Raw genomic sequence first — 56684 nt, 5'->3', positions numbered from 1 at the left:
GTCCGCGAGCACGTCCACCAGCAGGTACCCGCGGGCGTTGAGCTGGCGCACCGTCACCGACCGGCCGCGCGCCACCACTTCCAGCGAAGGGTCGACGTACGCCAGGTGGTAGCGCGAATAACGCCCCGGGTATTCCATGCCGCTGGAGAGCACGCCGCCGCGCCTGGTCTCCACCTGCGCCACGATCGACGTCAGATCGGGGACGTCGAGCTCGGCCACGGTCCGCTCGACCGTCACGCCCGACGGCGTCTGGAAATCTGTCATGGGGTCTCGATTCCTCACTCGGTGACTGGTCCCGTCTGCGGCGGCCGACCCCGGATACGACGAAGCGACCGCCATCGAGACGGTCGCTTGCCTTCTGCACGCAAAAGCAGGGACGCCGCCTCAGCAGCGCCACCACCAGTTGCGTGCGTGGATTCTCACAGGCCAGATACTACCCGTCCGACCAGTGGGACCGATAGGGGTGCGCGCGCGGCAATTCGCTCGCGCCCGCCCCGGGCGCGAGCGCTACACTTGCGTGCAACAGCGTCGACCCGGCCATCACCGGCGAGCTTCCGGAAGAACGGGCCCGGACTTCACCAGAAGTTCAGACCCCATTAGAACCGGACGGACGCGGCCCGTCACCGCCGCCGAATCAAGCGGGCGCGACCGATGCGCCAAGCGAGGTGGTACCGCGGGCCCACCCTCCGGAACCGGGAGGCACGGCTCGTCCTCGCACACCGAAGTCCGCAGGTGTGTGTGAGGAGACACCGGTCCCATGGCCTATCCACTCGACGACCCCGACCGGGGCGTAAGCGCGAGCCCGAACCTCCCGGAGGTCGAGCGGCGCGTGCTCGACTTCTGGACCAAGGACGACACCTTCCAGGCCTCCATCGAGGCCCGCCCCGCCGGCGAGGACGGCGACAACGAGTTCGTCTTCTACGACGGCCCGCCCTTCGCCAACGGCCTGCCCCACTACGGGCACCTCCTCACCGGGTACGTCAAGGACATCGTCCCCCGCTACCAGACCATGCGCGGGCGCCGCGTCGAACGCCGCTTCGGCTGGGACACCCACGGCATGCCCGCCGAGGTCACCACCGAGCAGGAGCTCGGCCTCAAGTCCAAGGCCGAGATCGAGGCCTACGGCGTCGACCGCTTCAACGCCGCCGCCAAGGCCTCCGTCCTCCAGTTCACCGGCGAATGGGTCGACTACGTCACCCGCCAGGCCCGCTGGGTCGACTTCGAGAACGACTACAAGACCCTCGACCTCTCCTACATGGAGAGCGTCATGTGGGCCTTCAAGACCCTCCACGACAAGGGCCTCATCTACGAGGGCTACCGCGTGCTCTGGTACTGCTGGCGCTGCGAGACCCCCCTCGCCGCCACCGAGACCAAGATGGACGACACCTACCGCGACCGCCAGGACCCGGCCGTCACCGTCGGCCTCGACGTCGTCGACGAAGGCCCCCTGAACGGCGTCAAACTCCTGGTGTGGACCACCACGCCCTGGACCCTGCCGTCCAACCTCGCCGCCGCCGTCCACCCCGACGTCGACTACGTCGTGGTCGAGTCCGAAGGCAGCCGCTACCTCCTCGCCGAGGCCCGCGTCGGCGCCTACGCCCGCGAACTCGGCGAGGCCCCCGAAGTCCGCTCCCGCCACAAGGGCGCCGACCTCGTCGGCCTGCGCTACCACCCGCCGTTCGACTTCTTCGCCGGGCGAACCAACGCCCACCAGGTCCTCACCGCCGACTACGTCACCACCGACGACGGCACCGGCGTCGTCCACATCGCCCCCGCCTTCGGTGAGGAGGACAAGCTCGTCACCGACGCCGCCGGCATCGAACCGGTCGTGCCCGTCGACGACTCCGGCAAGTTCACCGACGAGGTGCCCCCCTACGCCGGCGTGCACGTCTTCGAGGCCAACAAGCTCATCATCAAGGACCTCAAGGAGACCCAGGCGCTCCTGCGCCACGACACCTACAACCACAACTACCCGCACTGCTGGCGCTGCGGCTCCCCGCTCATCCAGCGGGCCCTGTCGGCCTGGTTCGTGGCCGTCACGAGCTTCCGCGACCGCATGGTCGAACTCAACCAGGAGATCGACTGGACCCCGTCCCACGTCAAGGACGGCCAGTTCGGCAAGTGGCTCGCCAACGCCCGCGACTGGAACATCAGCCGCAACCGCTTCTGGGGCGCCCCGATCCCCGTGTGGGTCTCCGACGACCCCGCCCACCCGCGCGTCGACGTCTACGGCTCCCTCGCCGACCTCGAACGCGACTTCGGCGTGCCCGTCACCGACCTCCACCGGCCCGGCATCGACCAGCTCGTGCGGCCCAACCCGGACGACCCCACCGGCAAGTCCGTCATGCGCCGCGTCCCCGAGGTCCTCGACTGCTGGTTCGAATCCGGCTCCATGCCGTTCGCGCAGGTCCACTACCCGTTCGAGAACGCCGACTGGTTCGAGCACCACTACCCCGGCGACTTCATCGTCGAGTACACCGCCCAGACCCGCGGCTGGTTCTACCTGCTGCACGTCCTCGCCACGGCCCTGTTCGACCGGCCCGCGTTCCGCACCGCCGTCGTCCACGGCACCCTCCTGGGCGCCGACGGCCTCAAGATGTCGAAGTCCCTGAAGAACTACCCGGACGTGCGGGAATCCTTCGAGGCCTACGGCTCCGACGCGGTCCGCTGGTTCCTCGTCTCCTCCCCGGTCCTGCGCGGCGGCGACATGCCCGTCACCGAGACCGGCTTCCGCGACGCGGTCCGCCAGATCGTCCTGCCGCTGTGGAACGTGTGGTACTTCTACACGCTCTACGCCGGGGCCGCCGGCTACGAGGCGACCCCCGAGCAGGCCCGCGCGACGGCGCTGGCCTCCGAGCACCGGCTCGACCGGTACCTGCTCGCGAAGACCCGCGAACTGGTCGAGACGATGACCTCGGCGATGGACGGCTACGACCTGGTGGCCGCGGCCGCCGCGTTCCGCTCCTACCTCGAGAGCCTCACCAACTGGTACGTGCGCCGCTCGCGCGACCGGTTCTGGGAGGGCGACGAGGCCGGGTTCGCGACGCTCGCGACCGCGCTCAAGACCGCCTGCGAGGTCGCCGCGCCGCTGCTGCCGATGGTCGCCGAGGACATCTGGAAGGGCCTCACCGGCGGCCGCTCGGTGCACCTGGCCGACTGGCCCGACGCCGCCGACCTGCCCGCCGACCCCGCACTGGTCGAGGCCATGGACACGGTGCGCGACATCGCCTCGGTCGGCCTGTTCATGCGCAAGGCCCGCAAGCTGCGGGTGCGCCTGCCGCTGGCGAAGGTCACCGTCGCGACCGGGCACGCCGAACGGCTCGCGCCGTTCGCGGACCTACTGCGCGACGAGCTCAACGTCAAGGAGGTCGTGTTCGACTCGGACGCGAGCGCCTACAGCCGGTCGGACCTCAAGCTCGTGCCGCGCGCGCTCGGGCCGCGGCTCGGCAAGGACGTGCAGCGGGTCATCAAGGCCGTCAAGGCCGGGGACTGGTCGGTCGAGGACGGCACGGTCACCGCCGGAGGCGTGGTCCTCGTGGACGGCGAGTACGAGCTGACCCAGGTCGCGGTCGACGCCGAGCACACCGAGGCGCTGCCGAACGAGGGCGGGGTCCTGGTGCTCGACACCGAGGTCACCCCCGAACTCGCCGCCGAGGGCCTGGCCCGCGACGTGGTCCGGGTGGTCCAGCAGGCCCGCAAGGACGCCGACCTGGATGTCACCGACCGCGTGTCGGTGGTGCTGGACGCCGCCGACCAGGTCCAGGCCGCGATCGAGACCCACCGCGACTTCGTCCAGGCCGAGACCCTGGCAGTGGAACTGACCTTCGGGGACCTCCCTGAAGACGCCACCGCCGGCGAGGCCGGGGAGGACACGGTGCGAGCAGCGGTCGCCAAGCGCTAGAGCGAACGCGAGACAGGGGCCCGGCGAGCGAAACTCGCCGGGCCCCTGCGTGTTCTGGACCCGATGACCCGCGCAATGCGAATCGACCTGCGGCGGGTCCGGTCGGCCCGCGGTGCGAACGGCCGCGCCGTACCGGCGGCGCATGGTCGTGGCCGGGGAAATGGTTGCTTAAGCGGTATCATTTATGACACCAGAATCGAGGTGCCGTGATGGCGATGACCCTGCGACTTCCCGAAGAGGTCGAGAGCAAGTTCCGCGATGCCGCCGCTGAAGCCGGCCTGTCGATGAACGGCGCCGCGGAATCGGCGATCACCGAGTGGATCGAGCGGCAGAACCGCGACCATGTGCGCTCAGTGGCCGAAGGCATCGCGAAGCGACACGCCAGGCTGCTGACGCGGTTGGGCGAATAGTGCCCCGCTACCTTTCGACCGAAGAATCGGTCGAGCTCGCGTCGATCGCGGCGGGGCCGTCCGTCCGCATCCGCGACTTCGGGCTCCTGGAGTCGGCCGCTGCCCGGCCGCGGACGAGCGTATTCGGAACCGAGGCGTACGAGTCGATTCCGGAGAAGGCGGCGGCGTTGCTGCATTCGATCGTCTCGAACCATCCGCTCATCGACGGGAACAAACGCCTCGGTTTTCTTGCCGCCGCGACATTCTTGGAAGTCAACGGCCTTCAACTGGCGGCTCCGGACTCTATCGAGGACAAGGCCTACGATCTGGTCGTCGCGGTGGCCTCCGGGGACCTCGCCGAAGTCGGCGATATCGCGGAACAGCTGCTCACGCTGCTGGCCGACTGATCGCGACCGCGGTCGCCGGCATCACTGGAACACGCGAAGGCCCGGCGAGCACAGCTCGCCGGGCCCCCTTGCTCTCGGCCTAGAAGAACTGGCAGAGCTTCCACTCGTCGTCTTCCTTGACGAGGTCGACGGTCTGCTCGGTGGTCTCGTCGTTCACGGTGATCGAGACCTCGACGGTGGCGGTGTCGCCGTCCTCGTTGACCTCGCCGATCTCGTAGGAGAGGTCCTTGACGCCGCTGAGCACGTCGTCGCCGGCCATGTCCAGGGCCTGGTCGCGCTCTTCCTCCGAAAGGCCCGCGAACCCTTCCGCCGCCTCCTTGACGCTGTCGACGTCCTCGGCGCAGAGGTGGCTCTCGGCGGCGCTGGTCGCGCCGTCGACGTCGCCTTCGAGGAGGGCGTTGACGAGGTCCTCGGCGCCGCCGTCGAGGAAGCCCTCGACAGCGCCTTCGGGCGAGTCGTTGCCGCCGCCGCAGGCGGCCAGCGCCAGTGCGAGAGCGAAGGCGCCGCCGGCGACGGCGGAGGCGCGACGGGCGGCGTGGGACTTGATGCTAATGCTCATGAGTTCCAATCAAATGGGGAATTCGGTTGCGACCCTTACGGTGTGGGGTCGAAGGCCGGATGGGCCCGGCCGTTGAGGAGTGAACGCCACGATAGCAGCGCCCGGCAAATCGTCGGCGACTTCGTTTCGAACGACACGCGGCCGATGTGCTAATCCATCTCGGGCCACCAGGTCTCGTCCGGCGTGATGTAGTGGAACGCCGCCCGGACTTCGGACTCCTCGATCCCCTTGAGCCTCGCCCAGGCCCTCCGGTACACCTTGAGCTGCAACGCGGCGTGCCGCGCGTCCTCGCCCTGCGGCGGGCGCCCGGTCTTCCAGTCGACGATGTCGTACCCGCCGCCGTCTCGGTGGAACACCGCGTCGATGCGCCCGCGCACCACCGTGCCCTCGTACTCCACGACGAACGGCACCTCCTGCGCCGCGATGGCGCGCCCCGCCCACGCCGACTCGCGGAAGGCCCGCTTGAGCCCCTCCAGGTCCGCCTGCTCCGGCGTGGGGTCGGCCGCCCCCGGCAGTTCCAGGGGATCGAACAGGCTGCCGCCGCCGAAGAACTCCTCGACCCACGCGTGGAACTCAGTGCCCCGCTGGGTCGCCGGTCGCGGCGGGACCGGCATCGGGCGCCGCCGCTCGGCCGCGAAGCCCTCCTCGTCGGCCCGCATCGCCATGAGCTGCGAGGTCGACAGCCTTTCGGGCCGCGGCAGCCGCACGATGCCCGCTTCGCGTTCGTCGCGTTCGGCCAGCAGCAGTTCGGCCTCTTCGCGCCAGGCCCGCGCCTGCGGTCCCTCCTCGTCGGGCGCCGCCGCCGTGAGCACCAGGTCCGCCGCCTCGGCGAACGCCGCCTGACGCGAGCCGAGCGGGGCCTTGCTCGGCCACTGCGCGGTCCGCGCCTGGTCTTCGAGCGGGTTCGACGGGCCCGAGTCGGCCCAGACCGGCACGTGCGCCTCGGCTCCGCACGCCTCTTCCAGGAACGGCGCGGGCTTGCGCGAGGACCGCGCCTCGGCGTCCCACCAGTACCCGCTCGCCAGCAGCGCCCGCCGCGCGCGCGTCAGCGCCACATAGGCGAGTCTGCGTTCCTCATCGAGCCGGGCCGCGCGGTCGTCGGACTTGAACGCCGCCACGGCCTTCTTCACCTCCGAGGGCGTGTGCGCCTCGTCGAGGTAGAGCACCGGCAGGTTCTCGGCGTCGCCCCGCAGCCCGTACGGCAGCCGCGCCGCGTCGCTCACCCACGTCGAGTCGCGCTTCACCGAGGTCGGCAGGATGCCCTCGCACAGCCCCGGCACCGCCACGACGTCCCACTCCAGGCCCTTGGCGGCGTGCACGGTCATCAGCTGCACCACCCCGCCGGCCGGGTTCGCGCCCTCCACGACCAGGCCCCGCTCGCGTTTCGCCGCCGACTCCAGATAGGAGAGGAACCCGGGGACGCTCGCGCCGCTCGTGTCGTTCTCGTAGGAGGCGGCGATGTCGGTGAACTCGTCCAGGTTCGACAGGTCGCCGTGGTGCAGCATCACCTCCACGTCCAGGCCGCTGTGGGCGATCACGTCGCCGACGACGTCCGGGAGGCTCTGGCCCAGTCGGCTCCTGATCCAGCTCAGCTCCTCGTGGAGCTGCGCGAACCGCAGGTACCCGAGGGTCGAGTAATGCTCGGCCGCACCGGGGTCGGCCAGCGCGTCCGCCAGCGAGGCCTCGGCCTCGACGCCCGCGTCCGGTTCGAACCCGCGCGAGTCCGGCGCCAGTTCCCGCGCCCTCGCCCACAGCGCGGCGATGTCCCTCGGCCCGATCCGCCACCGGTTCCCGGCCAGCAGCCGCATGAGCGAGGGCCCGTTGGTGGGGTCGGCGGCGGCCCGCAGCATCGCGACGGTCTCGGCGACCTCGGGGTAGTACAGGAGCCCGAGCGAGCCGACGACCTGCACGGGCAGGCCCGCGTTCGTCAGCGCCCGGTGCAGCGCCGGGATCTGGCGGCGCTTGCGGATGAGGACCGCGGCGGTCTCGTCCGCGTCGGGCCGCCAGGTGCCGACGAGTCGGGAGGCGATCCATTCGGCCTCGTCGGCGGCGGTGAGGTGCATGGCCGCCTCGACCAGGCCCTTGCCGTGCTCGTCGTCGAATTTCGCGCCGACGGTGAGCGGCGGGACGGTCTGCGCGCGCAGCGGTTCGGAGACGGCGTTCGCCACTTCGAGGATCGCTTCGCGGTTGCGCCAGGACTTGGTCAGGTACGCGACCTTCGCGGGCCCGTTCTCGGCGGGGAAGTCGCTCGGGAAGCGTTGCAGCGTCCCGGCCGAGGCGCCGCGCCAGGAGTAGATCGACTGGTTCGGGTCGCCCACCGCCGTCACCGGGTGCCCGCCGCCGAACAGGTCCCGCAGGAGCGCGACCTGCGAGAACGAGGTGTCCTGGTACTCGTCGAGGAGCACGACCTTCCAGCGTTCGCGTTCGGTCCTGACGATCTCGGGCGCTCCGGCCACGAGCTGCGCGGCCAGCGAGAGCTGGTCGGCGAAGTCCATGACGCCGAGTTCGCGTTTCCTCTGGTCCCAGGACTCGACCAGCGGCAGGAGCTGCTCGCGTTTGCGCCGCAGCGACATCAGGCCCCGGAACTCGTCGTTGAGCCGCGCCGACTGCCGCTCTTCGAGCAGTTCGTACAGGTCGCGGTCGAAGCGGCGCAGGTCGGCGCCGTCTTGCAGGTGCTCGGCGAGCTGCTCGGCCAGTTGCAGCACGAGTTCGGTCACGCGGTCGACGCTGACGTCGAACTCGCTCATCTCGCCGTCCCACGCGCACACCAGGTCCCGTGCGAGCTGCCACCGCCCGGTGTCGGTGATGACGCGCGTGCCCGGCTCGATGCCGATGCGCAGGCCGTGCTCGCCGACCAGGCCTCCGGCGTACGCGTTGTACGTGGACACGGTCGGTTCCCCGTGCAGCTCGGACAGGTCGGGCACCGACTCGGTGAGGCGGCGGAGCTTGTCGCGCACCCTCGCGGCGAGTTCGGCGGCGGCCTTGCGCGTGAACGTCAGGCCGAGGATGTGCTCGGGCCGGGCGATGCGGTTGGCGATGAGCCACACGACCCGGTCGGCCATCGTGGTGGTCTTGCCCGAGCCGGCGCCGGCGATGACGAGCATCGGCGCGGCCGGGGCCTCGATGACCCGCCGCTGCTCCTCGGTGGGGGAGGGCTGCCCGAGCCGGTTCGCGAGCCCGGTCGCGCCGAAGTGCCTACTCATCGGTCACCTGCCGCCCTTCCTCGGCGATGGGGCAGCAGTGCTTGACCGAGCAGGTGTCGCACTTGCTGGTGTTGCGGACCTCGAAGACCGGCCCGGCCATGCGGTTCGCGGTGTCGGCCACGAGCGCCCGGGCCCAGTTGGGGTTCTCCGACTCCCCGAGGGGCCCTTGGGCGACCGCGCGCACGGAGGTCTTGTTCTCCACGTTCGGGTAGACCAGCTCGGCCCCGCCCGGCTCGGCGCCCTCCGCGAACGCGCCTTCGGCCACCGCGAGCTGGTACGCCCCCAGTTGCGGGTTCGCCTGCACCTCGCCGCTGCTCGGCGCGTTCTTGCCGGTCTTGAGGTCGACCACGTAGAGCCTGCCGTCGCCGTCGCGTTCGAGCCGGTCGATCTGGCCCGACATCACCACCTCCACGCCCGGCGGCCCGACCTCGAGCTTGACGCGGAAGGACCGCTCCGCGCCGATGAGCTCGCGCCGGTTCGCCGCGAGCCAGCGCGCGAACCGCTCGACCGCGCCGGCGACGCGCCGGCGCTGCTGCTCGGCGTGCCACGGCGCCTCGAACGGCAGCCGGTCGAAATGCTCGCCGACCACCTGCTCCATCACCGCGGCCGGATCGGCGGAAGGGTCGACGGTGACCGCCTCGGCCGCCGCGTGCAGCAAGGTCCCGAGGTGGCGGGGGAGGAGGTCCCCCGAGTCGGCGCCGTGCGATTCGAGGACCCACCGCAGCCCGCACTGCTGGGTCGTCTCCACTTGCGAGGGCGAGATCCTGATGGTCTCCCCGGCCAGCGCCAGCGCGCGTTCGTCGGAGATCTCGGCCAGGCCCCACCACCGGGCCGGGTCGGCCCCGGGCACGCCCTGCTCGGTGAGCCGCCGCAGTCCCGCGGCGGCGGCGTCCCGCTCGGCGTGGCCCGAGTCCACCACGGCCTCCCGCAGCCTCGCGGTGAGCGAGGCGAGGCTCAGCGGGCGCCCGCGCCGCGGCGCGGTGACCGGCTCGACGCCGAGCTCCCCGCAGAACCGGCTCGGCTGCGCGTCGTCGGAGTCCACGGCCGTGACCAGCAGCCGCACCCGGGCGCGGGTGCACGCGTTGTAGAACAGGCGCCGCTCCTCGTCGAGCAGCTGCGCGACCTGGTCCACGTCGGCCCTCCCGTCGAGCACGTCCACGAGCGCTTCGGCGCCCAGGAGCGAGCCGCGCGGTCGCAGGTTCGGCCACACGCCCTCCTGCGCCCCGGCGACCACCGTGAACGCCCACTGGCGCCCGTGCGCGGCGTGCGCGGTCGCGAGGGTCACCGCGTCGCCCAGTTCGGCCCGGGCCGAGAGGAAGTCGCCGGGCAATTGCTGATGGAGCACGTGCTCGCAGAAGACCTCGGCGCCCGCGCCCGGCTGCTTGCGCTCGTAGTCGGCGGCGAGGTCGAACAGGGCGATCACCGCGTCGAGCTCGGCGTCCGCGCGCTGCGCGCGCCGGTCCGAGGACAGCGCGCGCCGCTGAAGCCGCTCGGCGAGCGCCGAGGCCTCCCACACCGCCCACAGCGTCTCGGTGATCCCGCCGCTCCCGCGCGCCGCCGCGAACAGGGCGTCCAGGCGCCGCGCCGGCTCGGCCCACTCCTCCTCGGGCAGGTCGGCGATCCGCCCGGGATCGGCCAGCGCCTCCACGATCAGGTCCGACCCGGGCGAGAAGTCGTCCGCCGCGACGGCGATGCGCCGCAGCTCCTGGCGCAGCCGCCGCTCGGCGAACGGGTCGGCCCGGCCGAACTGCGAATGCAGCAGGCCCGCCGCCGTGGTCTCGTCGAGCCGCTCGGGATGGCGCCCGACCAGGACCACCCGCAGGAGGTCCCGCACCGTCGGATGCGCCGGGAGCGGCACGTCGTCGGCGGCCTGCCGGGTCGGCACGCCCGCGTGCTGCATCGCCCGGCGCAGGTGCGGGATCGCCGCCGCCGACTTGACGACCACGGCCATGTCCCCGTACGCCACCCCGTCCAGCAGGTGCGAGCGGCGCGCGATGTCGGCGATGTAGACCGCCTCCCGCGTCGGCGACGGCAGGTACACCACGTCGACCCGGCCCGCCTCTTCGACGGCGGTGCCGCGCTTGCGGTCCCTGTCCGAACCGCGCAGCCGCCGCGACAGCACCGAGGTCGCCTCCAGCGGCGCCAGCGCGACCGTGTGCGTGTCGTCGAGCCGCACCACCGGCGCCTCGACACCCCCGGCCCCCGTGAACCGATAAGGGAAGTCCCGGATCGACTCCGGGTCGCCGCCCTGGTAGCCGAACACCGCCGCATCGGGCGACCCGGTCGCCACCAGGTTCCCCCCGTCGCCGGCGAGGAGTTCCAGCAGCCGCAGATGCGCCGGCGTCGCGTCCTGGAGATCGTCCACGAACACCCAAGCGGGCCTAGGGAACAGATCCGGATTCGACCGCAGCGCCGCCGCCGCGGCCCGCACGATCTCCGCCGAGTCGTACAACGCGCTCGACATCGACTGGACCGCGAGCGTCGTGACGTAGCGGTCGTAGAACCGGGCGGCCGCCGCCCACTCGGGCCGGTCGTGCTCGACGCCCAGACGCGCCAGACTCGGCGCGTCCAGGCCCCGCTCACCGCACCGCAGCACCAGGTCGCGCAACTGCTGCGCGAACGCGTACGTCGGCACGGCCTCCTCGAACCCCTCCGGCCAGCCGAAATCCTCGCCCTCGAGCATCGAGCGGATCATCGCGTCCGCCTCGGGACCGGTGAGCAGACGCGGCTCGTCGCGCCCCGAGACCGCGGCCGCCGACCGCAGCAGCGCGAACGCGAAGGCCGGGAACGTGAACACCCCGACCTCGGCGGCCGAGAACGGCGCCGTCGCGGCATTGAGCCGCGCGCGCAGATACGCCGTGTCCTGGCGCCGGAGCCCGAAGACCAGCAGCGACGACGGGTCCGCACCCGCGGCGACCTTCGCCGAAGCCGCCCGGATCAGCGCCTCGGTCTTTCCCGTCGCGGGCCCGCCACGGGCCAGCAGCGGCCCGGACGCGTGCGCCACGACGGCCCGCTGCGCCGCGTCGAGACCGAAGGCGGCCTCGGCGGCGGGCGGGTCGGTGAACGCAAACCGAAGATCGGACACGGACCCAATGGAATCACGAAGGCCCGACAATAACCGAAGCCATACGCCCGAAACGCGCGAAGACCGCCCCGATCGCACCTTCCCGAAAGCATTGGCGCGCGAGCGCGCCCGCCCCGATACTGAGGCCATGCCTTTCGCACCCTTCCCCGAAACGCTCCGGCAGAACCTCCTCGACTGGTACGGCGACCAAGGCCGGCACTGGCTCGACACCCTCCCCGCCACGCTCACCCGCCTCGCCGAGACCTGGGACCTGCGAACCGGCGGCGAACCCTTCACCGGCGGCACCACCGCGTACGCACTGCCGCTCCACCGATCCGACGGCACCCCCGCCGTCCTCAAACTCGACCTCCTCGACGAGGAGAACCGGTCCGAGCCGACCGCCCTGCGCGCCTACGACGGCGACGGCGCCGTACGCCTCCTCGAATACGACCCCGAATCCGGCGCGATGCTCCTCGAACGCGCCCGACCCGGCACCGCGCTCCTCGAACACGCTCCCCCCGGCGCGGACGAGCGAACGGCCGCCCGCGAACGCCTCGCCATCGCCTGCGGGATCTTCCGGCGCCTGTGGCGCACCCCGCCGCCCGCCGAAGGCCACCCGGCGATACCGACCGCCACCGACCTGCTCAAAGGCTGGTCGGAGCGGTTCGATGCGGCCGCAGCGAACGCGGCGCCCGAGATCGCGAAGGACCTCGCCCTCGGCGTCGACCTGTGCGCGGCGCTGGCCGACGAAGGCGAGATCGGGATCGCCAACCGCGACAACCACTTGAGCAACGTCATCGCCGCCGAACGCGAGCCCTGGCTCCTGATCGACCCCAAGCCGGTGCTGGCCGAGCGCGCCTTCGACGGCGGGTACTTCCTGTTCAAGCAGCAGTTCCACGGCCCGCTCGGCGGCACCGAGCTCCTGCGCGCGGTGGCCGAGGGCCTCGGCGCGGACCGCGAACGGGTCCGCGCCTGGGGCATGGTGCGCACGATCGCGCAGATCGCCGACGCGGGGACCGGCCCCGACCTGGCCGCCTGCACCGAAGTCCTCCGCGCGATCGAAGGCGCCTGACGGCACCGGGCGCGGACCTCGCGGCCCGCGCCCGATCGGGTTTCCCTTTCCCTTTTCTCTTACGAGTCCGTCAACTGAAGTGCAGGTCCCTGCGCCGCGCCCCGAGGTACCCGAGGGCGATGAGGGCCGCCGCCACGAGGGCCACCAGGCCGGCCGCGACCCAGTCCATGTCCGCGGCCGGGTAGTTCGCGAGGTGGTCGAACGGCGAGATCCCGGTCGCCCAGCCCGGCATCTTGAGCATCTCGCCGAAGTACAGGACCACGAACACCCACACCCAGGCCAGCCAGCGCAGCCAGCCCAGGCGCGGCAGCCACGCGTACGCGGCGAACGCGAACCCGATGAGCGTCCACACCGCCGGCAATTGCGCCGCCGCCGCGGCGATCAGGAGCCCGAAGAACGAGGAGTCGCCGGTCGACATCGACCCGACCGCGCCCAGGCACACCCCGGCGACCAGGACCGCGATCGTCCCCGTCCACAGCGCCGCCGGCAGGTACGAGCCCGGCCACCCGGCCCGGCCGACCGCCGTCGCCGCGATGAGCTCCCCGCGCCCCTGGATCTCCTCCTTGCGGGCCCTGCTGATCACCAGCAGGCCGAACAGCGCCGCGAACAGGCCGTTCAACGCCGAGAACGTGGCGGCCACGTTCTCCTCGATGCTGGAGCCGCCCTGGTCGATCACGGCCCGCTCCATCTCCGAGAGGCCGTCGAGCATCTCGTCCGCGCCGCCGAGCACCGACCCGAACGCCACGCCCAGGAACACCATCGTGACCGCCCCGGCGATCGTCAGCCCCCGCGTGAGCCGGAACGTCAGCGCGGTCGCGCTGCGCAGGCCCGGCTTCGCCTCGGGGCTGCCGAGCCTGCCCGGCAGCATCCCCAGCCCGAAGTCGCGCCGCGTGACCAGCGTGAACGCCACCGCCACCGCGACGGCCGCGAACGCCGCGGCGAGCGCGAGCGGCCACCAGCGCTGCTCGGGCGTGTACACGTACGTCAGCTGCGTCCACCCGATCGGCGACAGCCACGACACCCAGTTCCCCTGGGCCCCGCCCATCCCCGCCGTCAGCGCCGACCAGCCGAGCACGGCGAAGCCGATCCCGCTCGCGGACGAGGCGTAGCTCGCGAGCTGCGCGGTCACCGCCGCGAGGCTCGCGAAGACGATCCCGACCGCGGTGTGCCCCAGGCCGTAGAGAACCGCGCTCGCGCCCTGGTCGCCGGGGAGGGCGGCCACCGCGAGCGCCATGAGCGCCCCGAGGACCACCGCCGCGATCGCGGCGAGCAGGAGCGCGGCGGCCAGGTCGGCGCGGCGCCCCACCGGCTGCGAGCGGAACACCTCCGAGCGGGAGGTCTCCTCATCCGCCCTGGTGAGGCGGATGACCAGGAGCACGAACATGACGGCCGTGAGCGCCCCGGTCCACATGAGCATCTGGTGGGCGAACATCGCCCCGGTGCTCGCGCCGTACGCCTCGATGTAGGTCTCGGGCCCGGTCATCGACCGCAGCGCCGGGGTGTTGACCGTGACCGCGTAGGCCTCGCGGTCGGCGGCGTCGGGGTAGAGCCCGGGGAAGGTCGCGGCCATCGTCCACGTGCCCCCGGCGAGCCCGAGGAGCCAGCCGAGGAGGTACAGGCGCGAGCGCCGCGCCTGGAAGCGCAGGAGCTTGCCGGTGCCGGCGAGGGTCCCCAGTCCGGCCTCGTCCGCGCCGCGCACCGCGGTCGCGGCGGTCATGACCGCGACTCCTCGGCCTCGGGCAGGCCCCCGGCCTCGCCGTTGGACACGCCCTTGGCGGCGAGTTCGTCGCCGTAGAAGCGCAGGAAGATCTCCTCCAGCGAAGGCGGCTCGCAGGTCAGGCCCGCGACGCCGGCCACGGCCAGCTGGGCGAGCACGTCGTCCAGAGCGGCGGTGTCGACGCTGCACTCGACGTCGAGGCCCTCGACCTTGAGGTTGTGCACGCCCTCGTGGTCCTCCAGGCCCCGCACGGGGGTCTTGAGGGTGGCGCGCAGGTGCGACCGCGAGAAGTGGCGCATCTCGGCGAGCGTCCCGGTCTCGACGATGACGCCCTTGCGGATGATGCTCACCCGCTCGCACAGCGCCTCGACCTCGCTCATGATGTGGCTCGACAGGAGCACCGTGCGCCCCTGCGCGGCGGCCTCCTTGACGCACTCGTTGAAGACCGCGCCCATGAGCGGGTCGAGCCCCGAGGTCGGCTCGTCGAGCAGGAGGAGGTCGACGTCGGCGGCGAACGCGGCGACGAGGGCGACCTTCTGCCGGTTGCCCTTGGAGTAGGAGCGGCCCTTCTTGCGCGGGTCGAGGTCGAACCGCTCCAGCAGCTCGTCCCGCTTGCGCCTGTCGATCCCGCCGCGCAGGCGCCCGAGCAGGTCGATGGTCTCGCCGCCGGTGAGGCCGGGCCACAGGGCCACGTCGCCGGGGACGTAGGCCAGGCGCCGGTGGAGTTCGGCGGCGTCCTTCCAGGGGTCGGCGCCGAAGAGTTCGGCCCGCCCTTCGTCGGAGCGGAGCATCCCGAGCAGGACGCGGATAGTGGTCGACTTCCCGGCGCCGTTCGGCCCGAGGAAGCCGTGTGTCTCCCCTTGGGCCACTTCGAGGTTGACGCGGTCGAGCGCGGTCACTCGACCGAAGCGCTTGACCAGGTTCTCAGTGCGGATCACTGCGTTCATGGCTTCAAGCTATCACGATTTTCATGAATTTGTGAAACCTCTGGCGACCTCGGCTATCATGTGTGGGCACTTGACGGCGACGAGGGGGATCGATGGACGGGCAGGACGCCGAACGCAGGAGACTGCGGGACTTCGTGGAGCAGTTCGCCCTGATCCTCTCCTCCAGCGGACTCCAGCGCATGTCGGCGCGCGTGTTCAGCTACATCCTGGTCGACGACGAGGAGACCTACACCGCCGCCGAGATCGCCGAGGGCCTGAGCATCAGCCTCGCCGCCGTCTCCGGCTCCGTGCGCGAGCTCATCGCCGCGGGCCTGCTCACCAAGGGCCGCCGCCCCTCCACCCGCGCCGACGTCTACCGCCTCAACGACGACGACATCTGGGGCTCGATCATGCTCGACCGCGACAACTTCCTCGAGCGGTACCGGGACACGGCCATCACCGGGATCGAGACGCTGCCAGCCGGTCCCGGCCGCGACCGCCTCGTCCAGACCGCCGCCTTCATGGAGTTCCTGCAAGACGAGATGGCCCAACTGCGCGGACGCTGGCACGACCGTCGCCACGAATTGTCCGCTACGTACGAAGCCCGCCGCCGCGATCGAGAGGCGCCCCACTAGTCCGGTATGCTGCAAGCCTGACCGCCCCGATCAGATGAACCCTGGAGGAAGCCGACGTGGCCGACGACACCAGCCGCTCCGATGCGACCGCCGACAAGGGGCGTCCCACGCGCAAGCGCGGCGAGAAGACCGCCACCAGCAACCCCGCCAAGCGGCTCCTCCGCTTCCTCCGCGAGGTCGTCGAGCAACTGCGCAAGGTCGTCTACCCCACCCGGCGCCAGTTGATCACCTACTCGATCGTGGTCCTGGTCTTCGTCGGCATCATCATGGCCTACATCGGCGGGCTCGACCTGCTCTTCGGCGACCTCGTCCGCCGGGCCTTCGGCACCGAAGGCTAACGTCTCCGCTCCGATCCCCGGCGCCGCCGACCCCTCGACCGGCGCTTTCGAACCCGTGAACGGCGCCCCCGCGCGGGCGCGCCGCCAATCGGCCCGCCCGCTCCGCGGCCGGGCCGATCGCGTGACCTGCGCCGGTTCGCCGGTGCCTGAGACGCGCCGCCGTGTCGAGCGGTTACCCTAGAAGGCATGACGCGCGCCGGTTCCGCCGGCGCGCGACTTCACAGGCGGCGGTCGCCGCTTCCGAGATACCACTGCCATCGAGCAGCCACAGTCGCAGTACTCCGCCGTAGCGGGGTCGATAGCCGGAATGAGAGTTGAGCGTGTCTGAGTTCGACGAGGCCCTGAAGAACGACGCTGAGGCGCAGGCCGCCGCGGCGCAGGTCGCGGACGCCGACGCTGAGCCGGAGATCGAGGACGACGAGGTCGCCGAGTCCACCGAGCCCGAGGTCGACCCGGCCGAGGCGCTGCGCGCGAAGCTGCGCTTCGCCCCCGGCGAGTGGTACGTGCTCCACTCGTACGCGGGATTCGAGAACCGGGTGCGCTCGAACCTGGAGAACCGGATCCAGTCCTTCGACCAGGAGGACTACATCTACCAGATCGAGGTGCCCACGCACACCGAGGTGGAGATCAAGAACGGCAAGCGCTCGAAGGTGGAGGCCAAGGTCTTCCCCAGCTACGTGCTCGTCCGCATGGAGATGACCCCCGAGTCCTACTCGGTCGTGCGCAACACGCCCGGCGTGACCGGCTTCGTCGGCGTGGTCGACCGCACCGACCGCCCCAGCCCGCTGCCGCTCGATGAGGTCATCCAGTGGCTGCTCCCGCCCGAGCAGAAGCCCAAGGACGAGTCCTCCGAGGCCGCCTCCGGCGACCCCGACATCAAGGTCGACTTCACCGAGGGCGAGTCGGTCACCGTGGTCGACGGCGCCTTCGCGTCGATGCCCGCCACCATCGCCGAGATCAACGCCGAGCAGCAGAAGCTCAAGGTGCTCGTCTCGATCTTCGGCCGCGAGACCCCGGTCGAGCTGAACTTCAACCAGGTCTCGAAGCTGTAGCGCGAGCTACAGGTCACATACCTCCTTCAGAGTGCCCGCCACCTGGGCGAGTACCCTGGAGAAGTTGCGCGCCGCCCGGCCGGTCCTCCGGCCCGCGCGCCTCGTCAGAGGCCGCCGGCGCGCGCACGTTAGGACACGGAGCGGGAAGCTCCGTAGGTAGCCCAGGAAGAGAAGGACACGATGGCTCCCAACAAGAAGGCCGTTGTGACGTTCAAGCTGGAACTCGCGGGTGGCCAGGCCACCCCGGCTCCGCCGGTGGGTCCCGCCCTCGGCCAGCACGGCGTCAACATCATGGAGTTCTGCAAGGCCTACAACGCGGCCACCGAATCCCAGCGCGGCGAAGTGCTGCCCGCCGAGATCACGGTGTACGAGGACCGTTCGTTCACGTTCGTCCTCAAGACCCCGCCGGCCGCCAAGCTCCTGCTCAAGGCCGCCGGTGTCGCCAAGGGCTCGGGCGAGCCCCACCGCGTCAAGGTCGGCAAGGTGACCCAGGCCCAGGTGCGCGAGATCGCGGAGAAGAAGCTCCCCGACCTCAACGCCAACGACCTCGACGCCGCGTCGCTCATCGTCGCCGGCACCGCCCGCTCCATGGGCATCACGGTCGAGGCCTAGCCGCAGCCTGAACGGCACCGCCGACTGATCGGCACCCAAGCAACCAGTGGAAGAGCACGCGCCCGCTCCCACCACGACATCCGAAGGATGGAACATGAAGCGCAGCAAGAAGTACACCGACCTCGCCAAGAAGGTCGACCGCACGCAGCTCTACTCGCCGACCGAAGCGACCGGTCTCGCCAAGGAGACCTCGCCGACCTCGTTCGACGCCACCGTCGAGGTCGCCCTGCGCCTCGGCGTCGACCCCCGTCAGGCCGACCAGCTGGTCCGCGGCACCGTCTCCCTGCCCCACGGCACGGGCAAGACCGTCCGCGTGATCGTCTTCGCCGAAGGCGACAAGGCCGAGGCCGCCGTCGCCGCCGGCGCCGACGAGGTCGGCTCCGACGAGCTGGTCAAGCGGATCTCCGAGGGCTGGCTCGACTTCGACGCCGCCGTCGCCACGCCCGACCAGATGGCCAAGATCGGCCGGATCGCGCGCATCCTGGGCCCGCGCGGTCTCATGCCGAACCCGAAGACCGGCACCGTCACACCGGACGTCGCGAAGGCCGTCACCGAGATCAAGGCCGGCAAGATCTCCTTCCGCGTCGACAAGCACGCGAACCTGCACCTGCCGATCGGCAAGACCAGCTTCTCGGGCGAGCAGCTCGCGGAGAACTACGCCGCGGCCCTCGAAGAGGTGCAGCGCCTGAAGCCCGCCAGCTCCAAGGGCGTGTACATCAAGAAGTCCGTCATCACCACCACCATGGGTCCCGGCATCCCGGTCGACCCGCAGGCGGTCAAGATCAAGTAGCGCCGCCCCGAGCGGTGTGACGTGGCCCCAGTGCAGGCTCCTGCACTGGGGCTTCGCTCTTGCCCCCTGTTACGATCGAGGCCAACAACCCGAAGACCGTCGGTCACCGCCTCGTGCGGTTGTAAACCATCCTGGGGCCAACGTAGGGCGACTCGAAGCGGCCATGGCCGTTTGTCTCATGAGGCGTCCCACTGGGGCGCCTTTCTTGTCGCCTCCGTGACGGTTGAGGATTGATCAGCCGAGAAAGGAGGGAAATATGGCTGAACGGGAATACCCGGCGGGTAAGCAGACCGCCATCGCCGAACTCGCCGACGACTTCTCCAACGCGACCGCCGCAGTGCTCACCGAGTACCGCGGACTGACCGTTGCAGAGCTCCGCGAGCTGCGGCGTTCCCTCGGCGAGGGAACGCGTTACCGCGTCGCCAAGAACACCCTCGCCAAGCGTGCCGCCAACCAGGCCGGCGTGACCGGTCTGGACGACCTGTTCACCGGTCCCACCGCGATCACCTTCATCGAAGGCGACCCGGTGGAAGCCGCCAAGGGCCTGCGCAACTTCGCCAAGACGCACGAATCCCTGGTCATCAAGGGCGGATACATGGAGGGCAAGGCCCTCTCCGTCGATGAGATCACCAGGCTCGCCGACCTCGAGTCGCGCGAAGTGCTCCTGGCCAAGCTCGCCGGCGCGCTCAAGGCCACTGCGCAGAAGACCGCCTCCGTGCTCGCCGCCCCTGCCTCGCAGGTGGCCCGGCTCGGTACGGCTCTGCAGGACAAGAAAGCGGCGAGTGGGGAATAGCCCCGCTGGCCCGAGACTTTAAAGAAAGGAACCACCATGGCCAAGCTGTCCACCACGGAACTGCTCGACGCTTTCAAGGAGATGACCCTCCTCGAGGTCTCCGAGTTCGTCAAGGCGTTCGAGGAGGAGTTCGACGTCTCCGCCGCCGCTGCGGTCGCCGTCGCCGCCCCCGCCGCCGGCGGCGAGGAAGCCGCTGTCGAGAAGGACACCTTCGACGTCGTCCTGGACTCGGCCGGCGAGTCGAAGATCAAGGTCATCAAGGAAGTCCGCGCCCTGACCGGCCTCGGCCTGAAGGAAGCCAAGGAGCTCGTCGAGAGCGCCCCCAAGGCCGTCCTCGAAGGCGCGAAGAAGGAAGACGCGGACAAGGCGAAGGAAGCCCTCGAGGGCGCCGGCGCCAGCGTCTCCCTCAAGTAGTCGCGAACGCGGCGACGCCGGGGCCCTCGGGCCTCGCGCCGCCGGACCGGGCCCGCACCGCCGACAGGCGGCGCGGGCCCGGTCTCGTCGTATCCGCCTCCCGATCTCCCACCGCCGCAAGGGAACGAAACGGTCTCGATGGGCTCGTCCGGGGATATTTCTGAGAAGATTCGCCCTCGGCTGCAACGAATCGGCGCGGCCGCCACGTCTTGCGGTTAGAACACCCCCCGACACGCAAGGAGATGGACGATGCCCGCATTGAGAGGGGCCGCCGGAATCGGCGCGGCGGCCGTACTCGTACTCACGAGCGGCTGCGGCATGCTCGGCATCGGAGGCGAGGAGCCGGAGTCCGAGGAGGACCGCCTCGTCGCGATGCTCAACGAGAGCTTCCGGATCGAGGGCGAGCTCATGGCCGCCGAGTTCCGCATCGTCCAGAACTGCCTCGAGGACGAGGGCTTCACCGTTCACGACGCGTGGTCGATGATGGCGTACCAGTCGCCCAAGGTGGACTCGCTCACCTCCTACTACCCCCACGAGCAGTTCCTCATCGATCCCGAGGAGGCCGCGGAGTACGGCTTCGGGCAGTGGGCGAACAGCCCCGACGGCTGGGAGGACCCTTCCGCGGAGGACTACTACGCCTCCCAGGAGGAGAAGTGGGAGGACGACGGCTGGGAGGACCCCGACAACTCCGAGTTCGAGGCGCTGCCCCCCGCCGAGCAGTACGCCTGGTACGTCGCCTACCAGGGCGCGGAGTACGTGGAGATGGCCTACGGCACCGAGTCCGAGTGGGTCGAGGGCTTCGAGGGCGACTACTCCGAGGGCGAGGAGTTCGACGAGGAGGAGCTTCCCGAGGGCGAACTCCCCGAAGGCGAGATCGACTTCGAGGAGGAGTCCTGGGAGGAGCCCAAGCCGGGCGGCTGCCAGCTCGAGATGATCGAGGCCCTCTACGGCGAGCCGCGCCTGGTCGAGGAGACCTGGGAGGGCGAGGGCGAGAGCAGCTCGTACTCCTACTGGACCTACCGTCCCCAGAACCCCGCCGAGAACCAGGAGTCCATGTGGGAGGACATCGAGTTCGGCTACACCGACTCCATGGCCGACCTCCAGTACGAGTTCCTCGACTGCCTCGCCGAGAAGGGCTTGGAGGACTGGGAGTTCGACGAGTACAACGGCCTGCCCATCTGGGAGTTCTTCGCCGAGATCTACTACCAGAACGCCAGCGACTTCGAGCAGGAGCGGATGATGTGGGGCGACTCCAGCGTCGACGTCCCGCCGGTCCCCGACGACGTCGGCGACTCCTACGAGGAGTGGAAGGCCTTCGAGATCCAGACCGCCCAGGACTTCGCCGACTGCGGCGATCAGACCGGTTACGCCGAGGCCTCCGAGAAGGCCTACAAGGAGCTCCACTTCGAGGCCTACAAGGCCATCGAAGAGGACACCTACAGCTGGCAGCAGGACATGAACGAGTACCTCTCCAAGGCCCAGGAGCTCCTGGACGCCTGAGCGGGGGACCGCCGAGCACGCAACAGCCACCCTCTATCGGGGTAATGGGCCCGGGTCGCGCAGATGGGGTGCGGCCCGGGCTTCCCCGTGCCCGGCCCCGCACGGACGGGCGGAACCTCGGGTCCCGGTTGCAACGGATCGATCGGCCCGAGTCGTCTACGGGGAGAACGCTCGACCCCCGTCAGTGAGAGAAGCGAAATGACACAGTGGAACAGAAGCATCGGGGCGGTCGCGCTCGCCGCGGCGCTCGCCGCCTCGGCGGCGTGCACCGCCTCGGACGAGGACGGCACGGAGGGAAGCGGCGCGGGCACCTCGCAGGAGCAGACCGAGACCGACCTGCTGGGCCTGCTGAACGAGTCCGGCCGGCTCGTCCGCGAACTGGTGGCCGCCGAGAACCGGATCCTCACCCAGTGCCTGGAGGACCGGGGGTTCACCGTCCACGACCGGTTCACGATCATGGAGATCGGCGGCTACGAGGCCGATTCGCTCGCGATCGGCGACCCCATCGAGGGCCTCTTCCCCGAGCCCGACATCGCGGCGAAGTGGGGCTTCGGCGCCTGGGCCGACACCGCGGAGGGCATGGAAGCGCCCGACTACGACGAATACCGCGAGTCCCGCCGGTCCGGGGACTCGGAGGGCTTCGACGGCTCGCCCGAGTCCGGCGGCCCCATGGGCGACTCGGACCCGATCGACAACTCGGCATTCGACGCGCTCTCGCCCGATGACCGGCTCGCCTGGTACATCGCCTACGGCGGCGAGGAGTACGCCGTCTGGCAGGGCCTCGCCGACGAGGAGCTCGAAGCGCAGTACCGCGACGAGGACGGGATCCGGACCACGCCCGCCCCGGGCGGCTGCTATCTCGAGATGGTCGAGTCCCTCTACGGCGAGCCCGAACTCGTGATCGACGAGGAGACGGGCAGCTCCCGGTGGACCGGGCGCCCCTCCTCGCCCGAATTCGAAGGCGAGGGCTGGGCCCAGGTCGTCCCGACCTACCGCGAACGCGTCGCCGACGAGGAGTCCGCGTTCGTCGACTGCCTCATCGACCGCGGCCGGGGCGAATGGGAGTTCTCCGAACTCGGCGACCTCAGCATCTGGGCCTACTTCACGGGCGTCTACTCCGGGCAGTGGACCTCCAGCGACGGCGCCGACTACACCGAAGGGGTCCCCGCCCCGCCCTCGGACCTCCCCTCCGACTTCGAAGGCCTGCGCCAGTACGAGACCGGGGTCGCGGTCGACTTCGTCGAGTGCGGCGACGAGAGCGGGCTGCGCGAGACGTCCCCGGCCCAGTGGGAGGCGGTGCACCTCGAGTACTACCAGTCGATCGAGCCCGAGCTCTACGCCTGGCAGGAGCAGATCCGCGAGGCCCTCGCCAAGTCCCAGGAACTGATCGGCTCCTTAAGATCCGGAGCCTTGAGCGCGCGTCACCTTCGCGGCGCCCGCTCGTTGTACCGATGAGGCGGTTCCGCGAGGGCCGCCGGCAGTGCGAGGGCGGGACGCCGCGATGCGGTCGGGCCCGGTCCGCGAGAGCGGCCCGGGCCGACGGCAGGCGACGCGACGGCGTCCCGCACCCGCACCGAACCACCGAGCACCGAACCATCAAGCACTGAACCGCCAACGCACCGCCACGCAGCGTCGGCGACCGAACACGAACCTCCGCCGCGACACGCCCGGGCCCGGCGATCCCCGGGCCCTTCCCTGCCCCCGCGCGCCCGCCGCCGCTCGGTCGCTCCGTGTCCGGTCACGGCCGCATTGCGCTGCGGATCGCCTGCCCGCCGGCCCGTTCCCGAGGCCCGCGCCGGCCCCGGTTCCGGCGTCGGGGCCGAAGGGGCGCATCCGGGCGAATTAGACGCCTGACTTGACGAAGTGTGACTTGATCCTGCAAACTAGTTCCTCAAGCGCCACTGCGTGGCGCGCGCTACGTTCAGCAGTGGCGGGCACCGTCCCGGCTCCGCGGGCGGGCGCACGGGCCGCGATCGCGGCCCGGAGGCAGGACGGTCCGGGCAAAGCGTGCGAGCCCGCGGATCGAGCAGTGTTTACTGGAGGAACTTCGGCAGCGGGAGAGATTGTCGTCACCACGTACCCCACCACGCGGTGGGGCGGTTGACAGTCGGCCGGAGCTTACGCTAGGGTATTAATTTGCGCTGCCTCCTTCACGCCTTCTTGACGCGGTGAGGGTCGTGGACGGTGGGGATTCCAGGCTATCGACCGACGTTCAATGCCATGCTGGCTTGACCGCTCGACTCGCTGCCCGTCTCCGGCTGTTCTCGTCGATCCCGCATTGATGCGGTGACTGTGGCATGCGCCGGCCGTCGTAACACTCAGGTCCTCGGAAGGACGAATCTTGGCAGCTTCCCGCACTGGCAAGACCAGCTCCAGCAAGAGCAAGCACGCACCTCGCCGTATCTCTTTCGGCAGGATCGCAGAGAAACTCGAAGTCCCGAACCTTCTGGCGCTCCAGACCGACTCGTTCGACTGGCTCGTCGGCAACGATTCCTACCGCGCCCGCGTGGGGGAGGACGCCGAGAGCGGCCTGGGTGACATCCTCGAGGAGATCAGCCCGATCGAGGACTTCTCGGGCACCATGAGCCTGTCCTTCTCGAACCCGAGGTTCGACGAGGTCAAGGCCCCGATCGAGGAATGCCGCGAGAAGGACCTCACCTACTGCGCCCCGCTGTTCGTCACGGCGGAGTTCATCAACCACACCACCGGCGAGATCAAGAGCCAGACGGTCTTCATGGGCGACTTCCCCATGATGACCCCGAAGGGCACCTTCATCATCAACGGCACCGAGCGGGTGGTCGTCTCGCAGCTCGTCCGTTCGCCCGGCGTGTACTTCTCGAAGGAACCCGACAAGACCTCCGACCGCGACCTCACCAGCGCCAAGGTCATTCCCGGCCGCGGCGCCTGGCTCGAGTTCGACATCGACAAGCGCGAGACCGTGGGCGTGCGCGTCGACCGCAAGCGCCGCCAGGCCGTGACCGTCCTGCTCAAGGCGATCGGCTGGGACAACGACCGCATCCGCGAGCGCTTCGGCTGGTCCGAGCTCATGATGGCGACCCTGGAGAAGGACACCATCAACTCGCAGGACGAGGCCCTGCTCGACATCTACCGCAAGCTCCGCCCGGGCGAGCCGCCGACCAAGGACAACGCGCAGTCGCTGCTGGAGAACCTGTTCTTCAACAAGAAGCGCTACGACCTGGCGAAGGTCGGCCGCTACAAGGTCAACAAGAAGTTCGGCCTGGACTCCCCGATCTCCACGGGCGTCCTGACCGAGGAGGACCTGGCCTCGACGATCGAGTTCATGCTGCGGCTGCACTCGGCCGAGCCCGGCTACGGCCCCGACGACATCGACCACTTCGGCAACCGCCGCCTGCGCACCGTCGGCGAGCTCATCCAGAACCAGATCCGGGTGGGCCTGTCGCGCATGGAGCGCGTCGTGCGCGAGCGGATGACGACCCAGGACGTCGAGGCGATCACGCCGCAGACCCTGATCAACATCCGCCCCGTGGTGGCCGCGATCAAGGAGTTCTTCGGCACCTCGCAGCTGTCGCAGTTCATGGACCAGGTGAACCCGATCGCGGGTCTGACCCACCGCCGTCGCCTCTCGGCGCTCGGCCCCGGTGGCCTCTCCCGCGACCGCGCCGCCATGGACGTGCGCGACGTGCACCCGTCGCACTACGGCCGCATGTGCCCGATCGAGACGCCCGAAGGCCCGAACATCGGCCTCATCGGCGCCATGTCGACCTTCGCTCGGGTCAACCCGTTCGGCTTCATCGAGACGCCGTACCGCAAGGTCGTCGACTCGAAGGTCACCGACGAGATCCAGTACCTCACGGCCGACGAAGAGGACCGCTTCACCATCGCGCAGGCGAACCAGCTGCTCAACGAGGACGGCACGTTCCTCGACACGCAGGTCCTGGCCCGCGGCCGCGGCGGCGAGGCCGAGCTCCTGACGGCCGACGAGATCGACTTCATGGACGTCTCGCCGCGCCAGATGACCTCGGTCGCGACCGCGCTGGTGCCGTTCCTGGAGCACGACGACGCCAACCGCGCCCTCATGGGCGCGAACATGCAGCGCCAGGCGGTCCCGCTCATCAAGACCGACTCGCCGCTGGTGGGCACCGGCATGGAGTACCGCGCCGCGGTGGACGCCGGCGACGTGGTCGTCGCCGAGTCCGACGGCGTCGTGGAGGACTCCAGCGCCGACTACATCACCATCGCGCAGGACAACGGCATGCGCCGCACCTACCTGCTGCACAAGTTCCGCCGCTCCAACGCGGGCTCGTGCATCAACCAGGTGCCCCTCGTCACCGAGGGCGAGCGCGTGGAGGCCGGCCAGCCGATCGCCGACGGCCCCTCGACCGACAAGGGCGAGATGGCCCTCGGCAAGAACCTGCTGGTCGCCTTCACCACCTGGGAGGGCCAGAACTTCGAGGACGCCATCGTGCTCTCCTCGCGTCTGGTCGAGGAGGACGTGCTCACCTCGATCCACATCGACGAGCACGAGGTCGACGCCCGCGACACCAAGCTGGGTCCGGAGGAGATCACCCGCGACATCCCGAACGTCGGCGAGGAGATGCTCTCCGACCTCGACGACCGCGGCATCATCCGCATCGGCGCCGAGGTCGAGGACGGCGACATCCTCGTCGGGAAGGTCACGCCGAAGGGCGAGACCGAGCTGACCCCCGAGGAGCGCCTGCTGCGCGCGATCTTCGGCGAGAAGGCCCGCGAGGTCCGCGACACCTCCCTGAAGGTCCCGCACGGCGAGGCCGGCACGGTCATCGGCGTCCGGACCTTCTCCCGCGAGGACGGCGACGAGCTGAGCCCCGGCGTCAACGAGCTGGTGCGCGTCTACATCGCGCAGAAGCGCAAGATCGGCGTCGGCGACAAGCTCGCCGGCCGCCACGGCAACAAGGGCGTCATCTCCAAGGTCGTGCCGCAGGAGGACATGCCGTTCCTGCCCGACGGCACCCCGATCGACATCCTGCTCAACCCGCTGGGCGTGCCGGGCCGAATGAACATCGGCCAGGTGCTCGAGGTCCACCTGGGCTGGGCGGCGAAGGCCGGCTGGAAGCTGGAGGGCTTCGACGAGGCCTGGCAGCAGGCGCTCCAGGCCATCGGGGCCGACGAGGCCCCGGCGGACTCGAAGGTCGGGACGCCGGTGTTCGACGGCGCCCACCCCGACGAGGTCCAGGGCGTCCTGGCGAGCACGCTCCCCAACCGCGACGGCCAGCGCATGGTGGCCCCCACGGGCAAGGCGCAGCTGTTCGACGGTCGCACGGGCGAGCCGTTCCCGGACCCGATCAGCGTCGGGTACATGTACATCCTGAAGCTGAACCACATGGTCGACGACAAGATCCACGCGCGTTCGACCGGTCCGTACTCGATGATCACCCAGCAGCCGCTGGGCGGCAAAGCCCAGTTCGGCGGCCAGCGCTTCGGTGAGATGGAGTGCTGGGCCATGCAGGCCTACGGCGCGGCGTACGCGTTGCAGGAGCTGCTGACGATCAAGTCCGACGACGTGGTCGGCCGCGTGAAGGTCTACGAGGCCATCGTCAAGGGCGAGAACGTGCCCGAGCCGGGTATCCCCGAATCGTTCAAGGTGCTGCTCAAGGAGCTCCAGTCGCTCTGCCTCAACGTGGAGGTCCTGTCCGCCGACGGGCAGGCCATCCAGATGACCGAGAGCGACGACGAGGTCTTCCGCGCCGCAGAGGAGCTCGGGATCGACCTGTCCCACGAAGAGCCCTCCAGCGTGGACTTCGAAAGCGCCTGACGTCGAGTGAGGGCGGCGGTCCCCAGACCGTCGCCCTCCCCAACGTCTCATCCATCCTTAAAGAAGCATCAAGGGGAAGAAGAGTTCAGTGCTCGACGTCAACTTCTTCGACAAGTTGAAGATCGGCCTCGCCACCGCCGAGGACATCCGGCAGTGGTCACACGGCGAGGTGAAGAAGCCCGAGACCATCAACTACCGAACCCTCAAGCCCGAGAAGGACGGACTCTTCTGCGAGAAGATCTTCGGTCCGACCCGGGACTGGGAGTGCTACTGCGGCAAGTACAAGCGCATCCGGTTCAAGGGCATCATCTGTGAGCGCTGCGGCGTCGAGGTGACGCGTTCGAAGGTCCGCCGCGAGCGGATGGGCCACATCGAGCTCGCCGCCCCGGTGACGCACATCTGGTACTTCAAGGGCGTGCCCTCCCGTCTGGGCTACCTGCTGGACCTGGCGCCGAAGGACCTCGAGAAGGTCATCTACTTCGCGGCGTACGTCGTGACCGCGGTCGACGACGAGGCCCGCCAGCGGGACCTCCCGACCCTGGAGAACGAGATCGTCGCCGAGAAGCGGCATCTGGAGCAGCAGCGCGACGCCGCGATCGAGGAGCGCGCCTCGAAGCTCGAGGCCGACCTGGCCGAGCTGGAGGCCGAGGGCGCCCGCGCCGACGTCCGCCGCAAGGTCAAGGACGGCGGCGAGCGCGAGATGCGCCAGATCCGCGACAAGGCGCAGCGCGAGATCGACCGCCTCGACGAGGTCATGGACACCTTCCGCAAGCTGGAGGTGCGCCAGCTCATCGGCGACGAGATGCTCTACCGCGAGCTCCAGCAGCGCTTCGGGGAGTACTACTCCGGCGGCATGGGCGCGGAGTCCATCAAGGCGCTCCTTCAGAACCTGGACCTGGACGCCGAGGCGATCAGCCTGCGCGAGACCATCGCGACCGGCAAGGGCCAGAAGAAGCTGCGGGCGCTCAAGCGCCTCAAGGTCGTCGCCGCGTTCCAGGCCACCGGCAACTCGCCGCTGGGCATGGTCCTCGACTGCGTGCCGGTGATCCCGCCGGAGCTGCGCCCGATGGTGCAGCTCGACGGCGGCCGGTTCGCGACCTCGGACCTCAACGACCTGTACCGCCGCGTCATCAACCGCAACAACCGCCTCAAGCGCCTGATGGACCTGGGCGCGCCCGAGATCATCGTGGCGAACGAGAAGCGGATGCTCCAGGAGTCGGTGGACGCGCTGTTCGACAACGGCCGCCGCGGCCGCCCGGTCACGGGCCCGGGCAACCGTCCGCTCAAGTCGCTCTCGGACATGCTCAAGGGCAAGCAGGGCCGGTTCCGCCAGAACCTGCTCGGCAAGCGCGTGGACTACTCGGGCCGTTCGGTCATCGTGGTCGGTCCGCGCCTGAAGCTCCACCAGTGCGGTCTGCCCAAGCAGATGGCGCTGGAGCTGTTCAAGCCGTTCGTGATGAAGCGCCTGGTGGATCTCAACCACGCGCAGAACATCAAGTCGGCCAAGCGCATGGTCGAGCGCGCGCGCCCGGTCGTGTGGGACGTGCTCGAAGAGGTCATCTCCGAGCACCCGGTCCTGCTCAACCGCGCGCCCACGCTGCACCGCCTCGGCATCCAGGCCTTCGAGCCGCAGCTGGTCGAGGGCAAGGCCATCCAGCTCCACCCGCTGGTGTGCACCGCCTTCAACGCCGACTTCGACGGCGACCAGATGGCCGTGCACGTGCCGCTGTCGGCCGAGGCCCAGGCCGAGGCCCGCATCCTGATGCTGGCCTCGAACAACATCCTCAAGCCCTCGGACGGCAAGCCGGTGGCCCTGCCCACGCAGGACCAGATCATCGGCCTGTACTACCTGACGCACCGCTCCGAAGGGCGCGTCGGCGAGGGCCGGGCGTTCTCGGACGTCGGCGAGGCGCAGATGGCGAAGGACCGCGGGGAGCTGGACCTCCAGGCCCCGATCCGGATCCGCCTGGACGGCATCGAGTCGATCAACAACGGGCCCGCCGAGGCGTGGACCGCTCCCGAGGAGTGGACCCCGGGCGAGCCGCTGCTGGTCGAGACGACGCTGGGCCGGGTGTTCTTCAACGAGTGCCTGCCGCCGGACTTCGAGTACGTCAACTACGAGGTCCGCAAGGGCCAGTTGTCGAACATCATCCACGACCTGTCCGAGCACTACTCGAAGGTGCAGCTGGGCGCCTGCCTGGACGCGCTGAAGTCCGCGGGCTTCAAGTGGGCCGGCTGGTCGGGTGTGACCATCGGCATCGAGGACGTCGTGGAGCCGGCGCACAAGGCCGAGATCCTGGAGAAGTACGAGGGCGACTCGGCCAAGATCGACAAGCAGTACGTCCGCGGCCTCATGACGGCCGAGGAGCGCCGCGGCGAGTTGACCGAGATCTGGACGCGGGCGACCGCCGAGGTGCTCGACGACCTGAACGAGACGCTCCAGCCGGAGAACCCGCTGTGGCAGATGATCAACTCGGGCGCCCGGGGCAACATGCTCCAGCTCCGCCAGATCGCCGGCATGCGCGGCCTGGTGGCGAACCCGAAGGGCGAGATCATCCCGCGTCCGATCAAGTCCTCGCTGCGCGAGGGCCTGACGGTGCTGGAGTACTTCATCTCGACGCACGGTTCGCGCAAGGGCCTCGCCGACACCGCGCTGCGGACCGCCGACTCGGGTTACCTGACCCGTCGTCTGGTGGACGTGTCGCAGGACGTCATCATCCGCGAGGACGACTGCGGCACCGACCGGGCCCTGGACTTCCAGGTCTCGATCGAGGTCGACGGCCGGTTCATCGAGAACGACCAGGTCGAGACCGCGATCGACGCGAGGAACCTCGCCGAGGACGTCGAGGTCGACGGCAAGGTCGTCATGGAGCGCAACACGGCGCTGAACTCCGACCACATCGCCGAGCTCGTCGCCGCGGGCGTCGCGACGGTGAAGGTGCGCTCGGTGCTGACGTGCGAGTCCCGCCAGGGCGTGTGCGCGGCCTGCTACGGCCGGTCGATGCCCACGGGCGAGAAGGTGGACCTCGGCGAGGCCGTCGGCATCATCGCCGCGCAGTCCATCGGCGAGCCCGGCACCCAGCTGACGATGCGGACCTTCCACACCGGCGGTGTGGCCGGGGACGACATCACGCAGGGTCTGCCGCGTGTGCAGGAGGTCTTCGAGGCGCGCATCCCGAAGGGCAAGGCGCCGATCGCCGAGGCCGCCGGGACCGTGCGGATCGAGGACGCCGAGAAGAGCCGCAAGATCATCATCAGCCCCGACGACGGGTCTGAGGAGATCGTGGTCGACAAGGTGCCGCGGCGTCTGCGCCTGCGCGTGGGCGACGGCGAGCACGTCGAGGTCGGCGAGAAGCTCGTCGAGGGCACCATCGACCCGCACGAGCTGCTGCGCGTGCTCGGTCCGCGGAAGGTCCAGCGCCACCTGGTGGAGCAGGTCCAGGACGTGTACCGCTCGCAGGGCGTGATGATCCACGACAAGCACATCGAGATCATCGTGCGCCAGATGCTCAAGCGGATCACGATCATCGACTCGGGCACCTCGGAGTTCCTGCCGGGCTCCCTGGTCGACCGCCTGGAGTTCGAGGAGCAGAACCGCAAGATCATCGCCGACGGCGGCGAGCCGGCCTCCGGCCGCCCGCAGCTGATGGGCATCACCAAGGCGTCGCTGGCGACCGAGTCGTGGCTGTCCGCGGCCTCGTTCCAGGAGACGACCCGGGTGCTCACCGAGGCGGCGATCTCCGGCAAGTCCGACAGCCTCGTCGGCCTGAAGGAGAACGTGATCCTCGGCAAGCTGATCCCCGCGGGCACCGGTATCGCCAAGTACCGCAATGTCACGGTGGAGCCGACCGAGGAGGCCAAGGCGGCCGTGTACTCGCTGGGCGGGTACGAGGACACCACGGCCAACGCCTTCGCCTACGGCGGCGGCCCGGCCGTGAGCCTCGAGGACTCCTACGACCTGGGCTCGTTCTAGAAAAGCAACACCCTGCCGATTCCCGACGGCACGAAGAAACCGGTGGGCCGGTGGCGCGAAGCGCCACCGGCCCACCGGCGTTTCACAGCGGCGGAGCCGTCATGCGCATGTAGAACGTGTACATGGTGACCGTCGAGATCCGTGATGTTCCGATCGAAGTCCACGACGCGCTCGTGGCCGAAGCGGAGCGCCGCAGCCAGTCCTTGCAGGATTATCTGCTGTCGCTCTTCGTGGAAGCGGCACGCCGCAGACAGGAGATCGCGAAGCGGAATCGGTCCGGGGAGGCGGACGGGGGCTAGCGCAAGTCGAGATGGACGCGGATGGCGTCGTCGAGTTGGGCGAGCAGCTCGGCGTCGATCGATCCGACGCGGTTGTAGATTCGCTCGACGTCGGCCGCCTTGAGCAGTTCGGCCTGCGCTTTCGAGTCGTGATCGAGGCCGCTGCGCTCAGCGGGCAGCAGGACATGGAACGGGTAGATCTTCTTGGTGTTCGTCGTCGTCGGCACCACCGCGAGAATGCCGCGGCCGAGTTGTTCGGCGCGGCGATTCGCGTGATCGTTGGTGACGATGATCGCCGGGCGGACCTTGTTCGCCTCCGAACCGCGCGCCGGCTCGAAGTCGACCAGGTAGATGTCACCCCTCCGCATCGGTCATCCCATCACCGGTGATGGAGTCCCAGAGTGCGGCGTCCTCGCTGGCGTACCACTCATCCCAAGCGGCTTCGTACTGGTCGCCGAGCTCCGCCTCGCGCAACAGCGCGATGCTGTGCTGGACCGCGGCGGATCGGGAGCGGATGCCGTGCGCCTTGGCGAAGTTGTCGAGGAAGCGGATGTCCTCGTCGGGAATGCTCAGGCTCACTTTCATACTTGTGATCATACCTGTAATTGCTACCTGATCGGGCAACTCGACTGGAGGATTTGCGAGGATGCGTCGAAGGTGTGTCGGTGTGGTGCTCGCCGCAACGGCCTACGATGGGCGGGTGGTTCAGATGCAGCGCGGGGTTCGGCATCCGGATGATCCGGAGCCGGTGGAGTCGACCAAGCTCGTGGCCGCCCGGCTGCTCGCCGGAGTGGCCGTCGCCTTGTCGCCCTTCATCGGCGGCGCCATCCCCGCCCTGATCGCCCTCATGCTCGCCCGCCAGGCCGAAGCCGATATCCGTGCCTCCGAAGGCTTCCTCCTCGGCGCCTCCCAGCTCGCCTCCGTCCGCCGCCTCTCCCGCATCGCCCTGCTCATCACCGCCGCCGTGATCCTCGCCGCCCTGCTCGTCTGGGTGATCGGCCTCGCCCGCCACGCCGGCGCCCCCACCTACGGCGGCGACGTCGCCCACTCGGCGTGACCCCCGGGCGAACCCATGGTGAACAGGGCCTCCGACAGGGCATCCCCCTCAAACGGGCCCCGTTCCGCGAGCTAAGATGGTCCACGGTGTGTCTACCGCACCGAACGAACAGGTCAACGCCTCTCGCCCCGCTTTCCGTGACACTTGCCACGGATGCCCCGCGGCGCGAAAACGGCTTTGACCCCGCTCGTTAGGGTAGGTAGGCTTCTCCCTTGCGCCTGGACACCGCTTTGAGCGGCATGGTGGCCCTGTCAACTCCGGCAGCTCGGTCCCCGTGAGAGCCAGGCCAGGTTGCGTGCCTGCAAGGTGTCGGGATTCAGGTCCCGCCAGTTGGCGTCATCGGCACGCATCCCTCGCACTGGGGGCTTCGTGAATATTGACTGCGATAGTCAATCTCCTTCGAGAGCGATTCACGAACGCGTCTGAACCAGCCTGAACGGCGGACTTCGGTCTGCCGATGTGGCCGGTATGGGTCCGGAGAGACGCGACACGCCCGAACGCGGGGGACGGGATCCCACGCCGTTGAGCCAGGCCTTCGCGGGCCCGGTTCGCGCGCGGGTGAACAGATGGCGCCGCAAGGACAGGAATACGCAACCACTCGAGATGTTGAGAGGGGTCGGCTTAGTGCCAACCATCCAGCAGCTGGTCAGGAACGGCCGCAAGGTCAAGTCCAGCAAAACCAAGACGCCCGCGCTGAAGGGCAGCCCGCAGGCCCGTGGCGTGTGCACTCGCGTGTACACCACCACGCCCAAGAAGCCGAACTCCGCGATGCGCAAGGTCGCCCGCGTTCGCCTCATGAACGGCACCGAGGTCACCGCCTACATCCCCGGTGTGGGCCACAACCTCCAGGAGCACTCCATCGTGCTCGTCCGCGGCGGTCGGGTCCGCGACCTCCCCGGCGTCCGCTACAAGATCATCCGCGGCGCGCTCGACACCCAGGGCGTCCGCGACCGCAAGCAGGCCCGCAGCCGCTACGGCGCGAAGAAGGAGAAGTAAGCATGCCGCGTAAAGGTCCCGCGCCGCGCCGGCCGCTTACCGCCGACCCGGTCTACAACTCGGTGCTCGTCACCCAGCTCATCAACAAGGTCCTCAAGGACGGCAAGCGCCGCCTCGCCGAGCGCATCGTCTACGAAGCCCTGGAGAACTGCCGCAAGAAGGCCGACTCCGACCCCGTGGTGATCCTCAAGCGCGCCCTCGACAACGTCAAGCCGACCCTCGAGGTCCGCTCCCGACGCGTCGGCGGCGCGACCTACCAGGTCCCGGTCGACGTGCGCCCGCAGCGCGCCACGACCCTCGGCCTGCGCTGGCTGGTCGGCTACTCCCGCGACCGCCGCGAGAAGAGCATGGTCGAGCGTCTGACGAACGAGATCCTCGACGCCTCGAACGGCCTCGGCGCCGCGGTCAAGAAGCGCGAGGACACGCACAAGATGGCCGATTCCAACAAGGCATTCGCGCACTACCGCTGGTAGTGCAGAGGAGACATCGTGGCTAACAAAGCTAACGCGGAACTCGCCAAGCTCCGCAACATCGGCATCATGGCCCACATCGACGCCGGTAAGACCACCACGACCGAGCGCATCCTGTACTACACCGGCGTGTCGCACAAGATCGGCGAGGTCCACGACGGCGCCGCCACGATGGACTGGATGGAGCAGGAGCAGGAGCGTGGCATCACGATCACCTCCGCCGCTACCAAGTGTCAGTGGGACGACCACATCATCCAGATCATCGACACGCCCGGCCACGTCGACTTCACCGTCGAGGTCGAGCGTTCGCTGCGCGTCCTGGACTCCGCGATCGCCGTCTACGACGGCGTCGCCGGCGTCGAGCCGCAGACCGAGAACGTGTGGCGCCAGGCCAACAAGTACGACGTCCCGCGCATGTGCTTCGTCAACAAGCTCGACCGCACCGGCGCGAACTTCTTCCGCTGCGTCGAGATGATGCAGGACCGCCTCAACTCCAACACCGCGGTGCTCCAGCTCCCGATCGGGAACGAGTCCGACTTCATCGGCGTCGTCGACCTGGTCGAGATGCACGCCAAGGTGTGGCGCGGCGAGACCGGTCTGGGCGAGGAGTACACGGTCGAGGAGATCCCCGCGGATCTGGCCGACCAGGCCGCCGAGTACCGCGAGAAGCTCCTGGAGACCCTCTCGGACGTCGACGACGAGTTCGCCGAGCGCTTCCTCGAGGGCGAGGACATCTCGGTCGCCGACGTCAAGGCGGCGATCCGCAAGGCCACCATCGCCAACGAGATCAACCCGGTGCTCTGCGGCACCGCGTTCAAGAACAAGGGCGTCCAGCCCCTGCTCGACGCGGTCGTGGACTACCTGCCGAGCCCGCTCGACATCCCGGCGATCCAGGGGACCCTCACCGACAACGAGACCCCCGCCGAGCGCCACGCGGACGTCGAGGAGCCCTTCGCCGGTCTGGCCTTCAAGATCCAGACCGACAAGCACCTCGGCCGCCTGACCTACGTCCGGATCTACTCCGGCACGGTCTCCACCGGCACCCAGGTCATCAACTCGACCAAGGGCCGCAAGGAGCGCGTCGGCAAGATCTACCAGATGCACGCCAACAAGCGTGAGGAGCGCTCGGAGGCGCAGGCCGGCGACATCATCGCGGTGCAGGGCCTCAAGGCCACCACCACCGGTGACACGCTGAGCGACTCCGGCAGCCAGGTGATCCTGGAGTCGATGATCTTCCCCGAGCCGGTCATCGACGTGGCCATCGAGCCCAAGTCGAAGGCCGACCAGGACAAGCTGGCCACCGCGATCCAGCGCCTCGCCGAGGAGGACCCGACCTTCCGGGTCAAGACCGACGAGGACTCCGGCCAGACGATCATCTCCGGCATGGGCGAGCTGCACCTCGACATCCTGGTCGACCGCATGAAGCGGGAGTTCAACGTCGAGGCCAACATCGGCAAGCCGCAGGTGGCCTACCGCGAGACGGTCACGCAGCGCGTCGAGAAGGTCGAGTACCTGCACAAGAAGCAGACCGGCGGTTCCGGTCAGTTCGCGCGCGTGCTCGTCAACCTCGAGCCGCTGGAGATGAAGTCGAACGAGGACGAGATCTTCGCCTTCGACGACAAGATCACCGGCGGTCGCATCCCGCGCGAGTACATCCCGTCGGTCAAGGCCGGCGCGGAGAGCGCCCTGTCGGACGGCGTCCTGGCGGGCTACCCGCTGGTGGGCGTCAAGCTGGAACTGGTCGACGGCCAGTACCACGAGGTCGACTCCTCGGAGATGGCCTTCAAGATCGCCGGCCGCATGGTGCTCAAGGAAGCCGCCAAGCGGGCGCGCCCGGTGATCCTCGAACCGATGATGTCGGTCGAGGTCATCTGTCCCGAGGACAACATGGGCGACGTCATCGGCGACATCAACTCCCGTCGTGGCATGGTCCAGGAGATGGGCGAACGGGGCAACGACCGCACGGTCAAGGCCGTCGTGCCGCTGTCGGAGATGTTCGGCTACGTCGGCGACCTCAGGTCGAAGACGGCCGGCCGCGCGAACTACTCGATGCAGTTCGACACCTATGCCGAAGTCCCGGCGAACGTCGCCAAGGAGATCATCGCCAAGGCGACAGGCGAGTAGGCGGTTCGGGCGTCCAAGCCTGGGCGCCTCCCGCCGACCACCTGTTGCCTGCACCGGCGCTGACGCTTCGAAGCGACGCAATAGGTCAGATAAGTCAAACCAGATTTACCCAGTCCACAGGAGGACGAAGTGGCTAAGGAAAAGTTCGAGCGGACCAAGCCGCACGTGAACATCGGCACGCTCGGTCACGTCGACCACGGCAAGACCACGCTCACCGCCGCGATCACGAAGGTGCTGCACGACAAGCACCCGGACATCAACCCGTACACGCCGTTCGACGAGATCGACAACGCGCCCGAAGAGAAGCAGCGCGGCATCACCATCTCGATCTCGCACGTCGAGTACCAGACCGAGAGCCGGCACTACGCGCACGTCGACTGCCCCGGTCACGCCGACTACATCAAGAACATGATCACCGGCGCGGCCCAGATGGACGGCGCGATCCTGGTCGTCTCCGCGGCCGACGGCCCCATGCCGCAGACCCGTGAGCACGTCCTGCTCGCCCGCCAGGTCGGTGTCCCGTACATCGTCGTGGCGCTCAACAAGTCCGACATGGTCGACGACGAGGAGATCCTCGAGCTCGTCGAGATGGAGGTCCGCGAGCTGCTGTCCGACCAGAACTTCCCGGGCGACGACGCCCCGGTCGTTCAGGTCTCGGCCCTCGGCGCCCTCGAGGGCGAGGCCAAGTGGGTCGACGCCGTCGCCGAGCTCATGCAGGCCGTCGACGACTCGGTCCCCGAGCCCGAGCGTCAGATGGACAAGCCGTTCCTCATGCCCATCGAGGACGTCTTCACCATCACCGGCCGCGGCACCGTCGTGACCGGTCGCGTCGAGCGGGGTGTGCTCCTCCCCAACGAGGAGGTCGAGATCGTCGGCATCCGCGAGGGCTCGATCAACACCAAGGTCACCGCGATCGAGATGTTCCGCAAGACCCTCGACGACGCGCGCGCCGGTGAGAACGTGGGCCTCCTGCTCCGCGGCACCAAGCGCGAAGAGGTCGAGCGCGGCATGGTCGTCGTCAAGCCTGGCACCACGACCCCGCACACCGACTTCGAGGCGCAGGTCTACATCCTGTCCAAGGACGAGGGCGGGCGCCACACGCCGTTCTTCAACAACTACCGTCCGCAGTTCTACTTCCGGACCACGGACGTGACCGGCGTCGTGACCCTCCCCGAGGGCACCGAGATGGTCATGCCCGGTGACAACACCGACATGAAGGTCGAGCTCATCCAGCCCATCGCGATGGACGAGGGTCTCCTCTTCGCGATCCGCGAGGGTGGCCGCACCGTCGGCTCCGGCCGCGTCACCAAGGTCGTCAAGTAAGACCGCCGCACCGGGGCGACCCATCGGGTCGCCCCGGTGCACTCGCGTCTCACAAGGTCCGTTCCGTGACGGGGCATCCCCGCCGGTTCGGTCTCCAGGCGCGATTACATGCGCATACGCGTAACCTGTCCCACTGTTCCCCGACCCCAGCTTGCTGGCGTAACGGGGGAGCAGGCATAATATTCAGGTTGCGTACGCTCCGACGCCTCCAGTGCCGTGCACTGCGATCGCGTCGGTGCTCACGCCCGGCCCGCGGGCCCCAGTAGGCACTTGACTGCGCTGAGAGGGACCGTTCACGACGGGCAGGCGGGCGAGCTCAAGAGATCAGGAGAGGGCACTGCTGTGCCCGTGCCAGTCTCGCACTCGCGACACGCCCGACCGCGTGGAGCGGTCTGAACAGCCAATTTACGTTAGGTAAGGAATCATGGCGGGACAGAAGATCCGCATCAGGCTGAAAGCCTACGACCACGAGGTCGTGGACTCCTCGGCCCGCAAGATCGTGGAGACGGTCACTCGTACCGGTGCTGCCATCTCCGGGCCGGTGCCGCTGCCGACCGAGATCAACCGTTTCTGCGTCATCCGGTCGCCGCACAAGTACAAGGACTCGCGCGAGCACTTCGAGATGCGCACGCACAAGCGCCTCATCGACATTCTCGACCCGACCCCGAAGACGGTCGACTCGTTGATGCGCCTTGACCTCCCGGCCGGTGTCGACATCGAGATCAAGCTGTAGGGGACCAATGGACAGGCAGATCAAGGGAATCCTGGGCACCAAGCTCGGCATGACCCAGGTTTGGGACCAGAACGGCCGCGCCGTTCCCGTCACCGTGGTGCAGGCCGGGCCCAATGTGGTCACCCAGGTTCGCAAACCCGACGTCGACGGCTACTCGGCCGTCCAACTGGGCTTCGGCGACATCAAACTCAAGAACGTCACCAAGCCGATCCAGGGCCACTTCGAGAAGGCCGGCGTCGCCCCGCGTCGCCACCTCGTCGAACTGCGCACCTCGGACGCCGCCGACTACGACCTCGGCCAGACCATCGAAGCGACGATCTTCGAGTCCGGCCAGATCGTGGACGTCACCGGCACCACCAAGGGCAAGGGCTTCGCCGGCGTCATGAAGCGCCACGGCTTCAAGGGCCTGCCCGCCAGCCACGGCGCGCACAAGGTGCACCGCGCCCCCGGCTCCATCGGCGGGTGCGCCACGCCCGGTCGCGTGTTCAAGGGCATGCGCATGGCCGGCCGCATGGGCCACGCCCGTCACACCACGCAGAACCTGCGCATCCAGGCGGTCGACGCCGAGCGCGGTCTGCTGCTCATCGTGGGCGCCGTCCCGGGTCCGAAGAACGGCCTGGTGCTCGTCCGCACGGCAGTGAAGCAGGTGGCTTAATCATGAGCCTTGAATTGAACGTCAAGAACGCCTCCGGCGAGGCCACGGGCAAGACCATCGAGCTGCCCGCGTCGATCTTCGACATCGAGCCGAACATTCCGCTCATGCACCAGGTCGTCACGGCCCAGCTCGCCGCCGGCCGCGCGGGCACCGCCAGCACCAAGACCCGCGGCGAAGTCCGCGGCGGCGGCAGGAAGCCCTACCGCCAGAAGGGCACCGGCCGCGCCCGTCAGGGCTCGACCCGCGCCCCGCAGTTCGCCGGCGGCGGCATCGTCCACGGCCCCAAGCCGCGGTCGTTCGCCGAGCGGACCCCCAAGAAGATGAAGGCGGCGGCACTCGCCGGCGCCCTCACCGACCGGGTCCGCGGCGAGAACGTGCACGTCATCGACGCCTTCATCGAGGGCGACGCGCCCAAGACGAAGACCGCTCAGGCTGCGCTGGCGGCGATCACCGAGGCCCGCAAGGTCCTCGTGGTCCTCACCCGCGACGAGCGGACCGCGGCCCTGAGCCTGCGCAACCTCCCCGAGGTGCACCTGCTCGACTGGGGCCAGGTCAACACCTACGACGTGCTCAACAACGAGGACATCGTGTTCAGCGAGGCCGCCATCGAGGCGTTCATCGCTGACCGGACTGAGCAGGAGGTCGCGGCGTGAGCGAAGTGACCGTCGCCGACCCGCGCGACATCATCATCAAGCCGGTCATCTCGGAGAAGACCTACACCCTCCTCGGCGAGGGCAAGTACACCTTCGAGGTCGACCCGCGCGCCAACAAGAGCCACATCAAGATCGCCATCAAGCAGATCTTCAACGTGGACGTCAAGAGCGTCAACACCCTGAACCGCTCGGGCAAGCGCAAGCGCACCCGCACCGGTTGGGGCCAGCGTAAGAGCGTCAAGCACGCGATCGTCACCGTCGAGGGCGACCCCGGTCGCCTCGGTGAGATCTTCGGCGGACAGATCTCTTAGGGACGCAGGGAGCAAACCGATATGGCTATTCGCAAGTACAAGCCGACGACGCCTGGGCGTCGTGGGTCCAGCGTCTCCGACTTCGCCGAGATCACCCGTTCGACCCCGGAGAAGTCGCTGGTCCGCCCGCTGACGAAGACCGGCGGCCGCAACAACTCGGGCAAGATCTCGACCCGTCACCGCGGTGGCGGGCACAAGCGCCGCTACCGCGTGATCGACTTCCGTCGCCACGACAAGGACGGCGTGCCGGCGAAGGTCGCGCACATCGAGTACGACCCGAACCGCACCGCGAACATCGCGCTGCTGCACTACGCGGACGGCGAGAAGCGCTACATCCTGGCCCCCAAGGGCATCAAGCAGGGTGACGTGATCGAGAACGGCCCGGAGGCCGACATCAAGCCCGGCAACTCGCTGGAGCTGCGTCACATCCCGGTCGGCACCACGGTCCACGCGGTGGAGCTCAAGCCCGGCGGCGGCGCCGCTCTGGGCCGCAGCGCCGGCGCGTCCATCCAGCTCCTCGCCCGCGAAGGCAAGTACGCGCACCTGCGCATGCCCTCCGGCGAGATCCGCCTGGTCCTGGTCAACTGCCGCGCCTCCGTCGGTGAGGTCGGCAACGCCGAGCAGGGCAACATCAACTGGGGCAAGGCCGGCCGCATGCGCTGGAAGGGCTGGCGCCCGACCGTCCGCGGTGTCGTCATGAACCCCGTCGACCACCCGCACGGCGGTGGCGAGGGCCGGACCTCCGGTGGTCGCCACCCGGTGAACCCGCAGGGCAAGCCCGAGGGTCGCACCCGGAAGAAGAAGCACCCGAACGACCGGCTCATCGTCCGTCGTCGCAACGCCAGCCGGAAGCGGGGGAAGTAAGCCATGAGTCGCAGCCTCAAGAAGGGCCCGTTCGTCGACGATCACCTCCAGAAGAAGGTGGACGCGGCGGTCGAGTCGAAGAGCAAGAACGTCATCAAGACGTGGTCGCGTCGCTCCACGATCACGCCCGATTTCATCGGGCTGACCTTCGGAGTCCACGACGGCCGCAAGCACGTCCCGGTCTACGTCACGGAGAACATGGTGGGGCACAAGCTCGGCGAGTTCGCGCCCACCCGCACCTTCCGCGGCCACGACAAGGACGACCGCAAGAGCCGTCGCCGCTAGGCCACGGGCTTTGAGAACGAACGAAGGATTAGAACGATGGCAACAGTGGAGCAGGAGGCTCCGAAGGCGCGCGCGGTGGCGCGGTACGTCCGCGTAGCACCTCGCAAGGCGCGCCGCGTCGTCGACCTCGTGCGTGGTCTGCCCGTGGACGAGGCCTTGACGACGTTGGAGTTCGCGCCCTACAGCGCGGCCGAGATCGTCTACAAGGTCATCGCTTCGGCTCAGGCGAACGCCGAGAACAACCTCGGTCTCGACCCGGAATCGCTTCTGGTGTCGGAGATCAAGGTCGACGAGGGCCCGACGATGCGCAGGTACCGCCCGCGCGCCCACGGCCGTGCCTACCGGATCAACAAGCGCACCAGCCACATCACCGTGGTGGTCGAGTCGGTCCAGGCCCAGCAGTCCGCCGCCCCCTCGGTGCGCCGCCCCAAGGCGGCCGCCCCGAAGCCGGCGGACGAGGCCAAGCCGGTCGAGGCCGACGCGAAGTCCGAGAACGCTGACGACAAGGAGGAGACCGAGTAATGGGTCAAAAAATCCACCCGCACGGGTACCGCCTCGGCATCAGCGCCGACTGGACGTCGCGTTGGTACGCCGACAAGGAGTACGCCGAGTACGTGGGCGAGGACGTCAAGATCCGCCAGCTCATGACCAAGGGTCTCGAGCGCGCTGGCATCAGCAAGGTCGACATCGAGCGCACCCGCGAGCGGGTCCGCGTCGACATCCACACCGCCCGCCCGGGCATCGTCATCGGCCGCAAGGGCGCCGAGGCCGACCGCCTGAGGGGCAACCTGGAGAAGCTGACCGGCAAGCAGGTCCAGCTCAACATCATCGAGGTCAAGAACCCCGACATCGATGCGCAGCTCGTCGCCCAGGGCGTGGCCGAGCAGCTGTCCAGCCGTGTCAACTTCCGTCGCGCGATGCGCAAGGCCATCCAGTCGGCCATGCGCAACCCGACCGTGAAGGGCATCAAGGTGCAGTGCTCGGGCCGTCTCGGCGGCGCGGAGATGAGCCGTTCGGAGCAGTACCGCGAGGGCCAGGTCCCGCTGCACACGCTCCGCGCGAACATCGACTACGGCCTGTTCGAGGCCCACACCACCTTCGGCCGCATCGGCGTGAAGGTGTGGATCTACAAGGGCGAGGCCACGCTCAAGGAGCAGGCCGAGCAGGTGCAGCGTCGTCGTGACGCCGGCGGCGACCGCGGTGGACGCGGCGGCCGCGGTGGAGCCGGCGCCGCACGCGGCGGACGCGGAAGGGGCGGCCGTCCGGCCGCTCAGCCCGCCGAGGCCGCTGCCGCCGCGCCCGCTGAGACTGAGAAGCAGGAGGGCTAAGCGACATGCTCATGCCACGGAAGCCGCCGCGCGGTTACCGGAAGCCTCACGCTCCCAAGCGCAAGGGCAAGGCCACTCGCGGCACGAAGGTGTCGTTCGGCGAGTACGGCATCCAGGCGCTGGAGCACAGCTACGTGACCAACCGGCAGATCGAGTCCGCTCGTATCGCCATGACCCGCCACATCAAGCGTGGCGGCAAGGTCTGGATCACGATCTTCCCGGACCGTGCGATCACCAAGAAGCCCGCCGAGACCCGTCAGGGTTCCGGTAAGGGTTCGCCCGAGTACTGGGTGGCGAACGTCAAGCCGGGCCGCGTCATGTTCGAGCTCTCCTACCCGAGCGAGGAGACGGCCCACGAGGCCCTTCAGCGGGCGATCCACAAGCTCCCGATGAAGTGCCGCATCGTCTCTCGTGAAGGGGCAGGTGAGTAGTGATGGCTACTGGTATCGACACCGGTGAGCTGCGCGAGCTCAGCGACAAGGAGCTCCAGGTGAAGCTCTTGCAGAAGAAGGAAGAGCTGTTCAATCTCCGGGTGCGGAACGCCACCGGCCAGTTGGAGAACAACCACGAGCTCGGCCTGGTCCGCAAGGAGATCGCGCGGATCTACACCGTCATGAACGAGCGCCGGTTGGGCCTCAGCGCCGCGCCGGAGGAGGTTGAGAAGTGAGCGAGGAAACTCAGACTCGCGGTCGGCGCAAGGTCCTTGAGGGCTTCGTCGTCGGCGACAAGATGGACAAGACCGCTGTCGTCGAGGTCGAAGACCGCAAGAAGCACCCGCTGTACGGCAAGGTCATCAGGTCCAACAAGAAGTACAAGGCCCACGACGAGAGCAACGAGGCCGGCATCGGCGACCGCGTGTCCATCATGGAGACGCGTCCCCTGTCGAAGACCAAGCGTTGGCGCATCGTCGAGATCCTTGAGAAGGCCAAGTAGGGAGATCGGGACGTGATTCAGCAAGAGTCTCGGCTCAAGGTCGCCGACAACACCGGTGCGCGGGAGATCCTGTGCATCCGGGTGCTGGGCGGCTCGGGCCGACGCTATGCCGGTATCGGCGACACGATCGTGGCCTCCGTCAAGGACGCCACCCCGGGTGCCGGGGTGAAGAAGGGCGACGTCGTGAAGGCCGTCATCGTGCGGACGGTGAAGGAAACTCGCCGCCCCGACGGCACGTACATCAAGTTCGACGAGAACGCCGCGGTCCTCGTCAAGGACGGCGAACCGCGAGGGACCCGCATCTTCGGGCCGGTCGCCCGTGAACTGCGTGACAAGCAGTACATGAAGATCATCTCCCTCGCACCGGAGGTGCTGTAAGAGATGAAGATCAAGAAGGGCGACCGCGTCCGCGTCATCGCGGGCAAGGACAAGGGCGCCGAGGGGCTCGTGCTGGAGTCGTACCCCGACCGCGAGCGCGTGCTCGTCGAGGGCGTCAACCGCATGACCAAGCACACCAAGGCCGGGCAGACCGCCCGCGGCTCCAAGACCGGCGGCATCGTCGTCCAGGAGTCCGCGATCCACGTGTCCAACGTGCAGGTGCTCGACGCCGACAACCAGCCCACTCGCGTGGGCTACCGGTTCGGCGATGACGGCCGCAAGGTCCGCGTTTCGAAGCGGACGGGTAAGGACCTGTAATGACCGACGTTGCTGAGAAGGTCCAGCCGCGCCTGAAGGAGCAGTACCGCTCCGAGATCAGGGACGCGCTGAAGGACCAGTTCAACTACGCCAACATCCACCAGATCCCCGGTCTGACGAAGATCGTGGTCAACATGGGTGTCGGCGAGGCCGCTCGCGACTCGAAGCTCATCAACGGGGCGCTGGAGGACCTGACCACGATCACCGGTCAGAAGCCTCTGGTCCGTCGGGCCAAGAAGTCGATCGCGCAGTTCAAGCTGCGCGAGGGCCAGGCGATCGGCGCGAAGGTGACCCTCCGCGGCGACCGCATGTGGGAGTTCCTCGACCGCCTCCTGGCGATCGCGCTGCCGCGCATCCGCGACTTCCGCGGGCTCTCGGACCAGCAGTTCGACGGTAACGGGAACTACACCTTCGGTCTCACCGAGCAGAGCGTGTTCCCCGAGATCGACCAGGACAAGATCGACCGGGTTCGCGGCATGGACATCACCTTGGTGACCACCGCGAAGACCGACGACGAAGGCCGGGCGTTCCTGAAGCTGCTCGGCTTCCCGTTCAAGGAGAACGACAATGGCTAAGAAAGCCCTCATCGCGAAGGCCAAGCGGAAGCCGAAGTTCGCCGTGCGCGCCTACACCCGCTGCCAGAAGTGCGGCCGGCCCAAGGCCGTCTACCGCAAGTTCGGCCTGTGCCGCGTCTGCGTGCGCGACATGGCCCACGCGGGTGAACTCCCGGGCGTCCACAAGGCTTCCTGGTAACCCAGGCCCGAAGCTCCGATCGCCACAGGCCCCGCCGGTCTTCACAAGGCGGGGAACCGGGGTGAGAAAGGTATACAACGCTAATGACAATGACCGACCCGATCGCAGACATGCTCACTCGTCTGCGGAACGCCAACCAGGCCTACCACGACACGCTGTCGATGCCGCACTCCAAGATGAAGGCCTCCATCGCGGAGGTCCTCAAGCAGGAGGGCTACATCGCCGAATGGCGCTCGGTGGACCCTGAAGAAGGCAAAGTCGGCAAGACCCTGGTCATCGACCTGAAGTTCGGCGAGCGTCGCGAGCGGTCCCTTGCGGGCCTGCGCCGCGTCTCGAAGCCGGGCCTTCGGGTCTACGCCAAGTCCACTGAGCTGCCGCGCGTCCTCGGCGGCCTGGGTGTGGCCATCGTGTCCACCTCCCAGGGCCTGCTGACCGACCGCCAGGCTCGCAAGCGCGGCGTGGGCGGCGAAGTCATCGCCTACGTCTGGTAGTCAGGAGGGTATAAGCATGTCCCGCATTGGGAAGCAGCCGATTCTGGTGCCCTCCGGCGTCGACGTCAAGATCGACGGCGTGACGGTGACCGTGAAAGGCCCCAAGGGCCAGCTCAGTCGTGAGCTGCCCGAGCCGATCGGCATCGAGAAGAACGAGGACGGGACCGTTTCGGTCACCCGCCCCAACGACGAGCGCAAGTCCCGGGCCCTGCACGGCCTGGCGCGGAGCCTCGTCAACAACATGGTCGTCGGCGTCTCGGAGGGCTACAAGAAGTCCCTCGAGATCAACGGCACCGGTTACCGGGCGCAGGCCAAGGGCAAGGGCGTGGAGATGAGCCTCGGCTTCTCCCACACCATCCAGGTCGACGCCCCGGAGGGCATCTCGTTCACCGTCGAGCGTCCGACCCTGCTGCACGTCGAGGGCATCGACAAGCAGCTCGTCGGCCAGGTCGCGTCGAACATCCGTCGCCTGCGTCCGCCGGAGCCCTACAAGGGCAAGGGCGTGAAGTACGTGGACGAGCGCATCCGCCGCAAGGCCGGGAAGGCAGGTAAGTAATGGCGAGCAAACTGGAGCAGCGCCGCCCCTCGGGGACGGCCTCCGAGCGCCGCCGGATCGGCAAGAACCGGCGCCACTTCCGCGGCCGCAAGAAGATCAGCGGCACGGACTCGCAGCCCCGCCTGGCGGTCTTCCGCTCTTCGAAGCACATCGTGGCCCAGGTCATCGACGACGTGAAGGGCCACACGCTGGCCGCCGCGTCGACGGTGGAGCCCGGCCTGCGCGGCTTCGAGGGCACGAAGACCGACAAGGCCAAGGAGGTCGGCAAGCTCGTCGCCGAGCGCGCCAAGGCCGCCGGCGTCGAGGCGGTCGTCTTCGACCGCGGTGGTGTCAAGTACCACGGCCGCGTCGCGGCCCTGGCCGACGCCGCCCGCGAGAACGGCCTGAAGTTCTAGGCCCGTTCAACACGGCATGAGAGCCGGGGAGGAGCTTCGCTCCTCCCCGGCTTTTCGTCGCGTCTCGGGTGGTTTTCCGGTCGATCGCGTAGATCACCGGGGGTCGGCCTTGCGGGCGCTCATGGGGTGGGTCAGGATGGGCGGGTGCGTTCGCCCAGACTTTCTCGGAAGGCCCTGATCACCTCCGGCGTCGCCGGCGCGTTCGCCGTGGTCGGCGGCGGCGCGGTGGCCGCCGAGGTCCTGGCCCGGCGCGACGGGGAGGAAGCCCCGGAGGCGGCGACCTCCGAGGAGGAGACCCCGTTGGACTCGCAGCGCGAATGGGTCGACCGGCAGCTGGCCTCGATGTCCCTGGAGGACAAGGTCGGGCAGCTGTTCATGGTCTACGTCCACGGCGACGCCGCCGAGACCGACCACGAGGGCGCGGTCGCCTCGAACCGCGAGCGCCTCGGCGCCGCCGACGGCGCCGCGTTCGTCTCGACCTACCGCCCCGGCGGCGTCATCTACTTCGACTGGGCCAACGACCTGACCGACCCCGAGCGGATCGCCCTGCTCTCCAACGGCCTCCAGGAGGCCGCGACCGCAGGCGGCGGGACGCCGCTGCTCATCGCGATCGACCAGGAGTACGGCTCGGTCGTCCGCATCGGCGAGCCCGCCACGCAGTTCCCCGGGGCGATGCCCCTGGGCGCCACCGGCGACCTCGACGCCGCGCGCCGGGCCGCCGAGGCCGCCGGGTCCGAGCTGCGGGCGATGGGCCTCAACCAGAACTTCGCGCCGGACGCCGACGTCAATGTCGACCCGGCCAACCCCGTCATCGGCGTCCGGTCCTTCGGCTCCGACCCCGAGCGGGTGGCCGATTTCGCCGCCTCGCAGGTCCTCGGCTACCAGGCCGGGGGAGTGGCGGTGTCCGCCAAGCACTTCCCGGGCCACGGCGACACCGGGACCGACAGCCACGCGGACCTGCCGGTCATCACGCACGACGCCGAGGAGTGGGAGCGGATCGACGCCCCGCCGTTCCGCGCCGCGATCGAGGCCGGCGCGGACATGGTGATGACCGCGCACTTGCAGTTCCCTGCGCTCGACGAGTCGCTGCTCCCGGCGACCCTGTCCGAGCCGATCCTCACCGGCCTCCTGCGCGAACGGCTCGGCTTCACGGGCGTCATCGTCACCGACTCCCTTGAGATGCAAGGCGTCCGCACCGAGTACGGCGACGACCGCGTTCCGGTCATGGCGCTCCTCGCCGGCGTCGACCTGCTGCTCATGCCGCCGGACTTCCCGCTCGCGTACCAGGCGGTGCTCGACGCGGTCGCCTCCGGCGAGCTGACCGAGGACCGGATCGACGAATCGGTGCGCCGCCTGTTGGACCTCAAGTACGCCCGCGGCATCGCCGCGGAACCGGCGACCGACGCGTCGAAGACGGCGGACGCGGTCGGCACCGACGCGCACCGCGACCTCGCCGCCGCGATCGCCGAACGCTCGATCACCCTGCTCGCCAACGACGGCACGCTGCCGGTCGACAGCGGCACCGCCCTCGTGACCGGCTGGGGCGAGACCACCACGGCGACCCTCGCCGCCGCCCTCGGCGACCTCGGCATCCGATCCGAAGCACTGGTGACTGGCCTCGAGCCGGACGAGCGGGCGATCGCCGGAGCCGTCGCCGCCGCCGAGGACCGCGACCTGGTCGTCCTCGTGACCAACGGCGTCAAAGCCGGTGCGGCGCAAGCGGACCTCGCCGAAGCCCTGCTGGAGACCGGCGTCCCGGTGGTCGCCGCCGCGGTCGGCACGCCCTACGACGCCGCCCACCTCGGCGCCGTCAACGCCAGCCTCGCGACGTACTCCTACTCCGCGGCCTCCCTTGCGGCGCTGGCGAAAGCCATCACCGGCGAGCTCGATCCCAGCGGCGCGCTGCCCGTCGACGTGCCGGACGCCTCCGGCGCGACCGAATACGCCCTCGGCCACGGCCTGAACTACGCCTAGCCCACCTGCGGAAACGGCGCCGACCGCCCCGATCCGTGCACGGCCGTTCACCCACCGCTAACGGAAAGTTATTTTCACAGGCTTGACTCTCTCTGGAGTTTGTCTCCATACTGGGTCTCGGGTGCCATACCAGGCACCTCCCCCCAAATGGCAGATCTCCTGACAAGCAGGGAGTCTCGTATGAACCTTCCCCCCACCCATCGAAAACGACCCCGCAACCCCCGACGCCACGGCTTGCGCGCCGCGGTCGTCCTCTTCCTCACCACGATCATGACCGCCGCGGGACTCGCCGTCGCGAGCCCCGCGCAGGCGCAGGGCCTCGCGGGCATCGACGTCTCGCACTACCAGGGCAGCATCAACTGGACCAGCGTCAGGAACGCCGGCATCCAGTTCGCCTACATCAAGGCCACTGAGGGCACCAGCTACAAGGACCCCCAGTTCAACACCAACTATCCGGCCGCCCACGCCGCCGGCGTGATCCGCGGGGCGTACCACTTCGCCCGGCCCAACGCCTCCAGCGGCGCGGTGCAGGCGAACTACTTCGCCAGCAACGGCGGCGCCTGGTCGGCCGACAACCTCACCCTGCCGGGCGCCCTCGACATCGAGGCCCCGCCCTCGGGCGCGGCCTGCTACGGCCTCTCGACCACCCAGATGCGCAACTGGATCCAGGACTTCCACAACACCTACAAGTCCAGGACGGGCCGCGACCCGGTCATCTACACGACCGCTTCTTGGTGGAACTCCTGCACCGGCTCGTGGACGGGCATGGCCACCCAGAGCCCCCTGTGGGTCGCGCACTGGGGCGTCTCCTCGCCCAACCTCCCCGCCGGCTGGAGCAGCACCACCTGGACCTGCTGGCAGTACACCGATTCGGGCTCGGTCCCCGGCATCTCAGGGGCCGTCGACCGGAACTACTTCAACGGTGCCCGCGACCGCCTCCTGGCGCTCGCGAACAACACCTGACCGCGCGGGCTCCGGGGGCCGACGCCCCCGGGGCTCGCCGTCGGGAACCCGCAGTCTGGAGGCAGGACCAATGGACAATGACCACCACCGCATCCGCCGCAGGACGCTCTTCGGCGCGGCCGGGCTCCTCGGCGCCGCGGGCCTGGGGGCCCTCACCGCCCCCGCCGCGAACGCCCAAGCCGTCGAACCCGACATCGACTCGACCGCCGCATGGGGCGCCAGGCCGCCGAACGGCACCAACCCCGTCATCGCCGGCAGCCCCAACAAGCTCATCGTGCACCACACCGTCTCCGCCAACACCGCCGACTTCTCGCGCGCGCAGGCCCACGCCCACGCCAAGTGGGTCCAGGACCTCCACATGGACGGCAACGGCTGGCGCGACTCGGGCTACAACTTCGTCGTCAGCCGCGGCGGCTGGCTCACCGAGGGCACCACCGGGAGCCTCCCGGCGCTCCTGGCGGGCGCGAGCTTCATCCAGGGCGCCCACACCTCGGGCCAGAACACCCAGGCGATCGGCATCGCGAACGAGGGCTCCTACCACGACGGCGCCGTACCGCCCGCCGCGCAGTGGGAAACACTGGTCACGCTGTGCGCCTTCACATGCGAGCAGTACGCGATTCCGTCCAGCGAGATCTACGGTCACATGGACTTCGGTTCGACCCTGTGCCCCGGGATCTTCCACGACCGACTCCCGCAACTGCGCGACGAGGTCGAGACGGCCCGCGGCCTGTAATCACGCGCGCTGGCGGCCCGAGACCGCAGCGGCAGTGGCCGCCAGCGCCTTCGCCGACCGGCGCCGCTGCTTCGCCGCGACGCCGACGAACAGGCAGTCCACGACCATGAGCTGCGCGATGCGGCTGACGGTGGCCCCCGAGCGGAAGGTCGTTTCCCGCGCGGCGGTCGTCAGGACCAGGTCGGCCGTCTTCGCCAGCGGCGACCTGGCGTGGTTGGTGATCGCGATCGTCGTCGCCTCCCGCGCCCGGGCCGATTCGAGGAACTCCACGGTCTCGGTGGTCGCCCCCGAGTGCGAGATCGCCACGGCCACGTCTTTGGGCCCGGCGAGCCCGGTCGCCACGAGCGCGGCGTGCACGTCGGGCCAGGCGAAGGCCACGTGGCCGATCCGGTGCAGCTTCTTGACCAGGTCGGTGGCGACGATCCCGGAGGCTTCGACGCCGAACGCGTCGATCCGGCCCGCGGCGGCGAGCGCGGCGACGGCCGCTTCGCAAGCGGCGGTGTCGAGGGCGTCGGCGGTGTCGGTGATCGCGCCGATGTCGGCGTAGCTGACGGTCGCGATGATGCGGGACATGTCGGCGCCCGTGGGGATGTCGCCGCCGGCGATCTCGCGGTCGGGGCCCTCGCCGGTGCCGATGACCGCCTGCGCGGCCCGCATCCGCAGCTCCCGGTGGCCGGTGAGGCCGAGCGAGCGGCAGAAGCGCACGACGGTCGCCTCGGAGGTGCCCGCGGCGCGGGCGAGTTCGGTGATGGTACGCGTCGAGGCGGCCTCGGGCTCGCGGATGATCTCCTGTGCGACCTTGGTCTCGGCCTTCGACAGCGAGGGCAGGACCGATTTGATGAGCACCAGGAGGTTGGGCACGTCGGTGCGGCTGGCAGACATGCCGTCACGGTACACCCAGGAGCGTCCCGCGATGGTTCGGCGCGTTTCTTCAGATGAGACGAGTCGACTGAAATTTTACTCCACTGCGCTAGGCTCGCAACTGTGAGTGAGTCGACCGAGCGCCTGCGGGCGCACGCCCAACTGGCAATGCTGGCAACCGAACAGGCCGATCCGCGCTACGCGGGGATCGAGGGCCTCTCGACCCTGGATCTGGCCCGCACGATGAACGAGGCCGACGCGAGCGTACCGGCCGCGGTCGCAGCGGTGCTCCCCGACGTCGCCGCCGCGATCGACGCGGTGGCCGACCGCCTCGCGAAGGGCGGGCGGCTGCGCTACGTCGGTGCGGGGACGGCCGGGCGGATGGCGGTGATGGACGCCGCCGAGTGCCCGCCGACGTTCTCGACCGACCCCGAACTGGTGAAGGCGATCCTCGCCGGCGGGAAGGCCGCCGAAGGGGGCGCCGTCGAAGGCACCGAGGACGACGCCGACGCGGGGGCGGCGGCGATGGCGGCCGAGGCGATCGGCCCGGCCGACGCGGTGGTGGGCCTGGCCGCGAGCGGCCGCACGCCGTTCGTGATCGCCGCGGTCCGCGAGGCCCGGCGGCGCGGGGCGCTGACGGTGGGGCTGTCGTGCAACGCGGGGGCGGCGCTGTCGGAGGCGGCCGAGTTCGCGATCGAGGTGGCGGTCGGGCCGGAGGTCGTGGCCGGGTCGACCCGGCTCAAGTCCGGGACGGCACAGAAGTTCGTGCTCAACATGATCTCGACGATCAGCATGGTGCGCCTGGGGAAGGTGTACGGGAACTACATGGTGGACATGCGGGTCGGGAACTCGAAGCTCGCGGCGCGGGCGGTGCGGATGATCCGCGAGATCACCGGCGCCGAGGCGGAGGCCGCAGAGAAGGCGCTGGTTGCGGCGGGGAATCGGGTGAAGACCGCGGTGGTCATGCTCGAACTCGGCGTGCCGGCGGCCGAGGCCGACGAGCGGCTGGAACAAGCCGAAGGCCGCCTGTCGGGCGCGCTGGCCGGGGGAGTGGGCTGAAGCGAATGCGGGCACGCCGATGGGAAGCTTCGGTGTGGAGTCGCCCCCGATTCAACAGTGCCTGAGGGGTACGACAAGTCGCTGAGGCGGCGCGGCGAAGCGGCGCTACTGGGGTGCCGCTTCGTTAGCGAGTGGGCACGCCGATGGGAGGCATCGGTGCTCAGTCGCCCCCGACTCAACTGTGCCCGAGGGGTACGACAAGCCGTTGAGCCCACGCGGCGGAGCGCGCCTTTATGGGCACCATTTCGGCGACGAGCCGCCGTACCGATCGGCAGTGCTGGCATAAGAATCGCCCCCGGATCGACGGTGCCTGGTGGGTGTGGCACTCGGTGGTCGATCGGGGGCGTTGAACGAGGTGATGGGTGAGTTTCGGGGTGAGTATCGAGTTAGCTATCGGGGGCGAGTTTCGAGTTTTGAGGGTTCGCGGCTTCAGCGCCAGGCGAGTTGGCGGTGGAGCCTCGCCCTCGCCGCCGGGTCGGTCACGAAGACGCTCGCGGCCATCCACGCCGCGCCTATGGCCGGGTCGGTCGCCTTGCTGATGCCCGCCTTCGGGTACACCAGCCGGAACCGCTCCTGGAGCAGCGCCGCTATCGGCGTCGGCCGCGTCAGGAGGCTCCCGGCCATCACGATCGGCAGCTCCCGGTCCACCACGTGCGACACCGACTCGGCCAGGTGCCCCACGGCCCTCGCCACGATGCCCTCGGCCACCGCGTCGCCGCCGTCCGCCGCTTCGCACACCAGCGCCGCGAAGCGCGACAACCGCACCGGCGGATCCGCCATGCACTTCGCCACCAGCGCCCCCGACCTGCGGTGATCGGGTGAGATCGCGGCGATGATCGCCTCCACGAGACGCCCTCCCGGGCCGTTCCCGTCGATGTGCCGCAGCGCCGCCCGCACCGCCTCGCGCCCGAGCCAGAAGCCCGAGCCCGCGTCGCCGAACAGCCAGCCGTAACCGTCCGAGCGCAACGCCGGGGAGCGGTCGCGGATCGCGAACGCCACCGCGCCGGTGCCCGAGACGACCACCGTCCCGTCGGTCGCCGACGACCCGGCCGCGAACGCGATGACCGCGTCCGAGACCACTTCGACCTCGCAGCCGACCGCGAAGCGCCGCTTCAGGTCCGCCGAGAGCTCGCGCACCTCCTCGGTGAGCGAGAGCGCCCCCGCGGTGCCGACGCAGACCGAGCCGACCTCGGACGGCTCGATGCCGCCCAGCGCCCGCTGGAACGACAGGGCCATGTTCGACAGGGCCGTCTCCCGGTCCCCGCCGACCGGATTGGCCGGCCCGGAGGCGCCGGTGCCCAGCACGGAGCCCGACTCGTCGATGAGGACGGCACGGCTGCTGGTCCCGCCGGCGTCGAGGCCGACGGCGAGTCTTGCGTTCATGGGGTTCCCCGCTTCTTGCGTTACCAGCAGTATCCGCTTGAGGTGCAAACCAGTAAAAATAATTCTCACGAACTTGACATGAGTGTGGCATAGGTAATAGTTTTTCTTGCATCCACCTCCCGAAGGGGACGCCAATGGACCAAACCAGGACCGATGCGCCCATCGCCCCCGCGGAGGCAGGGGTCCTCGAACGGATCCGCCTCGGCGCGAGCGAACTGTCAGATGCCATGTCCAAAGTGGCCGAGCAAGTGCTGCTCGACCCCGAAGCCGCCGCGAGGGCCACCATCATGGACCTCGCCGAGCTCTCCGGTACGTCGCCGGGAACCATCACCCGATTCTGCCGTCACCTCGGATACGACGGTTACGCGGCCCTACGCGTCGCGATCGCGACCGAAACCGGGCGCGCCTCCGCACGGCACGAGACCGGCTGGGACGTCAACATCGGCCAGGAGATCGCCCCCTCCGACCCCCTCGACCAAGTCCTCAAGCAACTGATCACCATCGACGCCGCGATGCTGCGCGGCACCGTCGACACCCTCGACCTCGCCGCCGTCGAACGCGTGGCCGCTGCCGTCTCGGCCGCCCGCCGCGTCGACGTCTACGGCGTCGGCTCCAGTGCCACCGTCGCCCGCGAACTCCAGATGGGCTTCTACCGCACCGGCGTCGCCGCCTGGGTCTGGACCGAGGTCCACGACGCCCTCGCCAGCGCCGCCCTGCTCGGCGAGGGCGACGTGGCCATCGCCGTCTCGCACTCGGGCACCACGGCCGAGACCATCGAGATGCTCTCCGAGGCCGGCACCCGCGGCGCCCTGACCGCGGCGATCACCGCGAGCCCCGAGGCCGCGCTCGCCGAGGTCGCCGACGTCTGCCTGGTCTCCTCCGCGAGGCGCACCAGCCACCGCGCCGACCTCCTCGCCTCCCGCCACTCGGCGCTGCTGGTGGCCGACCTCGTCCACATCGCCGTCGCGCAGCGGCGCTTTCCCGAAGCCCTGGAGGCCCTGGAATCCAGGGCCCGAGCGGTGGTCGGCCACCGGCCGACCCCCGAACCGAGGGACGGAGCGAGCTGACCCTCGCCCCGGCCCGCCCTGGCCCGCATCGAACCGATACCCCTTGAAGGAGCGACCCATGAGGTACCCAATGGCAGACCGGCATCCGATCTTCACCCGACGCAACCTGTTCGGCGCCACCGCCGCCGGGCTCGCGGCGACGTCCCTGGGCGCGTGCGCGACCAGCGGGGGCGACGACGACGCCGAGGAGGTGACCGTAGGCGAGGACGCGGAGAACCCGTTCGGCGTCGACCCGGCCGCCCCCTTGGACGTCGTCATCTTCGACGGCGGCTTCGGCGAGGAGTACGCCGTGGCCCACCAGGCCATCTACAACCGCGCCTTCCCCGACGCCGAGATCGGGCACCTGGCGACGCAGGCGATCGCCGAGACCCAGCAGCCGCGCTTCGCCCAGGGCGAGCCCTGCGACGTGCTCGACAACTCCGGCGCCCAGCAGATCCCGATGGACTCGCTGGTGAGCGACGGCGAGCTCGCCGAGCTGACGCCGCTGCTCGACGCGCCCTCCTACGACGACCCGAACGTGACCGTCCGCGAGACCCTGCGCGACGGGGTGCTCCAGATGGGCACCTTCAACGGCGAGGTCTACGCCCTGAACTACGTGTTCTCGGCGTGGACGATCTGGTACGACGCGAAGCTGTTCCGCGACAAGGGCTGGACGCCGCCGGAGACCTGGGACGAGATGCTCGACCTGTGCCCCCAGATCCAGGCCGAGGGCATCGCCCCGTGGACGTACGCCGGGCAGCACCCGGTCTACCTCTACGACATGTTCCTCATCCTCGCCGGCCGCCACGGCGGCGTGGACGTCGTCAAGGCCATCGACCACCTCGAGCCCGACGCGTGGCGCCACGAGTCGGTCGTCAAGGCCGCCGAGGCCATGCACGGGCTCTACACCGCCGGGTACATCCTCGACGGCACGCCGGGCATCGACCACATCCAGTCGCAGACGGCCCTCAACGAGCGCCAGGCGGCGTTCCTGCCGTGCGGCTCCTGGCTCCCCAACGAGCAGAAGGCCATCGCGCCCGAGGACTTCGAGTACGCGCCGCTGGGCGTGCCCTACCTCGAAGGCTCGGTCCAGCCCGGCCTCATCAGCGCCGGCGGCGAGGAGCCGTTCGTGGTCCCCAAGAACGCGGCGAACCTCGCCGGGGCCTACGAGTACCTGCGCATCATGCTCTCCCAGGAGGGCGCGCAGATCTTCGGCGACACCGTGCAGGCGGCCACCGTCGTCAAGGGCGTCGACCTCGACAACCCGGCGGCGCAGATCACCGACCAGCTGGTGTCCAATCCCGACGACCTCTTCCAGCCGCGGTTCCGCTTCTGGTACACGAAGATGAACGAGGAGGTCAGGCCCGCGCTCGGTTCGCTCATGGCCGGCGAGTCGACCCCCGACGAGTTCATCGAGCGGATGCAGAAGTCCGCCGACGAGACCGCGGCCGACGACTCCATCGAGAAGTTCACCCACGAGGACTGAGCACCGATCGAGAGAGGAGGGCCCGGGTCGTGAGACACGGCAGGTATCCGTTCATCCTGAGTTTCCTGGCGCTGCCGGTGGGGCTCTACGCCTGGCTGGTGATCCTGCCGTTCGCCCAGGCCTTCCAGATCTCGCTGACCGACTGGTCGGGGTCGAGCAACACGTTCAACTACATCGGCCTCGACAACTACGTCAACCTGTTCAAGGACGAGCGGCTCGTGCTGCCGGCCCTGCGGCACACCGGGATCATCCTCGTGGTGCTCCCGGTGGTCACCATCAGCCTGGGCCTGTTCTTCGCGTTCATGCTCAACCTCGGCGGGCGCGGGCGCCAGGGCCGCATCGAGGGCGTGCGCGGCGCGCGCTTCCACAAGATCGTCTACTTCTTCCCGCAGGTCCTGTCGGTCGCGATCATCGGCATCCTGTGGAAGCAGGTGTACGCGCCCGAGAACTTCGGCGGGCTCATCACCGGGGCGCTCACCGCGGTCGGGCTGCCCGCGCCCGTCAACGGGTTCCTGGCCGACAAGCGCTTCGTGCTCGCGGCGGTCATCGCCGTCCTGGTGTGGAGCGCGGTCGGGTTCTACCTGGTGTTCTTCTCCTCGGCGATGGCCTCGATCCCGCGCGACCTCTACGAGGCGGGGATCATCGACGGCGCCGGGCGCTTCCAGATGTTCTTCAAGATCACCCTGCCGCTGCTGTGGGACTCGGTCCAGACCGCGTGGATCTACCTGTCCATCATCGCCCTCGACGTGTTCGTGCTCGTCTACATGATGACGCCCGAGCGCGGCGGCCCCGACACCGCCAGCGAAGTGGTCGGCGGCGTCATCTGGAAGTACGCGTTCAACCACGGCGAGCAGGCCTTCGCATCGGCGCTCGGCGTGGTCCTGTTCTTCGCCGCCCTGACCCTGGCGGTCGTCTCGCTGCGGTTCGGCCCCCGCGAGCGCATCGAGTTCTGAGGAGCGACATGGCAACCGACACCGCCGAGCAGACCGCGGCCCGATCGAACGGGCGCGAGCCCCGCAGCGAAGGCGCCGTCCTCAACCTCTTCTCGCAGGGCTTCCTGTGGCTGTGGGCCCTCATGGTCATCGTGCCGGTCGTGTGGGTCGTGGTGACCTCCTTCAAGACCTCCCGCGAGATCGCCTCCGACCCGCTCGGCCTGCCCG

57 protein-coding genes (2 of these 57 only partly in view) are annotated in these 56684 nt (G+C 69.3%); 47 read left to right on the top strand and 10 right to left on the bottom strand.

Annotated features, from left to right (window positions below):
• Positions 1-264, bottom strand: the start of a protein-coding gene (locus tag IF12_RS0104860) for an anthranilate synthase component I (RefSeq protein WP_030155196.1). 1866 nt of this gene lie to the left of the window's left edge; 264 of the gene's 2130 nt are visible here — the first part of the coding sequence; the start codon lies at positions 262-264; its stop codon lies beyond the left edge, outside the window.
• A gap of 493 nt (positions 265-757) precedes the next feature.
• Between IF12_RS0104860 and ileS the strand changes: the two genes are divergently transcribed.
• The 3 genes from ileS (at position 758) to IF12_RS0104845 (ending at position 4697) form a co-directional block, all read left to right on the top strand.
• The gene (gene ileS / locus IF12_RS0104855) at positions 758-3901 is read left to right on the top strand and encodes an isoleucine--tRNA ligase (protein WP_030155194.1); all 3144 of its coding nucleotides are present in this window, start codon (positions 758-760) and stop codon (positions 3899-3901) included.
• 209 nt (positions 3902-4110) lie between these two features.
• A complete protein-coding gene (locus IF12_RS0104850) occupies positions 4111-4311 on the top strand; it encodes a hypothetical protein (RefSeq protein ID WP_030155192.1) in 201 nt (66 codons plus the stop codon).
• Positions 4311-4697 (top strand): type II toxin-antitoxin system death-on-curing family toxin, encoded by a 387-nt coding sequence (locus IF12_RS0104845; RefSeq protein WP_030155190.1) that lies wholly within the window; start codon positions 4311-4313, stop codon positions 4695-4697. The genes IF12_RS0104850 and IF12_RS0104845 overlap by 1 nt, the downstream gene beginning before the upstream one ends.
• Before the next feature lie 79 nt (positions 4698-4776).
• Here IF12_RS0104845 and IF12_RS0104840 read toward each other — a convergent pair whose 3' ends face one another.
• The 3 genes from IF12_RS0104840 to IF12_RS0104830 all read right to left on the bottom strand — a co-directional run bounded on the left by IF12_RS0104840 (position 4777) and on the right by IF12_RS0104830 (position 11544).
• Positions 4777-5256, bottom strand: coding sequence for a DUF4878 domain-containing protein (locus IF12_RS0104840; RefSeq protein WP_030155188.1), 480 nt, complete (start codon positions 5254-5256; stop codon positions 4777-4779).
• 149 nt (positions 5257-5405) lie between these two features.
• Positions 5406-8459, bottom strand: a complete 3054-nt coding sequence (locus IF12_RS0104835; RefSeq protein WP_051703975.1) for a UvrD-helicase domain-containing protein — start codon at positions 8457-8459, stop codon at positions 5406-5408.
• Positions 8452-11544: an ATP-dependent DNA helicase gene (locus tag IF12_RS0104830; RefSeq protein WP_166659622.1), complete on the bottom strand. Its 3093-nt coding sequence runs from the start codon at positions 11542-11544 to the stop codon at positions 8452-8454. Before IF12_RS0104830 ends, IF12_RS0104835 begins: the two co-directional genes overlap by 8 nt.
• A gap of 127 nt (positions 11545-11671) precedes the next feature.
• On the opposite strand from IF12_RS0104830, the gene IF12_RS0104825 reads away from it, so the two are divergent.
• Complete coding sequence (locus IF12_RS0104825) at positions 11672-12595, top strand: aminoglycoside phosphotransferase family protein (protein WP_051703974.1); 924 nt, start codon at positions 11672-11674, stop codon at positions 12593-12595.
• 70 nt (positions 12596-12665) lie between these two features.
• On the opposite strand, the gene IF12_RS0104820 is transcribed toward IF12_RS0104825, so the two are convergent.
• On the bottom strand, positions 12666-14312 hold the full coding sequence (locus IF12_RS0104820) for an ABC transporter permease (RefSeq protein ID WP_030155181.1): 1647 nt from the start codon (positions 14310-14312) through the stop codon (positions 12666-12668).
• The gene (locus tag IF12_RS0104815) at positions 14309-15259 is read right to left on the bottom strand and encodes an ABC transporter ATP-binding protein (RefSeq protein WP_030155180.1); all 951 of its coding nucleotides are present in this window, start codon (positions 15257-15259) and stop codon (positions 14309-14311) included. Before IF12_RS0104815 ends, IF12_RS0104820 begins: the two co-directional genes overlap by 4 nt.
• Before the next feature lie 92 nt (positions 15260-15351).
• Here IF12_RS0104815 and IF12_RS0104810 point away from each other — a divergent pair, with 92 nt between their 5' ends.
• The 12 genes from IF12_RS0104810 (at position 15352) to IF12_RS22665 (ending at position 31417) form a co-directional block, all read left to right on the top strand.
• Entirely contained in the window at positions 15352-15873 is a 522-nt protein-coding gene (locus IF12_RS0104810) for a GbsR/MarR family transcriptional regulator (protein ID WP_030155178.1), read from the top strand.
• A gap of 56 nt (positions 15874-15929) precedes the next feature.
• On the top strand, positions 15930-16211 hold the full coding sequence (gene secE / locus IF12_RS22670; protein ID WP_051703973.1) for a preprotein translocase subunit SecE: 282 nt from the start codon (positions 15930-15932) through the stop codon (positions 16209-16211).
• 320 nt (positions 16212-16531) lie between these two features.
• Complete coding sequence (gene nusG / locus IF12_RS0104800; RefSeq protein ID WP_081913190.1) at positions 16532-17263, top strand: transcription termination/antitermination protein NusG; 732 nt, start codon at positions 16532-16534, stop codon at positions 17261-17263.
• 180 nt (positions 17264-17443) lie between these two features.
• A complete protein-coding gene (gene rplK / locus IF12_RS0104795) occupies positions 17444-17875 on the top strand; it encodes a 50S ribosomal protein L11 (protein ID WP_030155172.1) in 432 nt (143 codons plus the stop codon).
• A 94-nt stretch (positions 17876-17969) separates the two neighbouring features.
• A complete protein-coding gene (rplA, locus tag IF12_RS0104790; RefSeq protein WP_030155170.1) occupies positions 17970-18665 on the top strand; it encodes a 50S ribosomal protein L1 in 696 nt (231 codons plus the stop codon).
• 256 nt (positions 18666-18921) lie between these two features.
• Positions 18922-19458, top strand: a complete 537-nt coding sequence (rplJ, locus tag IF12_RS0104785) for a 50S ribosomal protein L10 (protein WP_030155168.1) — start codon at positions 18922-18924, stop codon at positions 19456-19458.
• Positions 19459-19494: 36 nt separating this feature from the next.
• The gene (gene rplL / locus IF12_RS0104780) at positions 19495-19872 is read left to right on the top strand and encodes a 50S ribosomal protein L7/L12 (protein WP_030155166.1); all 378 of its coding nucleotides are present in this window, start codon (positions 19495-19497) and stop codon (positions 19870-19872) included.
• Between the two features lie 249 nt (positions 19873-20121).
• Positions 20122-21372, top strand: a complete 1251-nt coding sequence (locus IF12_RS0104775; protein ID WP_133884398.1) for a hypothetical protein — start codon at positions 20122-20124, stop codon at positions 21370-21372.
• 198 nt (positions 21373-21570) lie between these two features.
• Positions 21571-22827 carry a hypothetical protein gene (locus tag IF12_RS0104770; RefSeq protein WP_030155163.1) on the top strand — a complete coding sequence of 419 codons (1257 nt, stop codon included), beginning with the start codon at positions 21571-21573 and terminating at the stop codon, positions 22825-22827.
• An 886-nt stretch (positions 22828-23713) separates the two neighbouring features.
• Entirely contained in the window at positions 23714-27145 is a 3432-nt protein-coding gene (locus tag IF12_RS0104765) for a DNA-directed RNA polymerase subunit beta (RefSeq protein WP_030155161.1), read from the top strand.
• Positions 27146-27233: 88 nt separating this feature from the next.
• A complete protein-coding gene (locus IF12_RS0104760; protein ID WP_030155159.1) occupies positions 27234-31118 on the top strand; it encodes a DNA-directed RNA polymerase subunit beta' in 3885 nt (1294 codons plus the stop codon).
• 122 nt (positions 31119-31240) lie between these two features.
• Complete coding sequence (locus IF12_RS22665) at positions 31241-31417, top strand: hypothetical protein (RefSeq protein WP_156036811.1); 177 nt, start codon at positions 31241-31243, stop codon at positions 31415-31417.
• Here the strand turns inward: IF12_RS22665 and IF12_RS0104750 are convergent.
• Complete coding sequence (locus IF12_RS0104750) at positions 31414-31764, bottom strand: type II toxin-antitoxin system PemK/MazF family toxin (RefSeq protein WP_030155157.1); 351 nt, start codon at positions 31762-31764, stop codon at positions 31414-31416. The two genes, IF12_RS22665 and IF12_RS0104750, sit on opposite strands and share 4 nt — an antisense overlap.
• Complete coding sequence (locus IF12_RS0104745; RefSeq protein WP_030155155.1) at positions 31751-31981, bottom strand: ribbon-helix-helix domain-containing protein; 231 nt, start codon at positions 31979-31981, stop codon at positions 31751-31753. The genes IF12_RS0104750 and IF12_RS0104745 overlap by 14 nt, the downstream gene beginning before the upstream one ends.
• 115 nt (positions 31982-32096) lie before the next feature.
• On the opposite strand from IF12_RS0104745, the gene IF12_RS0104740 reads away from it, so the two are divergent.
• The 26 genes from IF12_RS0104740 (at position 32097) to IF12_RS0104615 (ending at position 49689) form a co-directional block, all read left to right on the top strand.
• Entirely contained in the window at positions 32097-32453 is a 357-nt protein-coding gene (locus IF12_RS0104740) for a hypothetical protein (RefSeq protein ID WP_133884397.1), read from the top strand.
• A 624-nt stretch (positions 32454-33077) separates the two neighbouring features.
• On the top strand, positions 33078-33449 hold the full coding sequence (gene rpsL, locus IF12_RS0104735) for a 30S ribosomal protein S12 (RefSeq protein ID WP_030155151.1): 372 nt from the start codon (positions 33078-33080) through the stop codon (positions 33447-33449).
• 2 nt (positions 33450-33451) lie between these two features.
• Positions 33452-33922 (top strand): 30S ribosomal protein S7, encoded by a 471-nt coding sequence (gene rpsG, locus IF12_RS0104730; RefSeq protein WP_030155149.1) that lies wholly within the window; start codon positions 33452-33454, stop codon positions 33920-33922.
• Between the two features lie 15 nt (positions 33923-33937).
• On the top strand, positions 33938-36043 hold the full coding sequence (gene fusA / locus IF12_RS0104725; protein WP_255343533.1) for an elongation factor G: 2106 nt from the start codon (positions 33938-33940) through the stop codon (positions 36041-36043).
• A gap of 129 nt (positions 36044-36172) precedes the next feature.
• On the top strand, positions 36173-37366 hold the full coding sequence (gene tuf, locus IF12_RS0104720; protein WP_030155145.1) for an elongation factor Tu: 1194 nt from the start codon (positions 36173-36175) through the stop codon (positions 37364-37366).
• Positions 37367-37790: 424 nt separating this feature from the next.
• On the top strand, positions 37791-38099 hold the full coding sequence (rpsJ, locus tag IF12_RS0104715) for a 30S ribosomal protein S10 (RefSeq protein ID WP_026922761.1): 309 nt from the start codon (positions 37791-37793) through the stop codon (positions 38097-38099).
• A 7-nt stretch (positions 38100-38106) separates the two neighbouring features.
• Positions 38107-38754 carry a 50S ribosomal protein L3 gene (rplC, locus tag IF12_RS0104710; RefSeq protein WP_030155140.1) on the top strand — a complete coding sequence of 216 codons (648 nt, stop codon included), beginning with the start codon at positions 38107-38109 and terminating at the stop codon, positions 38752-38754.
• 2 nt (positions 38755-38756) lie between these two features.
• The gene (gene rplD, locus IF12_RS0104705) at positions 38757-39407 is read left to right on the top strand and encodes a 50S ribosomal protein L4 (protein ID WP_030155139.1); all 651 of its coding nucleotides are present in this window, start codon (positions 38757-38759) and stop codon (positions 39405-39407) included.
• Complete coding sequence (gene rplW, locus IF12_RS0104700) at positions 39404-39718, top strand: 50S ribosomal protein L23 (RefSeq protein ID WP_030155137.1); 315 nt, start codon at positions 39404-39406, stop codon at positions 39716-39718. The genes rplD and rplW overlap by 4 nt, the downstream gene beginning before the upstream one ends.
• Before the next feature lie 21 nt (positions 39719-39739).
• On the top strand, positions 39740-40582 hold the full coding sequence (gene rplB, locus IF12_RS0104695; protein WP_030155135.1) for a 50S ribosomal protein L2: 843 nt from the start codon (positions 39740-39742) through the stop codon (positions 40580-40582).
• 3 nt (positions 40583-40585) lie between these two features.
• On the top strand, positions 40586-40867 hold the full coding sequence (rpsS, locus tag IF12_RS0104690; protein WP_030155133.1) for a 30S ribosomal protein S19: 282 nt from the start codon (positions 40586-40588) through the stop codon (positions 40865-40867).
• A gap of 36 nt (positions 40868-40903) precedes the next feature.
• Complete coding sequence (gene rplV, locus IF12_RS0104685; RefSeq protein WP_030155131.1) at positions 40904-41389, top strand: 50S ribosomal protein L22; 486 nt, start codon at positions 40904-40906, stop codon at positions 41387-41389.
• Positions 41389-42195 carry a 30S ribosomal protein S3 gene (gene rpsC, locus IF12_RS0104680; RefSeq protein ID WP_030155129.1) on the top strand — a complete coding sequence of 269 codons (807 nt, stop codon included), beginning with the start codon at positions 41389-41391 and terminating at the stop codon, positions 42193-42195. Before rplV ends, rpsC begins: the two co-directional genes overlap by 1 nt.
• Before the next feature lie 5 nt (positions 42196-42200).
• On the top strand, positions 42201-42626 hold the full coding sequence (rplP, locus tag IF12_RS0104675) for a 50S ribosomal protein L16 (protein ID WP_030155127.1): 426 nt from the start codon (positions 42201-42203) through the stop codon (positions 42624-42626).
• A gap of 2 nt (positions 42627-42628) precedes the next feature.
• A complete protein-coding gene (rpmC, locus tag IF12_RS0104670; protein ID WP_030155125.1) occupies positions 42629-42862 on the top strand; it encodes a 50S ribosomal protein L29 in 234 nt (77 codons plus the stop codon).
• Positions 42859-43128: a 30S ribosomal protein S17 gene (gene rpsQ, locus IF12_RS0104665; RefSeq protein ID WP_030155123.1), complete on the top strand. Its 270-nt coding sequence runs from the start codon at positions 42859-42861 to the stop codon at positions 43126-43128. The genes rpmC and rpsQ overlap by 4 nt, the downstream gene beginning before the upstream one ends.
• 12 nt (positions 43129-43140) lie before the next feature.
• Positions 43141-43506, top strand: coding sequence for a 50S ribosomal protein L14 (gene rplN, locus IF12_RS0104660; protein WP_030155120.1), 366 nt, complete (start codon positions 43141-43143; stop codon positions 43504-43506).
• Positions 43507-43509: 3 nt separating this feature from the next.
• Positions 43510-43824, top strand: coding sequence for a 50S ribosomal protein L24 (gene rplX, locus IF12_RS0104655; protein WP_030155117.1), 315 nt, complete (start codon positions 43510-43512; stop codon positions 43822-43824).
• Entirely contained in the window at positions 43824-44399 is a 576-nt protein-coding gene (gene rplE, locus IF12_RS0104650; RefSeq protein ID WP_030155114.1) for a 50S ribosomal protein L5, read from the top strand. Before rplX ends, rplE begins: the two co-directional genes overlap by 1 nt.
• Positions 44392-44577 carry a type Z 30S ribosomal protein S14 gene (locus tag IF12_RS0104645; RefSeq protein WP_030155111.1) on the top strand — a complete coding sequence of 62 codons (186 nt, stop codon included), beginning with the start codon at positions 44392-44394 and terminating at the stop codon, positions 44575-44577. The genes rplE and IF12_RS0104645 overlap by 8 nt, the downstream gene beginning before the upstream one ends.
• An 83-nt stretch (positions 44578-44660) precedes the next feature.
• Positions 44661-45068 (top strand): 30S ribosomal protein S8, encoded by a 408-nt coding sequence (rpsH, locus tag IF12_RS0104640; RefSeq protein ID WP_030155109.1) that lies wholly within the window; start codon positions 44661-44663, stop codon positions 45066-45068.
• Positions 45069-45084: 16 nt separating this feature from the next.
• Positions 45085-45624: a 50S ribosomal protein L6 gene (gene rplF, locus IF12_RS0104635; RefSeq protein WP_030155107.1), complete on the top strand. Its 540-nt coding sequence runs from the start codon at positions 45085-45087 to the stop codon at positions 45622-45624.
• The gene (gene rplR / locus IF12_RS0104630) at positions 45624-46019 is read left to right on the top strand and encodes a 50S ribosomal protein L18 (RefSeq protein ID WP_030155104.1); all 396 of its coding nucleotides are present in this window, start codon (positions 45624-45626) and stop codon (positions 46017-46019) included. Before rplF ends, rplR begins: the two co-directional genes overlap by 1 nt.
• 144 nt (positions 46020-46163) lie before the next feature.
• On the top strand, positions 46164-47993 hold the full coding sequence (locus tag IF12_RS0104625) for a glycoside hydrolase family 3 protein (RefSeq protein ID WP_030155101.1): 1830 nt from the start codon (positions 46164-46166) through the stop codon (positions 47991-47993).
• 270 nt (positions 47994-48263) lie between these two features.
• Positions 48264-48956 (top strand): lysozyme, encoded by a 693-nt coding sequence (locus IF12_RS0104620; RefSeq protein ID WP_369807672.1) that lies wholly within the window; start codon positions 48264-48266, stop codon positions 48954-48956.
• Between the two features lie 70 nt (positions 48957-49026).
• Positions 49027-49689, top strand: coding sequence for a peptidoglycan recognition family protein (locus IF12_RS0104615; protein WP_030155096.1), 663 nt, complete (start codon positions 49027-49029; stop codon positions 49687-49689).
• On the opposite strand, the gene IF12_RS0104610 is transcribed toward IF12_RS0104615, so the two are convergent.
• Entirely contained in the window at positions 49690-50571 is an 882-nt protein-coding gene (locus IF12_RS0104610; protein ID WP_030155093.1) for a MurR/RpiR family transcriptional regulator, read from the bottom strand.
• Positions 50572-50673: 102 nt separating this feature from the next.
• Between IF12_RS0104610 and murQ the strand changes: the two genes are divergently transcribed.
• Positions 50674-51609 carry an N-acetylmuramic acid 6-phosphate etherase gene (murQ, locus tag IF12_RS0104605; protein WP_081913185.1) on the top strand — a complete coding sequence of 312 codons (936 nt, stop codon included), beginning with the start codon at positions 50674-50676 and terminating at the stop codon, positions 51607-51609.
• 429 nt (positions 51610-52038) lie between these two features.
• On the opposite strand, the gene IF12_RS0104600 is transcribed toward murQ, so the two are convergent.
• The gene (locus IF12_RS0104600) at positions 52039-52992 is read right to left on the bottom strand and encodes an N-acetylglucosamine kinase (RefSeq protein WP_051703970.1); all 954 of its coding nucleotides are present in this window, start codon (positions 52990-52992) and stop codon (positions 52039-52041) included.
• Between the two features lie 134 nt (positions 52993-53126).
• On the opposite strand from IF12_RS0104600, the gene IF12_RS0104595 reads away from it, so the two are divergent.
• The 4 genes in view from IF12_RS0104595 to IF12_RS0104580 are tightly spaced (at most 58 nt apart) and all read left to right on the top strand, a layout consistent with a single transcriptional unit that may run on beyond the window.
• Positions 53127-54059, top strand: coding sequence for a MurR/RpiR family transcriptional regulator (locus tag IF12_RS0104595; RefSeq protein WP_051703969.1), 933 nt, complete (start codon positions 53127-53129; stop codon positions 54057-54059).
• 58 nt (positions 54060-54117) lie between these two features.
• Positions 54118-55524 carry an N-acetylglucosamine/diacetylchitobiose ABC transporter substrate-binding protein gene (gene ngcE / locus IF12_RS0104590; protein WP_081913182.1) on the top strand — a complete coding sequence of 469 codons (1407 nt, stop codon included), beginning with the start codon at positions 54118-54120 and terminating at the stop codon, positions 55522-55524.
• Positions 55525-55553: 29 nt separating this feature from the next.
• On the top strand, positions 55554-56477 hold the full coding sequence (locus tag IF12_RS0104585; protein ID WP_030155082.1) for a carbohydrate ABC transporter permease: 924 nt from the start codon (positions 55554-55556) through the stop codon (positions 56475-56477).
• Positions 56478-56485: 8 nt separating this feature from the next.
• A protein-coding gene (locus IF12_RS0104580; protein ID WP_051703968.1) for a carbohydrate ABC transporter permease crosses the window boundary here: on the top strand, positions 56486-56684 show its beginning. The gene runs 689 nt beyond the window's last position; only the first 199 of its 888 coding nucleotides appear in the window; it begins with the start codon at positions 56486-56488; the stop codon falls past the right edge of the window.

The organism is Glycomyces sp. NRRL B-16210 (assembly GCF_000719515.1).
GTDB lineage: Bacteria > Actinomycetota > Actinomycetes > Mycobacteriales > Micromonosporaceae > Glycomyces.
This window is presented reverse-complemented; position numbering and strand designations above follow the sequence as displayed.

What these genes read in the sequence shown, in the direction of transcription:
- IF12_RS0104810 (WP_030155178.1), top strand. Translation starts at nt 15,352, where the DNA reads ATGGACGGGCAGGACGCCGAACGCAGGAGACTGCGGGACTTCGTGGAG.
- rplK (WP_030155172.1), top strand. Translation starts at nt 17,444, where the DNA reads ATGGCTCCCAACAAGAAGGCCGTTGTGACGTTCAAGCTGGAACTCGCG.
- rplA (WP_030155170.1), top strand. Translation starts at nt 17,970, where the DNA reads ATGAAGCGCAGCAAGAAGTACACCGACCTCGCCAAGAAGGTCGACCGC.
- IF12_RS0104825 (WP_051703974.1), top strand. Translation starts at nt 11,672, where the DNA reads ATGCCTTTCGCACCCTTCCCCGAAACGCTCCGGCAGAACCTCCTCGAC.
- rplV (WP_030155131.1), top strand. Translation starts at nt 40,904, where the DNA reads ATGGCAACAGTGGAGCAGGAGGCTCCGAAGGCGCGCGCGGTGGCGCGG.
- ngcE (WP_081913182.1), top strand. Translation starts at nt 54,118, where the DNA reads ATGAGGTACCCAATGGCAGACCGGCATCCGATCTTCACCCGACGCAAC.
- rplR (WP_030155104.1), top strand. Translation starts at nt 45,624, where the DNA reads ATGGCGAGCAAACTGGAGCAGCGCCGCCCCTCGGGGACGGCCTCCGAG.
- IF12_RS0104840 (WP_030155188.1), bottom strand. Translation starts at nt 5,256, where the DNA reads ATGAGCATTAGCATCAAGTCCCACGCCGCCCGTCGCGCCTCCGCCGTC.
- IF12_RS0104620 (WP_369807672.1), top strand. Translation starts at nt 48,264, where the DNA reads ATGACCGCCGCGGGACTCGCCGTCGCGAGCCCCGCGCAGGCGCAGGGC.
- IF12_RS0104610 (WP_030155093.1), bottom strand. Translation starts at nt 50,571, where the DNA reads ATGTCTGCCAGCCGCACCGACGTGCCCAACCTCCTGGTGCTCATCAAA.
- rplE (WP_030155114.1), top strand. Translation starts at nt 43,824, where the DNA reads ATGACCGACGTTGCTGAGAAGGTCCAGCCGCGCCTGAAGGAGCAGTAC.
- IF12_RS0104770 (WP_030155163.1), top strand. Translation starts at nt 21,571, where the DNA reads ATGACACAGTGGAACAGAAGCATCGGGGCGGTCGCGCTCGCCGCGGCG.
- rplB (WP_030155135.1), top strand. Translation starts at nt 39,740, where the DNA reads ATGGCTATTCGCAAGTACAAGCCGACGACGCCTGGGCGTCGTGGGTCC.
- IF12_RS0104775 (WP_133884398.1), top strand. Translation starts at nt 20,122, where the DNA reads ATGCCCGCATTGAGAGGGGCCGCCGGAATCGGCGCGGCGGCCGTACTC.
- rplL (WP_030155166.1), top strand. Translation starts at nt 19,495, where the DNA reads ATGGCCAAGCTGTCCACCACGGAACTGCTCGACGCTTTCAAGGAGATG.
- IF12_RS0104745 (WP_030155155.1), bottom strand. Translation starts at nt 31,981, where the DNA reads ATGAAAGTGAGCCTGAGCATTCCCGACGAGGACATCCGCTTCCTCGAC.
- rplC (WP_030155140.1), top strand. Translation starts at nt 38,107, where the DNA reads ATGGACAGGCAGATCAAGGGAATCCTGGGCACCAAGCTCGGCATGACC.
- rplD (WP_030155139.1), top strand. Translation starts at nt 38,757, where the DNA reads ATGAGCCTTGAATTGAACGTCAAGAACGCCTCCGGCGAGGCCACGGGC.
- rplX (WP_030155117.1), top strand. Translation starts at nt 43,510, where the DNA reads ATGAAGATCAAGAAGGGCGACCGCGTCCGCGTCATCGCGGGCAAGGAC.
- rpsG (WP_030155149.1), top strand. Translation starts at nt 33,452, where the DNA reads ATGCCGCGTAAAGGTCCCGCGCCGCGCCGGCCGCTTACCGCCGACCCG.
- rpsH (WP_030155109.1), top strand. Translation starts at nt 44,661, where the DNA reads ATGACAATGACCGACCCGATCGCAGACATGCTCACTCGTCTGCGGAAC.
- IF12_RS0104595 (WP_051703969.1), top strand. Translation starts at nt 53,127, where the DNA reads ATGGACCAAACCAGGACCGATGCGCCCATCGCCCCCGCGGAGGCAGGG.
- rpmC (WP_030155125.1), top strand. Translation starts at nt 42,629, where the DNA reads ATGGCTACTGGTATCGACACCGGTGAGCTGCGCGAGCTCAGCGACAAG.
- rplJ (WP_030155168.1), top strand. Translation starts at nt 18,922, where the DNA reads ATGGCTGAACGGGAATACCCGGCGGGTAAGCAGACCGCCATCGCCGAA.
- rplP (WP_030155127.1), top strand. Translation starts at nt 42,201, where the DNA reads ATGCTCATGCCACGGAAGCCGCCGCGCGGTTACCGGAAGCCTCACGCT.
- ileS (WP_030155194.1), top strand. Translation starts at nt 758, where the DNA reads ATGGCCTATCCACTCGACGACCCCGACCGGGGCGTAAGCGCGAGCCCG.
- rplF (WP_030155107.1), top strand. Translation starts at nt 45,085, where the DNA reads ATGTCCCGCATTGGGAAGCAGCCGATTCTGGTGCCCTCCGGCGTCGAC.
- IF12_RS0104850 (WP_030155192.1), top strand. Translation starts at nt 4,111, where the DNA reads ATGGCGATGACCCTGCGACTTCCCGAAGAGGTCGAGAGCAAGTTCCGC.
- IF12_RS0104645 (WP_030155111.1), top strand. Translation starts at nt 44,392, where the DNA reads ATGGCTAAGAAAGCCCTCATCGCGAAGGCCAAGCGGAAGCCGAAGTTC.
- IF12_RS0104820 (WP_030155181.1), bottom strand. Translation starts at nt 14,312, where the DNA reads ATGACCGCCGCGACCGCGGTGCGCGGCGCGGACGAGGCCGGACTGGGG.
- IF12_RS0104615 (WP_030155096.1), top strand. Translation starts at nt 49,027, where the DNA reads ATGGACAATGACCACCACCGCATCCGCCGCAGGACGCTCTTCGGCGCG.
- IF12_RS22665 (WP_156036811.1), top strand. Translation starts at nt 31,241, where the DNA reads ATGGTGACCGTCGAGATCCGTGATGTTCCGATCGAAGTCCACGACGCG.
- rpsJ (WP_026922761.1), top strand. Translation starts at nt 37,791, where the DNA reads ATGGCGGGACAGAAGATCCGCATCAGGCTGAAAGCCTACGACCACGAG.
- IF12_RS0104815 (WP_030155180.1), bottom strand. Translation starts at nt 15,259, where the DNA reads ATGAACGCAGTGATCCGCACTGAGAACCTGGTCAAGCGCTTCGGTCGA.
- IF12_RS0104600 (WP_051703970.1), bottom strand. Translation starts at nt 52,992, where the DNA reads ATGAACGCAAGACTCGCCGTCGGCCTCGACGCCGGCGGGACCAGCAGC.
- rpsS (WP_030155133.1), top strand. Translation starts at nt 40,586, where the DNA reads ATGAGTCGCAGCCTCAAGAAGGGCCCGTTCGTCGACGATCACCTCCAG.
- rpsC (WP_030155129.1), top strand. Translation starts at nt 41,389, where the DNA reads ATGGGTCAAAAAATCCACCCGCACGGGTACCGCCTCGGCATCAGCGCC.
- IF12_RS0104835 (WP_051703975.1), bottom strand. Translation starts at nt 8,459, where the DNA reads ATGAGTAGGCACTTCGGCGCGACCGGGCTCGCGAACCGGCTCGGGCAG.
- IF12_RS0104750 (WP_030155157.1), bottom strand. Translation starts at nt 31,764, where the DNA reads ATGCGGAGGGGTGACATCTACCTGGTCGACTTCGAGCCGGCGCGCGGT.